51 protein-coding genes (1 of these 51 cut by a window edge) are annotated in these 57,671 nt (G+C 57.9%); 27 read left to right on the top strand and 24 right to left on the bottom strand.

Annotated elements, in window-relative coordinates; all coding sequences use genetic code 11:
- Positions 1-89 precede the first annotated feature (89 nt).
- The 4 genes from NL123_RS15895 to NL123_RS15880 form a co-directional block, all read right to left on the bottom strand.
- On the bottom strand, positions 90-464 hold the full coding sequence (locus NL123_RS15895) for a protease inhibitor Inh/omp19 family protein (protein ID WP_092243428.1): 375 nt from the start codon (positions 462-464) through the stop codon (positions 90-92).
- Between the two features lie 43 nt (positions 465-507).
- A complete protein-coding gene (locus tag NL123_RS15890; protein WP_071488361.1) occupies positions 508-1,941 on the bottom strand; it encodes a serralysin family metalloprotease in 1,434 nt (477 codons plus the stop codon).
- 363 nt (positions 1,942-2,304) lie between these two features.
- Entirely contained in the window at positions 2,305-3,411 is a 1,107-nt protein-coding gene (locus tag NL123_RS15885; protein ID WP_494355739.1) for a DmpA family aminopeptidase, read from the bottom strand.
- A 9-nt stretch (positions 3,412-3,420) separates the two neighbouring features.
- Complete coding sequence (locus NL123_RS15880; protein WP_494355738.1) at positions 3,421-4,785, bottom strand: APC family permease; 1,365 nt, start codon at positions 4,783-4,785, stop codon at positions 3,421-3,423.
- Between the two features lie 200 nt (positions 4,786-4,985).
- On the opposite strand from NL123_RS15880, the gene NL123_RS15875 reads away from it, so the two are divergent.
- A complete protein-coding gene (locus NL123_RS15875; RefSeq protein ID WP_494355737.1) occupies positions 4,986-5,771 on the top strand; it encodes a helix-turn-helix transcriptional regulator in 786 nt (261 codons plus the stop codon).
- Between the two features lie 31 nt (positions 5,772-5,802).
- On the opposite strand, the gene NL123_RS15870 is transcribed toward NL123_RS15875, so the two are convergent.
- Genes NL123_RS15870 through NL123_RS15855 form a run of 4 tightly spaced genes read right to left on the bottom strand, consistent with a single transcriptional unit; the run spans position 5,803 to position 9,576 of the window.
- Complete coding sequence (locus NL123_RS15870) at positions 5,803-6,882, bottom strand: polyamine ABC transporter substrate-binding protein (RefSeq protein ID WP_494355736.1); 1,080 nt, start codon at positions 6,880-6,882, stop codon at positions 5,803-5,805.
- Between the two features lie 60 nt (positions 6,883-6,942).
- Complete coding sequence (locus NL123_RS15865; RefSeq protein ID WP_494355735.1) at positions 6,943-7,284, bottom strand: cupin domain-containing protein; 342 nt, start codon at positions 7,282-7,284, stop codon at positions 6,943-6,945.
- A gap of 26 nt (positions 7,285-7,310) precedes the next feature.
- Complete coding sequence (locus tag NL123_RS15860; protein ID WP_494355734.1) at positions 7,311-8,717, bottom strand: NAD(P)/FAD-dependent oxidoreductase; 1,407 nt, start codon at positions 8,715-8,717, stop codon at positions 7,311-7,313.
- 49 nt (positions 8,718-8,766) lie between these two features.
- The gene (locus tag NL123_RS15855) at positions 8,767-9,576 is read right to left on the bottom strand and encodes a helix-turn-helix transcriptional regulator (protein WP_248481629.1); all 810 of its coding nucleotides are present in this window, start codon (positions 9,574-9,576) and stop codon (positions 8,767-8,769) included.
- A 256-nt stretch (positions 9,577-9,832) separates the two neighbouring features.
- On the opposite strand from NL123_RS15855, the gene NL123_RS15850 reads away from it, so the two are divergent.
- Positions 9,833-10,105: a DUF1652 domain-containing protein gene (locus NL123_RS15850; RefSeq protein WP_058425948.1), complete on the top strand. Its 273-nt coding sequence runs from the start codon at positions 9,833-9,835 to the stop codon at positions 10,103-10,105.
- A 12-nt stretch (positions 10,106-10,117) separates the two neighbouring features.
- On the opposite strand, the gene NL123_RS15845 is transcribed toward NL123_RS15850, so the two are convergent.
- A complete protein-coding gene (locus NL123_RS15845; protein ID WP_494355733.1) occupies positions 10,118-12,565 on the bottom strand; it encodes a UvrD-helicase domain-containing protein in 2,448 nt (815 codons plus the stop codon).
- Between the two features lie 218 nt (positions 12,566-12,783).
- Between NL123_RS15845 and NL123_RS15840 the strand changes: the two genes are divergently transcribed.
- Positions 12,784-13,479, top strand: a complete 696-nt coding sequence (locus NL123_RS15840) for a pirin family protein (RefSeq protein WP_071495688.1) — start codon at positions 12,784-12,786, stop codon at positions 13,477-13,479.
- Positions 13,480-13,593: 114 nt separating this feature from the next.
- Here the strand turns inward: NL123_RS15840 and pgm are convergent, their stop codons facing one another.
- The 4 genes from pgm to NL123_RS15820 all read right to left on the bottom strand — a co-directional run bounded on the left by pgm (position 13,594) and on the right by NL123_RS15820 (position 19,897).
- Positions 13,594-15,237 (bottom strand): phosphoglucomutase (alpha-D-glucose-1,6-bisphosphate-dependent), encoded by a 1,644-nt coding sequence (gene pgm, locus NL123_RS15835; protein ID WP_494355732.1) that lies wholly within the window; start codon positions 15,235-15,237, stop codon positions 13,594-13,596.
- 105 nt (positions 15,238-15,342) lie between these two features.
- A complete protein-coding gene (locus NL123_RS15830; protein WP_248481636.1) occupies positions 15,343-16,749 on the bottom strand; it encodes an aminotransferase-like domain-containing protein in 1,407 nt (468 codons plus the stop codon).
- A complete protein-coding gene (locus NL123_RS15825) occupies positions 16,746-18,170 on the bottom strand; it encodes a hypothetical protein (RefSeq protein ID WP_494355731.1) in 1,425 nt (474 codons plus the stop codon). Before NL123_RS15825 ends, NL123_RS15830 begins: the two co-directional genes overlap by 4 nt.
- Positions 18,171-18,874: 704 nt before the next feature.
- Entirely contained in the window at positions 18,875-19,897 is a 1,023-nt protein-coding gene (locus NL123_RS15820) for a zinc-dependent alcohol dehydrogenase family protein (protein ID WP_071495692.1), read from the bottom strand.
- Between the two features lie 247 nt (positions 19,898-20,144).
- Between NL123_RS15820 and NL123_RS15815 the strand changes: the two genes are divergently transcribed.
- The 6 genes from NL123_RS15815 to NL123_RS15790 all read left to right on the top strand — a co-directional run bounded on the left by NL123_RS15815 (position 20,145) and on the right by NL123_RS15790 (position 26,710).
- Positions 20,145-21,059 carry a LysR family transcriptional regulator gene (locus NL123_RS15815; RefSeq protein ID WP_015371980.1) on the top strand — a complete coding sequence of 305 codons (915 nt, stop codon included), beginning with the start codon at positions 20,145-20,147 and terminating at the stop codon, positions 21,057-21,059.
- A 153-nt stretch (positions 21,060-21,212) separates the two neighbouring features.
- On the top strand, positions 21,213-22,481 hold the full coding sequence (locus tag NL123_RS15810) for a tyrosine-type recombinase/integrase (RefSeq protein ID WP_494355730.1): 1,269 nt from the start codon (positions 21,213-21,215) through the stop codon (positions 22,479-22,481).
- Positions 22,482-23,171: 690 nt separating this feature from the next.
- Positions 23,172-23,948: an enoyl-CoA hydratase gene (locus NL123_RS15805; protein WP_494355729.1), complete on the top strand. Its 777-nt coding sequence runs from the start codon at positions 23,172-23,174 to the stop codon at positions 23,946-23,948.
- 90 nt (positions 23,949-24,038) lie between these two features.
- Positions 24,039-25,223, top strand: coding sequence for an acetyl-CoA C-acyltransferase family protein (locus NL123_RS15800; RefSeq protein WP_494355728.1), 1,185 nt, complete (start codon positions 24,039-24,041; stop codon positions 25,221-25,223).
- 22 nt (positions 25,224-25,245) lie between these two features.
- Positions 25,246-26,097, top strand: a complete 852-nt coding sequence (locus NL123_RS15795) for a 3-hydroxybutyryl-CoA dehydrogenase (protein ID WP_494358273.1) — start codon at positions 25,246-25,248, stop codon at positions 26,095-26,097.
- 10 nt (positions 26,098-26,107) lie between these two features.
- The gene (locus NL123_RS15790; protein ID WP_494358272.1) at positions 26,108-26,710 is read left to right on the top strand and encodes a TetR/AcrR family transcriptional regulator; all 603 of its coding nucleotides are present in this window, start codon (positions 26,108-26,110) and stop codon (positions 26,708-26,710) included.
- 75 nt (positions 26,711-26,785) lie between these two features.
- On the opposite strand, the gene NL123_RS15785 is transcribed toward NL123_RS15790, so the two are convergent.
- The 5 genes from NL123_RS15785 to NL123_RS15765 form a co-directional block, all read right to left on the bottom strand.
- A complete protein-coding gene (locus tag NL123_RS15785; RefSeq protein ID WP_494358271.1) occupies positions 26,786-28,276 on the bottom strand; it encodes an aldehyde dehydrogenase family protein in 1,491 nt (496 codons plus the stop codon).
- A 48-nt stretch (positions 28,277-28,324) separates the two neighbouring features.
- Complete coding sequence (locus NL123_RS15780) at positions 28,325-29,776, bottom strand: MFS transporter (RefSeq protein WP_494358270.1); 1,452 nt, start codon at positions 29,774-29,776, stop codon at positions 28,325-28,327.
- A 63-nt stretch (positions 29,777-29,839) separates the two neighbouring features.
- The gene (locus tag NL123_RS15775; RefSeq protein ID WP_494358269.1) at positions 29,840-31,588 is read right to left on the bottom strand and encodes a thiamine pyrophosphate-binding protein; all 1,749 of its coding nucleotides are present in this window, start codon (positions 31,586-31,588) and stop codon (positions 29,840-29,842) included.
- 53 nt (positions 31,589-31,641) lie between these two features.
- Positions 31,642-32,673: a zinc-dependent alcohol dehydrogenase gene (locus NL123_RS15770; protein WP_494358268.1), complete on the bottom strand. Its 1,032-nt coding sequence runs from the start codon at positions 32,671-32,673 to the stop codon at positions 31,642-31,644.
- A gap of 38 nt (positions 32,674-32,711) precedes the next feature.
- Positions 32,712-34,334, bottom strand: a complete 1,623-nt coding sequence (locus tag NL123_RS15765; RefSeq protein WP_494358267.1) for a class I adenylate-forming enzyme family protein — start codon at positions 34,332-34,334, stop codon at positions 32,712-32,714.
- Between the two features lie 360 nt (positions 34,335-34,694).
- Here NL123_RS15765 and NL123_RS15760 point away from each other — a divergent pair, with 360 nt between their 5' ends.
- Genes NL123_RS15760 through NL123_RS15745 form a run of 4 tightly spaced genes read left to right on the top strand, consistent with a single transcriptional unit; the run spans position 34,695 to position 38,490 of the window.
- Complete coding sequence (locus NL123_RS15760) at positions 34,695-35,348, top strand: TetR/AcrR family transcriptional regulator (RefSeq protein WP_092243357.1); 654 nt, start codon at positions 34,695-34,697, stop codon at positions 35,346-35,348.
- Positions 35,349-35,375: 27 nt separating this feature from the next.
- Positions 35,376-36,416 (top strand): phosphotransferase family protein, encoded by a 1,041-nt coding sequence (locus NL123_RS15755; RefSeq protein ID WP_494358266.1) that lies wholly within the window; start codon positions 35,376-35,378, stop codon positions 36,414-36,416.
- A gap of 17 nt (positions 36,417-36,433) precedes the next feature.
- Complete coding sequence (locus NL123_RS15750) at positions 36,434-37,708, top strand: acyl-CoA dehydrogenase family protein (protein ID WP_494358265.1); 1,275 nt, start codon at positions 36,434-36,436, stop codon at positions 37,706-37,708.
- Positions 37,705-38,490 (top strand): enoyl-CoA hydratase/isomerase family protein, encoded by a 786-nt coding sequence (locus tag NL123_RS15745; RefSeq protein WP_494358264.1) that lies wholly within the window; start codon positions 37,705-37,707, stop codon positions 38,488-38,490. Before NL123_RS15750 ends, NL123_RS15745 begins: the two co-directional genes overlap by 4 nt.
- 25 nt (positions 38,491-38,515) lie before the next feature.
- Here NL123_RS15745 and NL123_RS15740 read toward each other — a convergent pair whose 3' ends face one another.
- Genes NL123_RS15740 through NL123_RS15725 form a run of 4 tightly spaced genes read right to left on the bottom strand, consistent with a single transcriptional unit; the run spans position 38,516 to position 42,089 of the window.
- Positions 38,516-39,766, bottom strand: a complete 1,251-nt coding sequence (locus NL123_RS15740; protein WP_494358263.1) for an NAD(P)/FAD-dependent oxidoreductase — start codon at positions 39,764-39,766, stop codon at positions 38,516-38,518.
- Positions 39,763-40,092 (bottom strand): 2Fe-2S iron-sulfur cluster-binding protein, encoded by a 330-nt coding sequence (locus NL123_RS15735; RefSeq protein WP_494358262.1) that lies wholly within the window; start codon positions 40,090-40,092, stop codon positions 39,763-39,765. Before NL123_RS15735 ends, NL123_RS15740 begins: the two co-directional genes overlap by 4 nt.
- Before the next feature lie 20 nt (positions 40,093-40,112).
- A complete protein-coding gene (locus tag NL123_RS15730; RefSeq protein WP_494358261.1) occupies positions 40,113-41,081 on the bottom strand; it encodes a Rieske 2Fe-2S domain-containing protein in 969 nt (322 codons plus the stop codon).
- Positions 41,082-41,099: 18 nt separating this feature from the next.
- Positions 41,100-42,089, bottom strand: a complete 990-nt coding sequence (locus NL123_RS15725; protein WP_494358260.1) for an SDR family NAD(P)-dependent oxidoreductase — start codon at positions 42,087-42,089, stop codon at positions 41,100-41,102.
- 109 nt (positions 42,090-42,198) lie between these two features.
- Between NL123_RS15725 and NL123_RS15720 the strand changes: the two genes are divergently transcribed.
- The 10 genes from NL123_RS15720 to NL123_RS15675 all read left to right on the top strand — a co-directional run bounded on the left by NL123_RS15720 (position 42,199) and on the right by NL123_RS15675 (position 51,415).
- Positions 42,199-42,843, top strand: coding sequence for a TetR/AcrR family transcriptional regulator (locus NL123_RS15720; RefSeq protein ID WP_494358313.1), 645 nt, complete (start codon positions 42,199-42,201; stop codon positions 42,841-42,843).
- Positions 42,844-42,967: 124 nt separating this feature from the next.
- Positions 42,968-43,798: an alpha/beta fold hydrolase gene (locus tag NL123_RS15715; protein ID WP_494358259.1), complete on the top strand. Its 831-nt coding sequence runs from the start codon at positions 42,968-42,970 to the stop codon at positions 43,796-43,798.
- Between the two features lie 10 nt (positions 43,799-43,808).
- Entirely contained in the window at positions 43,809-44,597 is a 789-nt protein-coding gene (locus NL123_RS15710; RefSeq protein ID WP_494358258.1) for a fumarylacetoacetate hydrolase family protein, read from the top strand.
- 34 nt (positions 44,598-44,631) lie between these two features.
- Positions 44,632-45,552, top strand: coding sequence for an acetaldehyde dehydrogenase (acetylating) (locus NL123_RS15705; protein WP_494358257.1), 921 nt, complete (start codon positions 44,632-44,634; stop codon positions 45,550-45,552).
- A 1-nt stretch (position 45,553) separates the two neighbouring features.
- A complete protein-coding gene (gene dmpG / locus NL123_RS15700) occupies positions 45,554-46,603 on the top strand; it encodes a 4-hydroxy-2-oxovalerate aldolase (protein WP_494358256.1) in 1,050 nt (349 codons plus the stop codon).
- 222 nt (positions 46,604-46,825) lie between these two features.
- On the top strand, positions 46,826-47,932 hold the full coding sequence (locus NL123_RS15695; protein WP_494358255.1) for a DUF1214 domain-containing protein: 1,107 nt from the start codon (positions 46,826-46,828) through the stop codon (positions 47,930-47,932).
- Between the two features lie 3 nt (positions 47,933-47,935).
- Positions 47,936-49,123: a sulfotransferase family protein gene (locus NL123_RS15690; protein WP_494358254.1), complete on the top strand. Its 1,188-nt coding sequence runs from the start codon at positions 47,936-47,938 to the stop codon at positions 49,121-49,123.
- 21 nt (positions 49,124-49,144) lie between these two features.
- Positions 49,145-49,939 (top strand): SDR family oxidoreductase, encoded by a 795-nt coding sequence (locus NL123_RS15685; RefSeq protein ID WP_494358253.1) that lies wholly within the window; start codon positions 49,145-49,147, stop codon positions 49,937-49,939.
- A gap of 20 nt (positions 49,940-49,959) precedes the next feature.
- Positions 49,960-50,442: an SRPBCC domain-containing protein gene (locus NL123_RS15680; RefSeq protein WP_494358252.1), complete on the top strand. Its 483-nt coding sequence runs from the start codon at positions 49,960-49,962 to the stop codon at positions 50,440-50,442.
- A 10-nt stretch (positions 50,443-50,452) separates the two neighbouring features.
- On the top strand, positions 50,453-51,415 hold the full coding sequence (locus tag NL123_RS15675) for a hypothetical protein (RefSeq protein WP_494358251.1): 963 nt from the start codon (positions 50,453-50,455) through the stop codon (positions 51,413-51,415).
- A 26-nt stretch (positions 51,416-51,441) separates the two neighbouring features.
- On the opposite strand, the gene NL123_RS15670 is transcribed toward NL123_RS15675, so the two are convergent.
- Positions 51,442-52,611: a helix-turn-helix transcriptional regulator gene (locus NL123_RS15670; protein ID WP_494358250.1), complete on the bottom strand. Its 1,170-nt coding sequence runs from the start codon at positions 52,609-52,611 to the stop codon at positions 51,442-51,444.
- A 346-nt stretch (positions 52,612-52,957) separates the two neighbouring features.
- On the opposite strand from NL123_RS15670, the gene NL123_RS15665 reads away from it, so the two are divergent.
- From NL123_RS15665 to NL123_RS15650, 4 genes are all read left to right on the top strand, one after another.
- Entirely contained in the window at positions 52,958-53,305 is a 348-nt protein-coding gene (locus NL123_RS15665) for a VOC family protein (protein ID WP_494358249.1), read from the top strand.
- 55 nt (positions 53,306-53,360) lie between these two features.
- Entirely contained in the window at positions 53,361-54,332 is a 972-nt protein-coding gene (locus NL123_RS15660; RefSeq protein ID WP_494358248.1) for a flavin reductase, read from the top strand.
- Positions 54,333-54,355: 23 nt separating this feature from the next.
- Positions 54,356-56,302: a pyrroloquinoline quinone-dependent dehydrogenase gene (locus NL123_RS15655; RefSeq protein WP_494358247.1), complete on the top strand. Its 1,947-nt coding sequence runs from the start codon at positions 54,356-54,358 to the stop codon at positions 56,300-56,302.
- A gap of 125 nt (positions 56,303-56,427) precedes the next feature.
- Positions 56,428-56,628 carry a hypothetical protein gene (locus tag NL123_RS15650; RefSeq protein ID WP_494358246.1) on the top strand — a complete coding sequence of 67 codons (201 nt, stop codon included), beginning with the start codon at positions 56,428-56,430 and terminating at the stop codon, positions 56,626-56,628.
- 398 nt (positions 56,629-57,026) lie between these two features.
- On the opposite strand, the gene NL123_RS15645 is transcribed toward NL123_RS15650, so the two are convergent.
- Positions 57,027-57,671, bottom strand: the final stretch of a protein-coding gene (locus NL123_RS15645; RefSeq protein WP_494358245.1) for a DUF1329 domain-containing protein. The gene runs 732 nt beyond the window's last position; the window shows 645 of its 1,377 coding nt (coding positions 733-1,377); the start codon falls outside the window, past its right edge; the stop codon is at positions 57,027-57,029.

Raw genomic sequence — 57,671 nt, 5'->3', positions numbered from 1 at the left:
CTTGAACCAAATTACGCGCAATAGTTTCCCCAGCCCCGGCGAACGAAGCGGTCAACTAATGAAATCAAGTTATTTACTTATAACGGCAACTAAGGTGCGCGTTGCAGTACAACTTCAAGACCCGTCGGTGTGCGGCCTTTATATTCACCTTCTTTCTGTCGGTTGAGGTGAGTAATACCACTGCCTTCGGCGTTCATCAGCCATATACCGTCGGGTGTTGGCGTCCAGGTCAGGGGCTTGTCGCCCAACCAGTTTGCGACACACGCCACATCGCCGCCCAAGGCATTGGCCTGTTCCAGCAGGTCCAGCGCGCAGACCTGATCCTGCTGGTGCAACTGCCAATGCCCGGCCAACTGGGCGGAGGTAGGTAATACGAGACTGCTCGCCATTGCGTGGGCTCCTGCCGACACGAACATCACCTGCAACACGCAGGCGATCACATTAAACATACGCCGCATCTTCATGCTCCATCCGTAAGGCGCGGCGCCGAAGCGCCGCGCCCGTGCATCACGCTACGATGTCGCTGACCGCAGCCTGGCCGACGGTGGTGACGAGGAAGTCCGCCACGCCGTGCCCGGAGAAGTCCACAGCCAGGGTGCCCAGGTTGGTACCTGCGGCGTAGGTGAGGACTGCATCGCCGGCATGCCCGGTAAAGGCATTGACGAAGGTCAGGCCTGCGCCCTTGGTGATGCCGGACAGGTCGATCTTGTCGGAACCGGAGGTAAAGTCAAAGATCTTGTCCGCCGCGCCCGGCCTGGAATCGGAGCTGGCACCGAACACAAAGGTGTCGTTGCCCGCGCCGCCCCACAATTGGTCCGCCCCGCCGCCACCGTAGATGAGGTCGTTGCCGGCCCCGCCCTTGATCACATTGGCCGCGTTATTGCCGATGATCAAATCGTTGCCGGCACCGCCGAAAGCGTTCTCGACGGTCACGCCCTTGGCGATGGACACGTTGCCCACCAGGCCGCCCACGTCGGAGAACGACGCTTCATTGAGGTTGATCTTCTGGTTCTGGGTGAAACCGGAGAAGTCCAGGGTGTCGTTGCCACCGCCATCCCACACCGAGAACACCAGCTTGTCGGCATTGGAGGTGGCGCTGTAGAAGTCCCGCCCGGTGTTGGAGTTGAAGCCGTAGGTGGTGTCGCCGGCACGGGTGTTGTAGTTGGCGCCGTAGAGCTTCTGGATCGCCGCGATGTCGTCGATCAGCGGAGCGGACGCGTAAGCCTCGACCCCACCCTTGCTGAAGTTCTGGTTGGTGTTGCTCTCGCTCCAGTAGCTCATCAAGCTGTAGCCGCGCGTGTCCTGTCCATAGGTCGCGTCGTTGTAGGTCGGGTTGCCGTTCCCGGCGTTGTAGTCGCCAGGGTGGGCCAGACCCAGGGTATGGCCGATTTCGTGAGTGAGGGTCTGCCGGCCGTAGTTGTTCAGGTCCGGGGTCTTGTTCGGCGTGTAGCTGTTGTTGGTCAGGTACCACGAGGTGCCGTCGTAGCCTGCGCCGGTGCCGGGCAGGTAGGCGAAGGCGGCCGCGCCGTCCTGGCCGCTGCTGTAGTTGCCGAAGGTCATGTGGCCGTCACCGCCGGTGGCTTTCTCGGTGAAGGTGACGTTGGCCACGTCCGCCCAGGATTGCATGGCCAGTACGGCCTGTGCTTTCTGCTGGGCATTGAACTGGCTGAAGCCCGCGATGCCATGTTTGTTCATGGTGCTCGAGGAGGCCGAGGTCAGGAAGGTGTAGGTCAGGTCGATCTTGCCGTTGCCGTCAAAGTCCCGGTACGCGGCGCCGTCGCGCAGCAGCTGGGTGGCCGCCTGGTCAACGGAATAGGAGGGTTTGCCATTGATCGTGAGGTTGCCGCCACGGTCGTACAAATGGCTGAAGCTATCGATTTGCGAGTAAGCGGTGCTGGCTTGCGCCGCCGACACGATAGCCTTGTCTTTTACTTTTGACATAAACGTACTTCCTTGTTTGCAAGTGCATCAGTCTTTGATCGATAGGAACCCCGCGGGCGAGATCGTCCTATCACTCGCCTCTTTTGAAGGCGTAAGAAAACTGACACAACTTGAAATCTTTCGTCTACATCTTTTCCAGCACTAAAAATCGGCAGGCAAACACCCCAGGTAAGTTCCGCTCCATGTTTATTGGGCAGTACCGATGTTGTCCGACAAAAAACACCGCGCCGGTATTTAAATATTAAATAGCACTAATGCCGCTCAAGTTGAGTGGCATTCGCTATTAATGGATCCAATATATTGCCACGGTGCCATTGGCAACATTAAACAGCCACTACTTACAGTCATCAGTAAGTGTGCCCCCTATTTCCGGGACACACTCCAGCCGGTGTTGTGCAATGCCGCCAACAGCGTGTCGGCGTCCAGGCCCGGCACGCGCACGCCTTGATCGGTGAGCATGTCCTCCCCGGCCAGCATCGCATTGATGATTGCCTCCTCAACGGCCTCCGCCGCCGCGCTGAACAGCGGCGAAATATGGTCGTTGTTGACCATCTGCAATGCACTGCTGAACGGCAGGCCCTTGCGCCCGTAATCCGCCGGCGGCAAATCCTGGTTACCCGTGGCAAACGCCAGGAACAGATCGCCGCTGGAATCCTCGGTGCCGCCACCGGTACGGGCGATGCCGATGGATGCACGTTGTGCCAGGCGCTGGCACTGGTGCGGCAGCAACGGCGCGTCCGTGGCGATGATCACCACAATCGAACCCATGCCCGGCGTACCTTGCTCTGCGAACGGCGACGCAATGTCCATCAGGCGGCGCCCCACCGGGTAGCCGTCCACCCGCAGTTCCTGGCGCTTGCCGTGGTTGGCCTGCACCAGCACGCCAACGGTCCAGCCGCCCTGCTCCGCCGGCAGGCGCCGCGAGGATGTACCGATGCCGCCCTTGAACTCGTGGCAGATCATGCCGGTGCCTCCGCCGACCGCGCCCTCCTGCACCGGGCCGGTTTCGGCGTTGTCCACCGCTTCGCGCACATGCTCGGGCCCCACGTGCTGGCCCCAGATATCGTTGAGCAGGCCGTCATAGGTTTCCATCACCACCGGCATGCACCAATACACCGCCGGGTCCGCCAGGCGTTCGCGTTCCAGGGCGATCAGGCTGTCGCGCACGATGCCGATGCTGTGGGTGTTGGTGATGGCCAGCGGCGTGGTCAGCAGCCCCGCTTCGCTGACCCATTCCAGGCCGGTGGCGTCACCGTTGCCATTGAGCACGTGGTACCCGGCAAAGCACGGTTGCAGGCGAGCCTCCCCCGCGCGCGGCTGGATCACGCTGACGCCGGTGCGCACCTGCTTGCCATCGATACGGGTCTTGAGCGTGCTGTGCCCGACCCGTACCCCCGGCACATCAGTGATGGCGTTCCACTCACCGGGCGTGCCCAGCCCCAACGTGATGCCCAATTGACGTGCGCGCATAACTACTCCTTACAATTTCTGGAAGACCGGACTCAACCGGCCACTGATGCAATACAGGATCACCGACAGGGCCAGCAGGCCGAGGATGATCAGGATGTCGCGGACCGAGGCCGCCACGATCAAGGTCATTAACAAATAGCCCGCGCCCAGCACCGCCACCAACGCCGGCAACGGCCACAGCGGCATGCGATAGGGATGCTCGCGATCACGCAGCAGCACCCGGCTCATCAACGCGCTCAACGCCACCACCAGGTACACCAGCATGATCAGCAATACGCTGAACGAGGTCAGGTCGGCCAGGTTGGAGCTGAAACTCAGCAGCGCCGAAGGGATCGCCAGGAACAGCGTCGCCAACCACGGCGAATCCCAGCGCGGGTGAATGCGTGTGAACAGTTTGTTGATGCCCGGCGTCCACAGCGCATCGCGCCCGCTGCTGAACACCACGCGGCCGATCTGGATCACGATGGCGACGATCGCATTGAACACCGACAGGAAGATCCCGGCACTGACCAGGCGTGACAGGGTTTCATTGCCGTGGCTGGTCAACAGGTAGCCGATGGGGTCAGGGCTGCTGATCATCGCGCTGAGGGACGGCGCGCCGATCAATAGGGCGGTGATTGGCACCAATTCGATGACCACCACCAGGCCAAGGGACCACAGCACCGCCTTGTGCACGCCTTTGCCGCCGCATTTCATGTCTTCGGCGAGCAACACCGCCGGCCCGTAGCCATTGTAGGAAAACAGGCCGATGCCCACGGCACCGATCACCAGGGCCCAGGGCGCCAGGTGCAACACGCCGTTTTCGACGATCTGCGGCTGGAACAGCACGCTGGCCGGTTGTACTGGGTTGCCAAAGCCGATCACCACGATCACCAGCAGCGCTGCGACTTCCAGCAACAGGCAGGTGCCGGTGATCCAGGCGTTGAGCTTGATATTGAGGATGCCCAGGGCGTAGCTGCACACCACGATCACCAGGGCCACCGTCTGCGAATCAAACTTCGTGCCCAGGGCGTTATTCAGATACGTTGCCGCGCCCGTAGCCAGTACCGGCGGGATAAACAGCAACATCACCAGCACGGTCAGGAATGTCGCGTAGCCCGCCATGCCGCCGAACACGCGCTTGGCGTATACATATTCGCCACCGGCGCTGTTGTGAGCACGGCCCAGTTCGGCGTAGCAAAACGCAAACATCAGCGCGAGCAGACCGGCCATCACGAACGCCAGGAACACTCCGCTGCCGGCCTGCTGGATGGCAAACGGTGCGATCACAAACACGGAACTGGCCGGCGTCACCGCTGATACGGTGATGGCGACCACATCGAACACACTCAAGGTGGGTTTCAACACGCCGTCGGGCGTGGGGGAAATGCTCATATCGTTATCCTCTGTCGTTGTTCTTGGTGTGAGGCAGAAACGAAAAGTCTGGAAGTCACGGGATATGTTTCCCGTTGAATGATGCCGACGTTAATGGCCGAGGGCTTGTCAGCCAATTCCCCTATTGGCGTACTCCCCTTGACGCCATACGGTAAAAGCCGAACCCTTGGCCGATCTTTTTGCCGGCGGGAGCCTGTCACATGAGCCTGTTTCGCGAGGTTGGGATGCACGCCGGCCTGGGCCGCACCGTTGAGCACATCGGCACCGAGCGTTTCTGGAAGCAGTTGGTGCTGTTGCTGCACCAATGCCTGCCCTTCGATAACGCCCTGGCGATCTTCTACCCCTTGGAAGGGCCACCCCAGGCCCTGGAAGAATACGACGCCCAGCCCAGCAGCAAGCCGGCGTCGATGCTGGTGTACCTCAATGGCTTGTATTTGCTCGACCCGTTCTTCCAGGCCTGTCGCGAGGGGTATGCCAGCGGGGTGTACCGCCTGGAGGAAGTGGCGCCGGATCATTTTCGCCAGAGTGAGTACTTCCTCAACTACTTCCACGACAACGTGCTGGAAGACGAGGTGCAATTCATCCTGCAACTGCAGGGCGCCGGGACGTTATCGCTGTCGTTGGGCATGCAGCGGCGCTTCAGCTTTGAGGAAACCGGGTTGATGACCACCGTAGCGGCCTGGGTGTTGCCGCTGATGCAACAGCATTGGCAGCAAAGCACCCAGCGCGCCCCGGCGATGGACAGCCAGATCCGGGATGCGCTGAGTCAGTTCGGCTGCGGGGTGCTCTCGGACCGCGAACTGGAAATCGCCCGCCTGGTGCTGCGCGGGTTCTCGTCCAAGGCCATGGCCGAGCGCCTGAACATCTCGCCGGACACGGTGAAGGTGCACCGTCGGCATTTGTACGCCAAGCTGGATATCTCGTCACAGCCGGAGCTGTTTTCGTTGTTTATCCAGTCGTTGGGGCATGATCTGGAAAATCCCTGAGCTGTGCGTGGGCCGCTCACCGCCCCGCCCTTCAGCGACCCGTGCGAATGGTGTTCCACACCCGTGTACGCACCCGGTCGATATTCAGCGGCATCGCTTCCAACGCGAACAACTTGCCCATCATTACCGGGCTTGGATACACCTTGGTATCCGCCTTGATCGCCGGGTCCACCAGGCTGTCGGCGGCCTGGTTGCCATTGGCGTAATGCACGTAGTTGGTGATGCCGGCCATTACTTCCGGGCGTAGCAGGTAGTTCATGAACGCATAACCAGCTTTTTCATCCGGCGCGTCGGCGGGCATCGCGACCATGTCGAACCAGATGGCGGCGCCTTCCTTGGGGATGTTGTAGCCGATGTTCACGCCGTTCTTGGCTTCCTTGGCGCGGCTTTCGGCTTGCAGGATGTCGCCCGAGAAGCCGACGGCCACGCAGATATCGCCATTGGCCAGGTCGGCGGTGTATTTCGAGGAGTGGAAGTACGCCACGTAAGGTCGCACTTTCATCAGCAGGTCTTCCGCCTTCTTGTAGTCCTCGGGTTTCTTGCTGTGGTGCGGCAAGCCCAGGTAGTTGAGCGCGGCCGGCAGCAGTTCCGGGCCGTTGTCGAGGATCGCCACCCCGCATTTCTGCAGCTTGGCCATGTTTTCCGGCTTGAAGATCAGGTCCCAGGAGTCCACCGGCGCGTTATCGCCCAGCACGGCCTTGACCTTGTCGATGTTGTAGCCGATGCCGGTGCTGCCCCACAGGTACGGGAAACCATGGGCATTGCCCGGGTCGTTGTTTTCCAGGGCCTTGAGCAGTACCGGGTTGAGGTTCTTCCAATTGGGCAACTGGCTCTTGTCGAGCTTCTTCAATGCCCCGCCCTGGATCTGCCGGGCCATGAAATGGTTGGACGGGAACACCACGTCGTAGCCGGATTTACCGGTCATCAACTTGCCGTCGAGGGTTTCATTGCTGTCGTACACGTCGTAGGTGAAACCGATGCCGGTATCTTTCTGGAAGTTCTTGGTGGTATCCGGCGCGATGTAGTCCGACCAGTTGTAGATTTTTACCGTCTCGGTGGCCTGGCTGATAGAGGCCACCAACATCAAGGGCAACAGGGCAATGGCTTTCATGGTTCGATTTCCTGGCGGTTTTAGGGCTGTTTTTATGGCAGGCGATCAAGGATCAAAGCGTTACAGGATCAATACATAGGTCTTGCGCACGGTCTCCTGGATATCCCAGATGCCGGTGCTGTTGGCCGGCAACATCAGTGCATCACCGGCTTGTATGTGGACGACTTCACCGTTATCCGGGGTGAAGGTGCAGCGGCCCTGGATAAAGTGGCAGAACTCCTGGGAGTTGATCTGCCGACGCCAGCGGCCTGGGGTGCACTCCCAGATGCCGGTCTCGACGCCGTCGTTGCGCTCGACGCTCAGGGTCGACGCAATGGCAATGGGCTCACCCAAGGGCACGGCGACGGGCGACGAGTCCGGCAGGTGGGCGTTCAGCGTGTCTTTGAACTGAGTGATGCTCATGGATTTTCCCGTGTGAATGAAACGACTTAGTGCATGAAACCTTCCATGAACCCGGCCACACCGCTGGCCAGCTTGCGGCGCCAAGGGGCGGTAGTGGGGTTGGCCAGTACCTGGTCTTCATGGACAAAACTGCGAATGATCGCGTTGTAGCCCAGCCAGCGGCAGGGTTCGGGTTCCCAGGGTTTGAGCGCGTCCAGGCCGCGTTCGCGGATGACCCAGGGCTGATGGGTCAACAACGTGTCGCGGCCCAGGATCAGGTCGGCCAGGGTGCGGCCGCCCAGGTTGGTCGCGCCAACGCCCTCCCCGCCGTAACCGCCGGACAGCGCGATGCCGGTCTTGTGGTCGCAGAGCATGTGCGGACGGAAATTGCGCGACATGCCCAGGTTGCCGCCCCAGGAATGGGTAATCCTGACGTTCTTGAGCTGTGGGAACAGCTCGCCGAACAGGTAGCGACGCAGCTCCACTTCGCTGTCGGTCAAATCGAAGTCGTGGCGTAGCTTCCCGGCGAATTGGTAACCGCCGCGCGCGCCGAATACCAGGCGGTTATCCGCCGAACGCTGGCCGTAGGTGACCTGGCGACTGCTTTCACCAAAGGCCTGGCCATGGCTCAGGCCGATCTCATCCCAGGTGCTGGCGGGTAACGGCTCGGTGGCGACGATCAGGCTTTGCACCGGCAGTTGGTAGCGACCCAGCGGCGGCAAGGTGGTGGCATAGCCCTCCACCGCCGGCACCACCCAGGCCGCCCGCACACCGGCCTTTGCGGTACGCAGGCTGCCGGATTGCCAGTGGGTGACCGGGCTGTTTTCGTAGATCATCACGCCCATGCTCTCGACCACCCGCGCCAGGCCACGCACCAGCTTGGCCGGGTTGATGGTTGCGACATGGGGCGCGTAAATGCCGCCATAGGGCTTGGCGATGCGGATTTGCTCGGCCAACTGCTGCGGGGCGAGCCAGCGGTAGTCGTCTTCGGTCAGGCCTTGGGCGTAGAGTTTGTCCAAATAGCGGCGCAGGCTGCCTTCCTGCTCGGGGTAGCGCGCGGCACAGTACAAGGCGCCGCCCTTGCGGTAGTCGCAGTCGATGCCTTCACGTGCCAGCACCTGGGCCACTTCATCGGGGATGGCGTGCAGCAGGTCAAACGAAGCGCGACGTTGTTCGGGATTGAGGCTGGCGAGCAAGCGGTCTTCACCCAGCAAATTGCCCATCAGCCAGCCGCCATTGCGGCCGGAGGCGCCGAAACCGGCGGTTTGCGCCTCGACGATGGCGATTTTCAGCTCGGGAGCCTGGCGCTTCAGGTAATACGCGGTCCACAGCCCGGTGTAACCGGCGCCGATAATGGCCACGTTGACGTCCAGGTCATGCTCCAGCGTCGGCCGCGCCTGCAGCGGGTCGTCCAACTGGTCCATCCATAAACTGATGTTGCGCCATGCCGGCATGCCAGGTTCCCCTACCTCGTTTCGATAGGGTTGATCCTAGAGCGCCGTGTTATGGGCTGTCTTGCGCGCGTGCACGCAGAGAAATTTGTTTGACGTAGGCCTTGGGCGACTGGCCCGTATGCTGGCGGAACGCGCTGTAGAACGCCGACAGCGAATTGAAACCGGCGGCAAACGCCAGGTCATCGACCTTGATCGGCGGTACGGCCTGATCCAGCGCGGCCAGTAAATGCTGGAGCCTTGCCTGGTTGACGTAGCGGTAGAAGCTTTGCCCCAGCACCTGGTTCAGCAGGTAGGAAATTTGATTGCGGCTGTAGCCGCACTCCTTGGCCACCCGTTGCAGGTCCAGCTCCGGGTCCAGGTAAGGTTGCTTGCGTTCGAAATACTGTTGCAGGTCATTGGCCATATGCCCCAATTGCTGGGGCGACAGGCCCAGGCGGCTGACAGAGGGCCGTGCGGCCTGGGCCGGCTGCTCGTGCACCAGGGACGCGTATTCGTTGACCCGCCAGATCAACCCGTCGCGCACCGTAATGGCTTCGCTGGTGCGGAATGACACCAGGCCCTGGCTGCCCCGCAAGGTGATGCGGTACTGGATGAACGCGGTATCGCCGTCGGCACGGATACGGTCGCTGTGCTCGATTGCTTCGTCAGCCTCACGGGGCATGCTGGCTTGCAGGTAATCGCGCAAGTCGGCGAAACCGACGACTCGGTTCTGGAAAAAGTCGTGGTATTGGATGTCCGGGTGGTAGTAGGACATCACGCCTTCCAGGTCCCGGTGGCGCCAGCAGAGGTGATGGCGTAACACCAACTCTCGCGTGGCGTGGGATTGCTGGCAATCATCGTCTGCAGCGATGTCGGGCATGGACGGCTCTGCGGCGGGTAAACCCTGGAGATTGCCGAAATTTCCCGGGCGCTTCAATGGCCAATTGACGCTTCCGACTAATGGCCTTTTGCCCAATCCCAAGTAGGACATGACCCACATCAACCTTATGGAAAACAACCGCCGAACGGGGCCGAAAAAGTCACCTTGCGGTGACGAACGAATGCTATTTTTAAGCTCTACACCGCCACGACCAGTGAAGGTCTGGCCCCCTGCCGCGAGCTAAAGGAAGCGCTCAATGAACAAGGTGGGCAACATGAATAAAGTGACGTTCCCCAACGCCTGCCAGCTGATGCGTTGGCATTTTCATCCGATGGGCTTCGAGGGCAGCATGGACGCGCCCGGCAGTATGATCGCCCGCCTGTTCGACCGCGCCAGCGGCGAGACGTTGATTGCCATTGCCGGCATCCCCTGTGCCACGGTGATGAATGCCGCCGATGTGGAGCGGATCATCGAGGCGGTGGAGGACGAGTTGGAGTCGTTTGTGCCGCCGCAGTCCCTGCGGGCCTGAAGTGATCAGCGCCTAAAAGCGCTGATCATCAAAAAACGCTTTCCTGCCATCTACCCGCTCCGACGCCTTGGGCACATTGACTGCCTGGCCTTCGGGCTTTTCCACGTACCAGTAGCAATGACTCACCGCCCGGGTGATGCCCACATACGCCAGGCGCAAGATCTCGTCCTTCTGCGCGTTGTCGTACGGCTCGCTGTCCCCGTCCTTGCCCAGGCCCGCCATGCGGTACACCTGGTTTTTATACGGCGAACGGGTGACATGCTGGCAATCCCCAAGCAGGAATACCGCATCGGCCTGCAGCCCCTTGGCGCTGTGGTAGGTCAATTGTTTCAGCCTGCGCGCCGGAGGCGGCAAGCTAGAATCCACATTAACTATTGACCGAATATGCTCTTGAATCAGTAATTTATCGCTACTTTTTCGATAGAGCATTAGCACGGATTCGCCGCGCTGGTAATGCTCCAGCAATTGCCGTCCCAATGCCGCATCGTCCCGTTCCAGCACCATGACCGGCACCAAAGCCTTGGGCGCCCCGCTGGCCTTGGCCTTCTTGCCGGGGATGGCGGGTGCGGCGCGCACGATATGCTCGGCCGCGTCGATGATGTACTGGTGACTGCGATAGTTCTCGCCCAGCATCACTCGGGTGGTGGCAGGCGATGGGAACTCCGTGTTGAATTCCATGAAGTACTTGGGCGAACTCCCACGCCAGCCGTAGATCGACTGCCAGTCATCCCCCACACACAACAGTGATGAATGCTGGGCGCCGCGCCCGACGTGCATGGCCGGGCCACGGCTGCGGATCTCGCGCAGGCTGGCACGGATCCACGAGACGATCTGTGGCGAAACGTCCTGGAACTCGTCGATCATCAGGTGCGACAGCGGCCATAACAGCGGGTCGCTGAGCAGCTTGAGGTTTTCCGGGGTGTTCTCGCCGAACAGCGAGAACATGCGGTTGTAGGTCATGATCGGCGGCGACTGGTCCAGCAGGTGATCTTCCAGGGCCTTCCAGAAAATGCTCAGGGCTTCGAAGAAGAAGCGGTCCGGGTCATCCTTGGCAAAGCTCATCTGCCCAACCGCGGTGGGTACATCCAGCCCAAGGTTCTCGATAAACCCGGCCGCCATCACGAAACTGTCCAGCAACGGCGCCGAAGCCAGCTCGCCTTGGACCTTGTAATCGAAGCCTGGCCCTGCAGCGGCATCACCGGCCAAGCTACTCAACAGACGCCTTGAGGATTCATAACTGTCTATCCATATCAATGGCTTACGGCAGAAAGCTTGAAACAAGGTGCGCTTTACCGCCCATTCTGCGCGCACCGACAGTTTCGCGTTGGGCCGGCTGAGCTGGGCATTTTCCCGCGAGTCGAAGCCCAGTACGACCCAGGCGTCCAGTTCGGGGATATAGCCATGGCAATGAAATTGCGCGCCATTGATCTCCACGGTCTGGCGATTGGGCTCGATGCCCTTGATCGGCCAGGCACCGGCGCGAAACCACAGGTCCTCGATTACATCACACAGCTCTTCATCACGCTTGGCTGCCAGTTCGGTCACCGCTACGCGCTTTTGCACGTCAGGATGATCACGCTCCAGTTCCTTGAGCTGCAGGCCATGGCGTGCCAGCGGCGCAATCAACTCGCGAAAGCGTGGGTGCCGCCCATGCAGGTGGTGATAACAGGCATTCATTTGCTGGCGCTGGGCATCGTTGATGCGCAGGTCAAAGGGGTTGCTGTCGGCGTCTTCGAAGCCCGAGTTGAGGTTTTCGAACGCTTGCAGGCGTTCAAAGCCCGGCAGGCTGCGCACCATCGGCAGAATGCGCGAATGAAAGGTACGCACCACGGCCTGCGCTTCTTTCATACCAAGGGGTTGGCCCCACAGGTTGAGAATTTCCATGAGCTTGTTGATGAAGTCTTTGCGCGACTCTCGGGTAAAGGTCACCACGGTCATGGAGCTCAGCTCAAAGCCCAGGTAATGGGTCAGCAACAGGATACGCAGCACCAGCGAGGTGGATTTACCCGCGCCAGCCCCGGCAATCACCGAGGTTGAAGGCGTGTCGCTGAAAATCATCTTCCACTGTGCCGCGCTGGGCTGGGCATGGGCCGGTAGCAATCGCGCGACATCCGCCTTGATGCGCTTCTTCAACTCGGCAGTGAGCGGCAGGCGCCAATCATCGAACAGGCTGTCGTCCACACCCGGCGCTCGGTGCTCATCGGGGCGGAAGTCACGAATCAGCAGGACCTGCCGGCCTTCCTCGATGCCATCGGCCTTGCCTTCGCGATAACCGTATTCCACGCCGGCCTCGTGCCCACTGCGAAAACCGTCGGCCTGCCCGTGCAACCAGGAAAACCGATGCTGGGCGCGCAAGCGGGTCAGGCCATGGCCAAACAGGCGCGCGGCCAAGCGTTTCAATAGCGGCATTTCAGCCAAGGGGCGCAGTTCGGGAGGAAGATCAGGCTTTTGTTGCGACACGCGGACTCCTGCGTTGAGCTGGGTTGTGACAAGTGCGCCATGGTCGCCGGAATCGACGTTCAGTTCCAGCCAATTGCTTTGCAGTCATGCAGTTAGGCGATGAACTGAAAGTCAAAACGCCACTAACCAATCCATTAAATCGATAGGAATCAGGCATTTTTTACGCTTTTTATCGATCATGGGCTGCAGGATCATAGGCCCATCCACAGGAGACGATCATGCTTGAACTTCGACCATTCAATTCCCTGGGCGGCGCCCACCATGGCTGGCTTGACGCCCATCACCACTTTTCATTTGCCGAGTACCACGACCCCAAGCGTATGCACTGGGGCAACCTGCGGGTGTGGAACGACGACATCATCGCACCCGGCACTGGCTTCCCGCAGCACCCACACCGCGACATGGAGATCATCACTTATGTGCGTGAAGGTGCGATCAGCCATGCCGACAACCTTGGCAACAAGGGCCGCACCGAGGCCGGTGATGTGCAGGTGATGAGCGCGGGCACCGGGATCGCTCACAGCGAGTACAACCTGGAAGATGCGCCGACGAAGATTTTCCAGATCTGGATTATCCCGAACGAAGCCGGTTTGCCGCCTTCGTGGGGCGCCAAGCCGTTTCCGAAAGGCGACCGCGAGGGGTTTGTGACACTGGCCAGTGGCAAGGCCGGGGACAATGAAAGCCTGCGTATTCGTGCGGATGCGCGACTGGTGGCAGCGAACCTGAAAGCCGGGGAAACTGTCGAGTACCGGCTGGACGGTGGGCGTCGTGCGTATCTAGTGCCGGCGACGGGCGTGATTGAAGTCAATGGCTTGCGTGCACAAGCGCGAGACGGTGTTGCGGTAGAGAATGAACAGGTTTTGCGGGTAACCGCGATCGAGGACAGCGAAATCGTCCTGGTAGACCTGGCCTGACCTCAATCAACTGTGGGAGGGGGCTTGCCCCCGATGGCTGTGTTTCAGAAAAAGAGATGCAAACTGACACACCGCTATCGGGGGCAAGCCCCCTCCCACATTGATATTGCAGCGTTAGTCGGAGATGGCGCCGTCCACCAACACCTGCGCCTCTTCCACCAACTGCTTGAGGTGATCGTCACCGATAAAGCTCTCGGCGTAGATCTTGTAGATATCCTCGGTGCCCGATGGCCGCGCGGCAAACCAGCCGTTTTCGGTCATCACTTTCAAGCCGCCGATCGCCTGGTTATTGCCCGGCGCGTGGCTGAGGATCTGCTGGATGCGTTCGCCGGCCAGCTCGGTCGAGGTCACCTGATCGGGCGACAGCTTGCCCAGCAAGGCTTTCTGCGCCGGCGTGGCCTTGGCGTCCACGCGAATCGCAAACGGCTCACCCAGGGCGTCGGTCAGGCCACGGTAGATCTGGCTTGGGTCCTGGCCTTTGCGCGAGGTCATTTCCGCTGCCAGCAACGCCGGGATCAGGCCGTCCTTGTCAGTGCTCCAGACCGTGCCGTCCTTGCGCAGGAACGAGGCACCGGCGCTTTCTTCGCCGCCAAAACCCAGCGAGCCTTCGAACAGGCCATCGGCAAACCACTTGAAGCCGACCGGCACTTCGTACAGGCGACGGCCGATGCGGGCCGCCACGCGGTCGATCAAGCCGCTGCTGACCACGGTCTTGCCCACCGCCGCGTCTGCGCGCCAGTCCGGACGGTTCTGGAACAGGTAGTCGATGGACACGGCCAGGTAGTTGTTCGGCGCCAGCAGACCGGCGGACGGCGTCACGATACCGTGACGGTCATGGTCCGGGTCGCAGGCGAAGGCCACGTCGAACCTTTCCTTGAGGCCGATCAGGCCTTGCATGGCGTAGCTGGAGGACGGGTCCATGCGGATCTGGCCATCCCAGTCGACGCTCATGAAGCGGAAAGTCGCGTCGACTTCGGTGTTCACTACGTCCAGGTTCAAGCGGTAGTGCTCGGCAATCGCCGACCAGTAGCGCACCCCTGCTCCGCCCAGCGGGTCTACGCCCAGGCGCAGGTCGGCGCTGCGGATAGCGTCCATGTCGATCACGTTGACCAGGTCGGCCACATAGCTGTTGAGGTAATCGTGGCGATGGGTAGTGTCGGCCTTGAGCGCCTGCGCGTGAGTGATGCGCTTGACCCCGGCCAGTTTGTTGGCGAGCAGCTCGTTGGCCTTGGCTTCGATCCACTTGGTCACGTGGGTGTCGGCCGGGCCGCCATTGGGCGGGTTGTACTTGTAGCCGCCACTCTGTGGCGGGTTGTGCGATGGCGTGATGACGATACCGTCAGCCAGCCCGCTGGTGCGACCACGGTTGTAGCAGATGATGGCGTGGGAAATGGCCGGGGTCGGTGTGTACTCATCACCTTCGGCCAACATCACGTGCACGCCGTTGGCAGCCAGCACTTCCAGGGCACTGGCACCGGCAGGCGTCGACAATGCATGGGTGTCCAGGCCGACAAACAGCGGGCCGTTGATGCCCTGGGCTTCGCGATACAGGCAGATCGCCTGGCTAATGGCGAGCACATGCCACTCGTTGAAGCTCAGTTCGAACGAGCTGCCACGGTGCCCGGACGTACCGAATGCCACGCGCTGAGTGGAGATTGCTGCATCAGGCTGGCCAGTGTAATAGGCCGTAACCAGTCGCGGGATATCCACCAGCAACTGGGCTGGCGCCGGCTTGCCCGCAAAAGGACTGATTGTCATGCATAAACCTCGGAAAGAAGGATTCGGAAAAAATGGCAGTTTACTGAGAGTTGGACTGCTGCGCGACGGTATCGATCCTACAACAGTAAGAGAAACTTCACGCGGTCATCCCGTTTGAGCCTGACGCAAGGCCTCGCTTATGGCCGCCAAGGCGATCTCCAGGTTGGGCTGCCCATGAAAGGTATGGCTCACGCGCAAGTGCTGATGATGCAGGCCGCTGACACTGAACAGCTCGCCCGGTGCAATCACGACCTGCTGGGCAAGCAGGCGCTTGAAGACCTGGCGCATGTCGACGGCCTGGGTGGAGCCCAGCCAGAACGCCGCCCCGGCAGCCGGCATCCGATAACTCACCTGCTGCCCCAGATGCTGCTCGAGGCGCCCGCTCATTTCAGCCGCTTGCGCCTGCAGTAGTTGGCGTAACGCCCGCAAGTGCGGGTCTATTCGCCCGCTCTGATAAAGGCGGGCGATGGCGCGCTGGCGGATCGATGATAAGCGGAACGAGCGCAGCAAAAACTGGCGCTGCAGTTCACTGCTCATGCGCCGTGACAACAGATAGCCGTAGGGCGCTTCCGCCCCCAGTATTTTCTCGAACGAGGAAAACACCATCAGGCGCTCCGGGTTCACCCATTCACGCAGCGCCGCCTGGGGCTCCTTGAAACCCAGCTCGCCAAAAGTGTCGTTTTCCAGCAGCCAGCAACCGTACCGGTCCAGCATCTGTGCCAGGCTGAGGCGGTCGTGGGCAGGCAGGGCATTGCCTGATGGCAGGCTGACCTTCGACGACAGCAATACCAGGTGCACCGGCTCATCGCGCAACAGTTGGTCAAGAGTCGTCAGGTCCAGGCGCCCTTCCGGGGTCCAGGGCAACTCGATGATGCGCACCGCGCAATCCTGGAACAGGCGCAAAATCAGCCAGTCGCAGGGGGATTCAACGATCACCGTGGTCCCCCGCAGGCCCAGCACCTCAATCAGGATATCCAGCACCCCGCGCAGGTCGGCCCCGATGTAGATGTCGTCGGCGTGCCAGCAACGCGTGGGCGACGAGGTGTACCGCGCGGCCAGTGCCGCACGCAGCTCCCATACGCCACACGGCTGTGACCAGGGTTGCAGATGACGCGGGTACTGGCGCACCAGCTCCCGTTCGAGGCGCAACAGCGCCCCATCCAGCGACGCCAGCAGCGCCGGCTCATCGCCGCTGAACACCGCCATGCACGGGCTGCGTGCCGCCGCGTAAAGACGGTCAAGCAAATCGCCGCTACCGCCTGCCACCGTACTTGCTGAAAGCGGCCAGGCGTAATAACCCGACTTGGCCACCGAGTAGACCCTGCCCTCCTTCTCCAGCAGCGAGTAGGCGTATTGAATCGTCGAGATCGATACGTTCAGGCGCCTCGCCAATTGCCGCAGCGATGGCAGCTTTACACGGGTATCGGTGCTGACTTCGTTGATCAGGTTGATCATGTAGCGGTAGACCGCCTGATACGCGAAGTCGGCTTGTCGCTCGCCGCGCAGTGTCATCGCCCGGACAATTGGCAAGCGGGTGCGTTGCCGTGGGCCATGGCGCCTGCACTGCGCGATTTACCAACCGCGCTGGGCACCGGACGCTTGCGATAGAGGTGCTGCAACAAGGGCATCGGCAGGCCACTGGTGTCGCTGACCCACTGCTGCAACATATCGGCCGATTGCTTGCCCTGCAGGACCTTATGCAACTCAGGCAAGGCCACCAGCATGCCAGGGTGGCATTGACGTAAATAGCCTTCCAGCCGCTCCCCATGGTGGATAAACGGCGAGAACAGCAGGCACACCAACTGTGTTTCATCCAGCCCAAAGAACTGCTGCGCGGCGGTACTCGTTAGCGCACCGTGCTCACCGATGCCAATCTGCGCCAGCCACTCCTCGGGCAGGTGCTGGCGCCGCAGGAACTGCGAGGCCTGGCGGATAAAGCCTTGAACCCCCTCTTCGTAGTCAAGGTCCCGCAGGCAGCGGGCCTGCAAGCCACGCAGATGAGCCATCATCAGAGGATTGGAGTAGCCAGGATGGCTGAAATGAAATCCAAGCGGGTCGGGAGCAAACGCCATGAATTCAGTCAATATCGGCGACATTTGCGTATCCACATCCTCCAGCAGGTCGGCGATGCTGATGTAAGCCAGGTGACGGTGACCCGCCTTGCTCGGGTTGGCACTGGCGACATAATGTTCACCGTACACCTCGCGGTAGTAGCTGGTGCTCCACTCGTCCATGCGCGCAAACAACCCGGTGAGCGACAACGGCCAGGTGCTGGGAATCGGAACGCCGGCGCTCTGGGCGGTTTTCTTCAGCCAGGCCAGAAACTGCCCTTGCTTGCGCGGGGAATCACCACTGACCAGGGCATGTACCCCGCCATTCCAGGTGGTCACGCGCTGGTAGAAATCCCCGAGTGCCAGATACGTGTCGCTGCACAAAGTGGCACGGCAATCACCTGAGCTCAGGTGGCCGATCATCAGCATGTTGCGCTGGCTGATTTCTCGCCCCATGGCAGAGGCCGGGCGTTGATGGTTGAAGGGCAATACTTCCTGGTTCTCCACCATCAGTAGTTCAACCCTCGGGTCATCGTGAAGGAACAAGCGCCCGTAACCCTGATTGAGGCTGTCGAGCCTGCTGTCGGTCATGCCCGAATGGCGCAATGTTGCCACCCGCAACTTGAAGGTTCGTGGCGCTCGCCCGGCGATGGTCAGCTGTGCAGCCCGCAGCAATGCCAAGGTACAGCTGCTGACTTCGCCTCCACCATGGGCCATCAACACCTTGTAGTCTCCCACCTGCTCCATACCACCCGCGGCCACGACAATCCGCTGGACCAACAACTGAAGCGCTGTTCGCTCCGCACGATTAAAGTGCCCGATCAAACGCTGCAAAACTTGCTGGTAAACATAATTCATAGCCTGTTCGTGAATAGTGCTCATCGTTCTACTACCTGAGTTGAAATGTCAGTTTCGAGCAACTACTGAGCGTGTTTGCTCGATCTATTACACGCATAGAAAGTTCCGTATCACTTTGTGAAGCGCTAAATAAACAGTAGCAGCGCGCAACAAAACGACACGGACATCCCCGGGTATCAGCCCAGCCTTGAAACCCTTCACACCTCGATTTATCTAGGCCAAAGCGCGGCCGAGCTGAAAACCTAGGAATGTTCCGACAACTTCCTACACGCCTTTAACCAGTCAATCAAAGACGTGCCTGACAAGTAAAACAACAAACTTTCCAACTTATTGGATTGAGGATTGTCCTGGATATATCTACTTCCCTGATTCCGCACAAGCGCAGCAGTCTCTGCTTCGAGCACTCGCGATTGCAGTGTCGGATATTCAATCATTGCTCAGTCCTTGAGATGAAAGTGAAGGCGTAATTATCAGTGCTGGAATAATGATTAATAGATACAGAACCTGACCGAAAACCAGTGCAGATAAACCACCGTCGCCTGCATTAATCACGCGCACACAAAGACGCCGCGCTGGATTCCAGGGCGGCGTCGGAGAGAAAGGCCGGATTCATGGGCTAAAGCGCCAGCTGGGTACCTGGCGGGCTGTGCAGGTTCAGCCTTGTCAAATGGCGCATTTGCCTCATGCGGCGGGTGGTAGGAAGGCTGGTTTAAGAATCTTCCTACGCCCTAAACAGCTTCAACCTGCAACGCAACGCGTTCGCGGCACGGGCATTCGTCCATGTAGCGGTGCGCTTCCACGAACTGGCTGAAGGGAAACACCGTGGTTTTCAGCGGCACCAACACGCGATCGGCGGTCAATTGGTTGATATCCCGCAAGGCGCGCTGCAGGGCCACCTGGTCCTGGATGATGCCCAGTTCGGGTTTGCCGGTGAAGTTACCAATGCAGTGCACAAAGAACTGAATGTTCTTCTGGAACGCCGCACACGCCGGGAATGGCGTCTGGTTACCGCCTTGCAAGCCATACAGCACCAGGCTGCCACGCGGTGCCAGCACATCGCCGAGCAACGACATCTGCGGGCCACCCAAGCCATCGAACACCACGTCGACACCACGGTTGTCGGTGAATTTGTTGATTTGCATGAGCAGGTCCTGCTCTTCGGTGACGATGACCTTTTCCGCACCGAGGGACAGCAGGTACTCGCGCTCCGCGCTGTCTTTGGTTGCGGCAATCACCCGAACACCCAGGGCCTTGCCCAGTTGCACAAAGGACGGGCCGGCACAGTGACTGGCATCTGTCACCAGGGCAAACTGCCCAGGCTTGACCCGGGCCAGATCCACATAAGCAAAATACGCAATCAACAGCGGCGTGTAGTGAACGCTGGCTTCGATCGGGCTCAAGACATCCGGGTAGCGGGTCAAGGCCGAACGGGGCAGGACGATCTGCTCGCCATACACCGGGTAATCATTGGGGCTTTCCGCCGGAAAACTCGCGACTTTGTCACCCACGGCCAAATCGTCCACGCCATCGCCGACGGCGACCACCACCCCGGCCATCTCATGGCCAAGGCCGGACGGCAAGCGTGCGTGGGAAGACGCCAGGTTCTGGCGCCACAGAATGTCATACCAGCTGATGCCAATCGCTTCGACACGCACCTGCACTTCGCCCGGTGCGGGCTGCGCGGCTGCATGCTCTTCGCATTTGAGCACCTCGGCCGGACCAAACTTGTGAAAACGGATCGTGCGGGACATCGCAAACCTCGTCAAAGTAACCTCTAATGCCATGAACTCTATCTGGGCTTTCCGGGTAAGACCACCGGTCGCCATTAATAGTCGACATGCCTGTCATTGATTCCGCAACTGAGGAATAGACCTCAGAGCTTGTAAGAAAACTCAATTTTCCTGTGCAGAGTAACAGCCTTTACCCGTAAGATTCATGCCGGTCATTCTTCTTATATGGCTGCTCTCGTCAAGTTTGCTGACTCTTCCAGGACACAAGATGAACCGTAACGACCTGCGTCGTGTCGACCTTAACCTCTTGATCGTATTCGAAACCTTGATGCATGAGCGCAGCGTGACCCGCGCCGCCGAGAAACTGTTCCTCGGCCAGCCGGCCATCAGCGCGGCGTTGTCGCGCTTGCGCGGGCTGTTTGATGACCCGCTGTTCGTGCGCACCGGTCGCAGCATGGAGCCGTCGGCCCGGGCGGTGGAAATCTTCGCCCTGCTCTCCCCGGCCCTGGACTCGATCTCCACCGCCGTCAGCCGCGCCGCCGAGTTCGACCCGGCCACCAGCACAGCGGTGTTCCGCATCGGCCTGTCCGACGACGTCGAATTCGCCCTGCTGCCCCAACTGCTCAAACGCCTGCGCGCCGAAGCCCCCGGCATCGTGCTGGTGGTGCGTCGCGTCAATTACATCCTGATGCCCGGCTTGCTGGCCTCCGGCGAAATCTCCATCGGCGTCAGCTACACCGCCGACCTCCCGGCCAACGCCAAACGCAAAGTACTGCGCCGCAGCCTGCCCAAACTGCTGCGCGCTGACAGCGTGCCAGGCTCCCTGAGCCTCGACGACTTCTGTTCGCGGCCACACGCACTGGTGTCGTTTGCCGGCGACCTGAGTGGGTTTATTGACGAAGAACTGGAGAAGCTCGACCGCAAACGTCACGTGGTGTTGGCGGTGCCGCAGTTCAACGGGCTGGGGACGTTGTTGGCGGGTACTGACATCCTGGCGACCGTGCCGGATTATGCGGCAGAGGCATTGACATCTGCGGGTGGGCTGCGGGCGGAGGATCCGCCCTTGCCGGTGCGCTCGTTTGAACTGCACATGGCGTGGCGTGGGTCGCAGGATAATGATCCGGGGGAGCGGTGGTTGCGGTCGCGGATTCAGATGTTTTTTGGGGACCCCGATAGCCTATAATGGAGTTCCATTAAATTCCATAAAATCGTTTTATGACAACAACTTATTGGTTATTCCAGTCCGCTGCCGTCTGTCTAAATCCAATGGATTCCACGACTCATGGGGGCATAATTGGGGGCAAATTTCGGTTCCTTAAAAAGGATGCCCCCACCGATGCCCCCAAATAATGCAGTCGTTTTCAGACGAAAACTGAGCGATGCCTTCATCCGCTCGCTGACCGAATGTGGCAAGCATGCCGACGGCGAAGTTCCTGGTCTCTACTTGGAGGTAAGGGCGTCGAGCAAGGTCGGCAAATCCCCTTCCAAGGTTTGGCGATTGAAGTACCGGCTGTATGGTAAGGAAAACCGCTTCTCCATCGGCGCTTACCCCGACATTGGTCTCAAGGAGGCGCGCGACATTGCCCGCGGCGCGCGCCGCGACGTGGCTAACCACACCGCACCGCTCAAGGCCAAGACCGCCAAGATCGAAGCACACCTACTCAACGAGGTGCGCACCTTCGAATACGTAGCCAAGCAATGGTTGACGTTCAAGTCTGCCGAGCTAGTAACCAAATCCATCGCGGGGTTTAACGGAGCGCTGAACAACCACATCTTGCCCGCGATCGGTAAAAAGCCGGTCAGCGAGATCAAGCTGGAGCACATCACCACAATCATTACGGAGTTGCGCCGCCAGCGCACCATGGCCATGGCCCGGCGCGTACGTACCATAATCCGTGCCGTCCTGGGCTTTGCCGAGGGGCGCGGATGGGTGGAACGCAATGTGGCGCTCAGCAACATTGAGGAGTTGAAGATCCGCCATGTCGTGACCAGCAACCCAGCGATCGAAAGGCCAGCCGACCTAGGCCGGTTTCTTCTACGCCTTGATGACTGCAACAATGGCAGCGTTGCCACCGCCATGCGCCTGCTGGTCATGTTGCCCGTCCGCCCAGGCGAACTGGTGCAGATGCGCTGGGAAGATGTCGACTTGGTGGGCGCAGATTGGCGTTATGTGGTAAGCAAAACCAAACATCTGGACAAGAGCAAACATATCGTGCCGTTGCCTGAACAAGCCTTGGTTCTGTTACGCGAGCTACATAAAACCCGCGTGGTGGATGAAGAAGGCAAAGGCTGGGTGTTCGTCTCGCCGGTCTATCCGGGACGCCCCATAAACCCGACCTCCATGCTCAAGTCCTTTCAGCGTATTTGGCCAGAGTACGACATCACGGCCCATGGCTTTCGTGCGACCTACAGGACCATTGCCCACGAGCACTTGGGCATCGATCCAATTGTGCTCGAACTGTCGTTATCCCACCGGATGCCAGGGGCGCTAGGGGCTGTCTACGCGCGCGCCCAACTGCTGGTAAAACGCAGGGAGGCGGCTCAACAATGGGCTGACTATTTGGATCAGTTGCGGCAAAACGCTGCGCGAATAACCACAGATTGACCATACAGAGAATACAAATTAGGAGATTGGAGCGGGAAACGAGACTCGTATCTGGTGTCCGACTCATTGAAATTTAAGGGGTTTTCTTTATTTCCTGCGCAGAAAAAGGCTTAATTATAGACTCGTTTTTAGGGAGCATCAAGGGCCCATTACGCGCCGAATCCAGCCAATTTACCTAACGTTTTGACCGAGGCATCCAACTGTCGAGCCACTTCGCCTCGGCCTTCGGCTTTCGCGAGGCTCACTTCCTGAGTTTTGAAATCCTCGGTGTAACTGCGATGAGTATGCCGTGACATTGGTACCTCCAAGATTGCGATTCAAATATCGCTTCCTGGCGTCCGCTGCGAGGGGACGTTTCGACCTCAACGTCTTGCACGTCTAACATCATGCCAAACCCTCTCTCATTTAATTCATCCTTCAAATGCGCCGCGGTGAGCATTTTCCAGCGGGTGTTGACGCAGGCAACCCCAATTTAGTCCGTTCAGACGATCACACAGAAATTCACAAACATTACATTGATAGTCGCTACAGGACCCATGCGGATCACGCCGTCGTTGTCCCGTAGCGATCGATTATGGGGATGGATGTTGCCGAAGAGTTTAGCTCAAAGGTTTTCGAACCGGACGGGATCCCTTTCACCTCAGTTCAATTTGCCAGCGCAGCCTCAACTCCATTAGAAGGGACTACCCAATGACTTACACCAATCTCCTGCTGGAAATGCACGGAAAAGTCGCACTCATCACGCTCAACCGTCCGCAAGCACTCAACGCATTGTCTCCAGAGTTAACCAAGGAACTCTGCCACCTTCTTGATTTATTGGAGGTCGATGACAACGTGGGCTCCGTTGTCTTGACTGGCAACGCGAAAGCCTTTGCTGCCGGCGCCGATATCAAGTCAATGCAAAACTTTTCTTACATGGAGGTCTACAAAACTGACTTCATCACCGCAACCTGGGACCGCTTGGCGGCGTTTCGAAAACCCACTATCGCTGCAGTCGCTGGCTACGCTTTAGGCGGCGGCTGTGAGTTCGCAATGATGTGCGACTTCATCATTGCCGCTGACACCGCGAAATTCGGGCAGCCGGAAATAACCATCGGCACCATTCCCGGGTGCGGCGGCACCCAACGATTAGCTCGTTTTGTCGGTAAATCCAAGGCCATGGACATGATTCTGACCGGGCGCATGATGGATGCCGACGAGGCGGAACGTTGTGGTCTGGTGAGCCGACTGGTGCCCGCAGCCCGACTGCTGGAAGAAGCGCTCAGCATAGCCGCGGGTATATGTCAGCAGTCGGCGCCCATCAACATGATGGCTAAAGAAGCGGTCAATCGCGCATTCGAGACCAGTCTTGCCGAAGGTGTGCGCTTCGAGCGGCGCCTGTTTCATTCCACCTTCGCAACTGAAGACCAGAAGGAAGGCATGCAAGCATTTATCGAAAAGAGAAAGCCAGTTTTTTTGGATCGTTGATCCTAGGATTCTCTATCCCCTTGTTTGTGTTACTTCCAATACCGGCATGCGCATACTTGGTAAGCCCCATAAGTTCTATCGGAGATCCCCATGTCCTCGCCTGATGTTTATGTTCTCAGCGCAGTCAGAACACCCATTGGCACCTTCGGCGGTTCACTCAAGGATGTGCCACTCACGCAGTTGGCAACCACGGTGGTTAAGGAGGCATTAACGCGCAGTGGGTGCGACGCACAACAGGTAGGTCATGTGGTGATGGGAAACGTCATACCAACCGACCCCAAAGACGCATACGTGTCGCGCGTCGCTGCCTTGAATGCAGGCATTCCACAGGAAACTCCAGCGTTTAATGTCAATCGTCTCTGCGGCTCTGGCTTGCAGGCAATCATTAGTGCCGCCCAGTCCCTGATATTGGGCGACGCCGAAATCGCCGTTGCCGGTGGCGTCGAATCCATGAGTCGAGGCCCTTACATGCTGCCCGGCGCACGCTGGGGCGGACGACTGGGCAATCTTGAAGCCATTGACTACATGCTCGGCATTTTGCACGACCCTCTCTACGGCATTCATATGGGTATTACGGCTGAAAATATTGCACAGCGATACGGCATAACCCGGGAAATGCAAGACGCTCTGGCACTACAAAGCCAGCAACGCGCAGGTGCAGCGATTGCCAACGGGCACTTCCTGAGCCAAATCGTGCCCGTAGAGGTGACCAGCCGTAAAGGCATCGAGCGCTTTGAGGTGGATGAACATGTCCGCAGCAATACCTCTGCGGAACAGCTGGCAAAAATGAATCCTGCTTTCAGCAAAGACGGAAGCGTTACGGCGGGCAACGCGTCAGGCTTGAATGACGGTGCCTCTGCGTTGGTACTAGCTACCGGTGCGGCGATCCAGAACAGCAACCTGCGTCCCCTCGCCCGCCTTGTGGCGTATGCCCATGCGGGTGTCGACCCGCAACTGATGGGGCTCGGACCGATCCCCGCCACACGCCAGGCACTGGCTCGCGCCGGTTTGACCGTGGCCGACCTGGATGTCATCGAATCAAATGAAGCGTTTGCGGCCCAGGCCTGCGCTGTAGCGCGCGAGCTCGATCTGGATCCGGCAAAGGTCAACCCGAATGGTTCCGGCATCTCGCTTGGCCATCCAGTGGGCGCGACCGGCGCCATCATCACGACCAAGGCCATCTTTGAACTGCACCGAATCCAGGGGCGCTATGCCCTGGTAACGATGTGTATCGGCGGCGGCCAGGGGATCGCTGCGATTTTCGAGCGCGTTTGACACTGACACCATGGAAAATCCTATGAATATGCAACGAATAGCTGTGATTGGTGCCGGCACCATGGGTAATGGTATCGCGCAGGTATGCGCCATCGCAGGCCTGCAGGTGACGTTGGTGGATGTCAGCGACGAGGCTTTGGCACGGGGCCTTGAAACCGTTGCGACTAACCTGGCACGCCAGGTTCGTAAAGGTACCTTGACGCAAGAATCGAAGAACCAGGCTTTAACCCGGATTCATGCCACGACGGACTATGCCGCATTGTCCGACGCAAGCCTGATTATCGAAGCCGCCACAGAAAACCTTGACCTGAAGTTGCGTATCCTTGAGCAAATTGACCGACAGGTCGATGCCGCAAGCATCATTGCCAGTAACACCTCATCGCTGTCCATTACTCAACTGGCGGCAGCGATCAGCCATCCTGAGCGTTTTATTGGCCTGCACTTTTTCAACCCGGTGCCGATGATGAAATTGGTGGAGTTGATTCGCGGTCTGCAAACTTCCGACGCGACGCATGCCCGAACGTTGGCCTTCGCCGAACAAATTGGCAAAACGCCGATCACGGCAAAAAACAGCCCTGGCTTTGCAGTCAATCGGATTCTGGTGCCTATGATCAATGAAGCCATTTTCGCCCTGCAGGAAGGCTTGGCCAGTGCGGAAGACATCGACACAGGCATGAAACTGGGCTGCAACCAACCGATCGGCCCGCTGGCACTGGCTGACTTGATCGGTCTCGATACTTTGCTGGCGGTACTGGAATCGTTCCATGACGGCTTTGGTGACCCCAAATACCGCCCTGCGCCATTGCTCAAGGAAATGGTTGCTGCGCGATATCTGGGTCGCAAAGTCGGCCAAGGGTTTTACCGTTATGACTGAGCGGCGGTCCATGGCAAGCGTCGAAAGCTTGCCTTCTGCCCTGACACGTCAACTTCAGGCACGTCAAAAAGCGGTAGAGCTGTTCGCCATCAGGGGTTTCGGTCAGGTGAGCATGCGCGACTTGGCCGCTCATCTCGGCATCCATGCTGGATCGCTGTATCACCACTTCGAAAGCAAGGAAGCCCTTCTATTCGAAGTGATCGAAGAGCTTTACGAGACACTGCTGGTTAATGCCCAGAACCAATTACGCAAGAACAGAAGCACCACAGCAAAATTGAATGCGTTACTACAGGCACACATCGCCCTGCATGAGCAAAGAGCGGCATATTTCCAGGTAGCCGAACATGAATCGCGCAATCTATGCGCTCAACACCAGGAACGGATCCAGCAGCTGCGCCAACGTTATGAGGAGTACTTTCTGGCGTTGCTTTCAGATAGCGGATCGTACTCGCCAAACCTGAAGGCCGCGGTTCAAAGCATGGTGTCGATTCTAAACAATATCCCGGAGTGGCTTGAGCGCACCCCGCTGACTAAAGCCGAACGCGTGAAACTGATGCTTGAGACTGCTCGAGGATCAATTGCCTGGGCGCTTGGGATACAAAAGACTGCCTGAGTTCTGTTTCATAACTGAGAAAACTATTGAGGGCGTACAGGCAGTCGCTGTACACCCTCAGGGACACACATAGCCTCAATAGGCGATGACGATCGACTTGGTTTCGGTATAAGCCTCAATGGCTGCGCGACCGTTTTCACGCCCTATCCCTGACTGTTTGAAACCGCCAAACGGGATGTTCGGGTCCGAAGGCAGATGGGTGTTGATCCAAACCGTACCGGCCTCGATGCGCTCGGCAACCCGTAACGCATGACTGATATTGCGCGTCCAGACACTGGCCGCCAGGCCGTAGGGAGTATCGTTGGCCTGACGAATCACTTCCTCGATGTCGTCGAAAGGCTGGGCCACAAGCACTGGACCAAACACTTCTTCCCTAACCAACGTCAGTGGCTTACCCGAGGTATGAGCAAACACAGTGGGCTGGACGAAGTATCCAGCCCCGTCCGGCGCCACACCTCCCGCCAGCAACTCAGCGCCCTCGCGCGCGCCAGTCTCGATCAGCCCCAACACTCGCTGACGTTGCTTGGCTGAAATCAAAGGGCCTATTTGGCTCTGCGGATCGAAGCCTGATCCCAGGCGCAAGCTCTTCGCCGCCTGGGCAACCCCATCGACCACTTCATCGAAGTGTTTCTTGTGCACGTACAATCGTGAGCCCGCGGTGCAGACCTGCCCTTGATCATAAAAAATCGCGCTACTGGCACCGGCAATCACGGCCTGCACATCAACATCATCCAGAACAATGACCGGGCTTTTACCGCCCAATTCCAGCGACACCCGTTTGATGTCCTGTCCGCATTGCTGACCAATTATCCGACCGACTTCGGTGGATCCGGTAAACGCGACTTTATGCACACCTGGATGGCGGACCAGCGCCGCGCCCGTTGCACCGTCACCGGTAATAACGTTGAAAACACCTGGGGGGATGCCTGCCTGCAACGCCAATTCAGCTAATTTCAACGCGGTCAAAGGCGTCTCTTCAGACGGCTTGAGCACCAAGGTACAGCCGGTGGCCAACGCCGGTGCGATCTTCCAGATGGCCATCAACAATGGATAGTTCCAAGGCACAATGGCCGCCACTACGCCCGCCGGATGGCGCTTGACGATAGCCTGGAAACGGGTGCCCGGAGCAGACGCCGAGACGTCCAGCGCCAAACCTTCGATCTTGGTCGCCCAGCCGGCCATGTAACGCACCCACTGTGCGCCGGCGAGTACGTCGAAGCCTCGAGAGTTAGCCAATAGCTTGCCGTTATTGAGTGTCTCCAGACCGGCCAACAGATCGGCGTTTTCCTCGATCAAGTCAGCAAAACGCAAGATCATTCGCTCTCGGACGGCCGGCGTGATATCGCGCCAGTGCGTGCTGCTCAGGGCGGCCTGCGCTGCGCGGACCGCTGCGTCCACGTCCTTTTCGCCGGCGTGAGAAATCTGTGCGATCTCCTGGCCGGTTGCAGGGTCATGAATCGCAGCCGTCCGACCATCGTCTGCTGTCCGCCATTGCCCATTGATCAGTAACTCACGGGGCATCGCCATGGCCGCCTTGAGAGCGGTTTCATTCGTATGTGCGTTCATCGTCAAACTCCCATTTCATTTTCGGGGTGTGTTTCCCCAATTTGTTGTTCAGGGACAAGAGGGAATCTTGCTTGCATCAGAACCAGGTGCCGACTCGACTTGGGGGGACTTGCGAATGAATACCGCTGGCAACAGCGCGCACAGCATCAACAGTGCCGCCAACCAGAAGCACTCATGAAAGGCTTCAAACGCTGCCGTCGAAGCATTGGTTATGGCATGCCCTTCCAGCCGCCATTGGTAAAGGATCGCCAACACATTGATGCCGATTGCCCCGCCCAACTGCATGAAAAAGTTCATGGTGGTAGAGGCGTAAGGCAGCAACGCAGGCGGAACCGATTGGATGGCGGCAACACTGGTAGAGGGAATCAGCATTCCCATCGCCACACGGCTAAGCGTGAACCACGCGGCAACCACCCAGAAGCCGGTCACGGCGGTTGCAAAGGTGAAACCGATGCTCGCTAGCGCAAACAAAAACAAACCACCGATGGTCACCGTTCGAGCGCTGAGCTTGTCGCATAAGGCGCCCGCGCTGAAAATGACCAGCACGAGAATGATCCCCCCCGGAACCTGCATGGCACCGGAATCCGCCGGCGAGTAACCCGCGGCGCTTTGAAGGAAATACGGGATTAGATAGCTAGTGCCGTAGAGACAGAACCCATAAGGTACCGCCACCAGAAACACGGCCCAGAATCGTGGGTTACGAAACAGACTGAGTTCGACCAGCGGAGCCTTGCAACGCAGTTGCCAGAACACCAGCCAGACCAGACTGACCAATGTCAGCGCCAAGCACCCTAACGTCTGCCAGGTCGTCCATCCTGTGCTCAGGCCCAGCCCGGTAATGTTCAGCAGAGCGAAAATGAAGACGGTCAGCAGCAGCATGCCCAACCAATCAAATCGACCGTGAACGATGGTGGGGTCCGCCTCGGGTACGTACTTGAACACCAGTAACAGCGCAGGTAAGCAGAACAGCAGCGGAAACAGGAAGATCACTGGCCAGCCAAACGGCCCCAGCAATACCCCGCCAACTGCAGGGCCAATGGCAGGTGCCAGCACCGCGCCGACACCAAAAACGCCCATGGCCATACCCACGGCTTGTGGCGGGAACACACGAGCAATCGTGATCAGTGCCACGGCCGGAACCAGCCCCATGGCGATGCCTTGCATGACGCGAGCGAAAATGGCCACCTGCGCATTCCAGCTCATAGCGCCCAAGAGCGAAACCCCAACAAACAGCAACAGCGTAAATACGTAAACACGCCGCAGGCCAAATCGTCCCGTCAGCCATCCGGTGGCCAGAATTGAGGTCGTCGCAGTGACCTGAAAACCGGTCGCAAGCCACTGAATGACCTCTTGACCCACATTGAACGCGGCCATCATCTCCGGTAAAGCCACCATCACCATGGTTGCGGAAAAACCCAAGGCAATAGTGCCCAGCAACACAGTGATGCTGGACATCCAGCGATAGTTTCGAGTGAGTTGTTGCGTAGCCTGAGTGCTCATGGAATGCCCTGCTCATAGGGTTGGACGCAGCACCGCATCGAGCGGCGCTACGGGTGCTTTCAATCACTCGTCGCTGTAGACCGCTTTGTCAGCGTGCCAGCGTGTCCAGAGATGGGTATTGGGCATTTGGTAGGCATTCACCTCACGGTCGATCACCACCTGGACGATGGCCGGTTTTCCGCTGGCAAATGCCCGCTCCATGGCCGGAGCGATTTGTTCACTGGTTTCACAGAATTCACCATGTCCGCCCATGGCTCGAGCCATGTCATCCAGACGCACAAAAGCGTGATCGACTTCGAAGGTGCGGCCGCAGACGTGCATGTAGTAAGGCACCTCCAGAGACCAGCCTTGGTCGTAACCCACCACGATCACGATCGGCAATTGATAACGAACTGCTGTTTCAAACTCCATCGGGTAGAAGCCGAACGCGCCATCGCCAGTGATCAGGCAAACACGCTTATCCGCATTCGCCTCGGCCAACGACGCACCCAGTGCGTAAGGCAGACCTGTCCCGAGATTGCCCAGCTTGCCGGCAAACATGAACCCACCCAGCGAATGCTGGATATAGTTGTGCATCCAGATACTGAAAGCGCCACCGTCCCTGATCAGGACAACGTCTTCGGGCAGCGTCTTTTGGACTTCGAGGACAGCGCGCCCCGGGTGAATCGGCGTGCTCGAGATCGTCGCGACCTGAGCACAGAAATCGGCATAACGGCTTTGTCGATCGGCTTGCCAGCGCTCCACCTGGACGTTGTGCTGAAGTGGCTGATGGCGGCGCAACGCAGCGATCAATCGCGGCAAAATCTGCCGCATGTCCCCCGCCAGGCCTACCTCCACCGGGCGATTGCGACCAATGTTCTGTGGGTCCAGATCAAGCTGAATCCAGCGTTGCGCCCCTTGTTTACCGAAATAATTCGGAAAGCCCTTCTGCTCGTTCGAGTAGGCGTAACCACCGAAACCGAGTTTTTCGCCGATGGGGGTTCCGATCGCGAAAATCACGTCCGCATCGCGGCTGATGCTTGCCCCTGGTTCAAGGCCCAGATCAAAAACATAAGGATGGGTATCGGCCAGAACGCCACGACCGGATGTGGTGAGAATGACGGGGGCTTGCAGTACTTGCACCAACTCATCGAACAGCGCCTGGGAACCCGAGTTGCGAATCCCCGCACCGCCCACCAGCAAAGGCGATTTGGCCTGAAGCAACATGGATGCGACTCTTTCGATCTGCGCGTCGCTGAAAGCTTCCTCGAATGTCGCCGGTCGATAATGCTGCGGCGCCACCAGCTCACCGAAATCGCGATTTTCCAACAACATATCAAAGGGCAGGCCAATGTAGACCGGCCCCGGCGTACCGGATCGCAGTTGCCGGAAAGCCTCATGGAAGAGCTCATCGGCCTCCATCGGATTCTCCAGCACGGCGGCGAACTTGGTCATCGGCCTGACCACTTCAATGCTCGGCGGGCACTGGAACTTCGAGCGGCGGGGAGAATTACGCGCCAACGACGTGCGTTCGGAACCGATATACAACACAGGAAGGTGCTCCTCCCATGAGTTGGCAATGGCCGAATAAAGATTGATCACGCCGGGGCCACAGTTGGCGCCCACTACTGAAATATTGCCTGTGAATGCGGCATAGGCCTCGGCCATGAAGCCGCTGGCAGTTTCATGGTGGGGAGCGATCAATGGGACACCACGATCATGCAGGGCATGATGCAACTTGCCGAAAGTGACTTCTGGCAGTGAAAAAAACTTGTCTATGCCTTCGGCAACTAACAGGTCAGCGATACGTTCACCTAGCGATTGCAGGGCCATCGTCTCTCTCCATTTATTGTTATGGGTGCTTTGAAACGTCAATGAGTCAAGGCTCAAAGCGCCTCTCGGTTGGGCAGCAGAATGACCTTGATCGCTTGCCCACCGCCCTGGACCTCAAAGGCCTGGCTAATGTCGGCAAGGGTAAACTGATGGGATATCAAACGTTCACGGTCGAGCTTGCCTTCCGACATTAATCGCAAGGCCAACTCCAACTCTTCGGCGGCGTAGCCGTTGGAGCCGAACAGGCTGATTTGCTTGGTAAGCATCGGCATCATGTCGATGTTCAAGCGGTCCTCGTAGGCGCCAAAACAGATGACCCTGCCGTCGCCCGGGCGGGCCATGCGCAGGGCCGACTCCAGAGGTGCGGGCCCGGTCATGTGTTTCAGGTACCCGGCACACTCGAAGACGACGCTGATATCTGTCGGCTCGATCTCGGGATAAGTAATTGGCAGAAAGCCACAGATGGCTTTGGCGGTGCTGAGCAGGTCCTGGTGCCGAGGATTGATCGTATCGGTCGCCCCGATCTCCATCGCCATGGCCAGACGCTCGTCGGACACGTCGATGGCGACAATTTTACCGACGTCGACTTCCAGCGCTTTGAGCGCCTGAATCACACCAAGACCGATAATGCCCACCCCGAAAACTGCAACGTTGTCGCCCGATTTCAGGTTGGCCTTGCGGATCATTTGCAGGCCATCGGCCAGGGGTTCAGTGGTCGCCGCTGCGGCGAAAGAAACATTTTCGGGAATGCGCACCAGTTGAAACGGATTGACGGGCACAGGCACTAGGTCAGCCATTCCGCCCATGCCCACACCTACGACACGCTCACCGATGCTGTAACCGAGCACACCCTCTCCAACCGCTTCAATCACTCCGCTGAATTCATGCCCCGGGATCTCCAGTCCTTTAGAGTCGACACGCACCAACTCCTTGCGATGGGCATTGGTGCGGTACATATGCATGTCACTCCCGCAAATGCCGCAAGCCTCCACGCGTATCAATACTTCACCTGGCATCACACTTGGCACCGTCGCCTGCGCATTCATTTCAATATGCCCAGGGTCATGAAAAACGGCTGCTTGCATGGACTCATTCCTTCTAGTTGGCGAACATGGCGTGCCCATCAACGCAATGCCTTGCGCATGATTTTTCCAGTGGTGGTTTTAGGCAGATCGTCGCGAAACTCGATTTGCCTTGGATATTTGTAGGCAGCCATGCGTGATTTACAGAACGCTATCAGTTGCTCAGGTGTTACCTGGGCGTCCGTCTTCAGGCTGACGAAGGCTTTTACGCTTTCCCCGCGATAGTCATCTTTAACGCCTACCACAGCGACTTCACGCACATCCGGATGACCGTATAGAACGTCCTCAACTTCACGTGGCCAGACCTTGAATCCGGAGGCGATGATCACATCCTTCATCCGATCAACGAGAAACAGCCAGCCCTCAGCGTCGACATACCCGACGTCACCGCTACGCAAAAAACCATCGCTCATAGCCTCCTGAGTCGCGTCGGGGCGTTGCCAGTAGCCCCGCATCACTTGCGGGCCACGAATCAAGATTTCCCCAATGCTGCCCGTCGGTAGCGACCGTCCCTGCTCGTCGGTAATACGCAAGCACGTCGAGTGAATGGGTAATCCAACCGACAACACCCCCTCTTCGTTACACACAGCCAAGCGATCGTGAGGCACGGCCGTTGCCACCGAAGTGGTTTCTGTCAGCCCATAGACCCCACGTATGTCATGCGCGAATTTTCGCTGGAAGGCACTGACCACAGCCTCTGGTATCGGTGCCCCTCCGGAGTAGATTTTGGACAGAGAAACAAGCTGTTCTGAACCGACCTTGTCTGCATTGAGCAGTGCGATAAACGCGGTGATGGCGCCGATCGTGAAGGTAGCCCGGTAAGTCTGAACAGCTTCGGCAAAAACCTCGGGATGAAAGCGTCCAGTCAGCACCAGAGGAGCGGAGCAAGCAAAGGCGACACCGATATGCAGAATCAGACCGGTAACGTGAAAGAGGGGTGCCAACGCCACAATCGGCACACCATCATCCAGCGTAGCCCAATCGCGAAAAGCCTCGCTGTTAAAGACGTACCCCACATGACTGTGTTCCACCCCCTTTGGGAGCCCCGTAGTACCTGAGGTGTACACAATAGTGGCAATGTCACTGCCCTTGATCCGTGGACAAACAGGCTTGGAGTCGGCCCATGACGTTGTCAGGTCATGCAGAAAAAATCCCTCTCCCGCAGGCACCGGGGGCACGCCAAAAATACGTGGATCATTACGACTCTGAAGCTCATGGTCTCCCACAACAATTAACAGCAAGTTGTCGGGTCGATGCTCAAGCTCAGCGACGACTTCATGATAGAGAGAATCATGAAGCATCAGGACTCTGGCCTGGCTATCCTCCAGCAGCAACGATAACTCCCGAGCCCGGTTCATCGGGTTGATGCTCACCGCAATGGCCCCCAGCTTCCAACTGGCAATCAGACCAATCACAAACTGCGGAACATTTTGCAGAAACAACCCAATGCGATCTCCGGCCACCACACCTTGTGACTGCCAGAATGCGGCCAACGCGTTGGCATCCCGGTTCAGTTGCGCGTAGCTGAGCGTGGTATCGAAATAGTGCAAGGCAGCGGCTTGCGGCGCCTTGTCGTGTGCGGCTTCAAACATCTGCAAGGCATCGGTGAAACGTGCCTCGAATGCACATTGAGACAAAGGCTCAATGCATGGTTCAACACTCATATCGATGCGGCTCCCATTGCTCGAGAGTGGGCAATGCAGCCAGTCAAGCTGGCTGATCCATGTCCGAGCATTCCAAGGCATACATTGGTCTTCATCGCAGACCTCGCATTTTCTTGTTTTTCTGGATTGTCGCGGCGGATGAATCGAGCAACAGCCTTGGTAAACCCGATCCTCAGCACCGCAGTTGTTATAAGTGTTCGCCCCTGCCTCCTCTGACCGCATCGTCTGTTTAGACTATTTTTCAGACCCCTACCCGCGAGTAAGCTATTTCCTGGAAAGCACGAACAGCGTCTTTTGGGGCGAGTAGTTTTCGGAACAAATGGTGCCTTTCAGCCGCCACGTGTTTGAGCAGGGACTTCCATGACGGACACCATCGACAAGCGCTCACCATGGGCCAATAAGCAGGACCGCCTGGCCGAACGGGAAAACAAACGCGACGCCGTGTTACGTACGGCTGCCGAGCTGTTCAATGAGAAAGGCTTTCATGCCACCTCCCTGGACGAAGTGGCTGAGCGGCTCAACGTGAGCAAGCCGACGGTTTATTACTACGTGAAGAACAAGGACGAAATCCTTTTCGAATGCGTACGCATCGGCTTGGAGATGTTGGAAAGCGCCTCGGACGAAGCGATTCAGGGCGGTAGCGACTCAAAAGAGAACCTGATCGCCGTGATGCGCAAATACGCCGAAATCGTAACGATGGATTTCGGTATGTGCCTGATACGTGTAGGCGAAGATCCGTTGCCTTTGGACAGTCGTCGCAAGCTGCGACGACTGAAAAGCCGCATCGATCTCAAGTTCCGCAGCCTGATTCAGCAAGGTATCGCCGACGGGGTCTTGAGGCCCTGCGACCCCAAAATAGCGGCGTTCACCATCGCCGGTGCGCTGAGTTGGATTGCCCGTTGGTATGACCCGAAGGGCCCGCTCAAGGTCGAAGAAATCGGCAACCAATGCATCGACTTACTGATGAACGGCCTCAATTGCAGATCAACCACCACCCGCAGCAGTGCCGACTGATCCAGTCCTGCCCGAGAGTTGCTCACAATGACAAAAAAAGAGTCCTCAATCATTACTGAATTCCATCCCGTACAACTTGAGACCTTTCTCAAGGACAACATCAGCGGGCTGCAAGGAGAGATGCGCCTTGAGCGTATTGGCGGTGGTCAATCCAACCCGACGTTTTTCGTCTCCTTTGACAATCGCGAACTGGTGCTGCGTAAAAAACCGAGTGGCGAGATCCTGCCCTCCGCCCACGCGGTAGATCGTGAATACAGGGTCATGACGGCGCTGGCACAGTCCCGGGTGCCAGTCCCCAAAACAGTTTTGTATCACGCAGAACCCGACATCGTCGGAACGCCCTTCTATTTAATGGAAAGACTCCAAGGGCGCGTTTTTCCTGAATACAGCCTGCCCGGGGTCTCACCCGACGACCGTAGAGCGATGTATGAATCGATGGCCCTGACCCTGGCAGACCTGCACCAAGTGGACTGGCGGGCAATCGGTCTTTCTGACTACGGCCGGGAAGGCCATTACTTTTCCAGGCAGCTGGCGCGCTGGGGTACGCAATGGGAAACGGCCGAGCAACACGATAATCCCGAGCTCGACCGCCTGCTGGCCTGGCTTCGCGTCAATTTGCCCCAAGACGATGAAACCACGGTGTGCCACGGCGATTTCCGACTGGGCAATCTGATGTTTCACCCCACGGAACCGCGCGTCATCGGCGTGCTCGACTGGGAGCTCTCAACCCTGGGTCACCCATTGGCCGATCTGGCTTACAACTGCATTGCCTGGCACACCCTACCGTCTGAGTACGGCGGCATCCGCGACCTGGACCTCCGGGCACTGGGCATACCCTCGCAAGCAGAGTATTTGCAGCAGTACTACCACGCCACCCAACGCAATCGAGGGGCCGAAACCTTTCACTTCGCTTTCGCGCTGTTTCGCCTGGCGGTGATTTTCGAAGGCATAGCCGCTCGGGCACGGTCCGGCAGCGCAGCGTCGGAGAACGCTGCAAGCGTCGGCCCCTTGGGAAAAGCGTTCGCCCGACGCGGCCTTGAGCTGCTCGATCACGCCATTGTCATCTGACCCGTCGAGACCCGCCCATGAACTTTGAATACCCGCCCCACGTCGTTCAGCTGCAACAACGCCTGCAAGCGTTCTACGATAATTACTTGCTGCCGGCCAACGTCCAATGGCATCACCAGGCTGAGCAAGGTATTTATCCACTCGAGCTGATCAATGATCTTAAAGCGCTCGCCAAGGACGAAGGACTGTGGAACCTGTTTCTGCCAGCCCTGCGATCGGACGAGCCTGGCACTCGGTTAAGCAATCTCGAATACGCGCCACTGTCGGAGATCATGGGCAGACTGCCCTGGGCTGCCGAAGTGTTCAACTGCAACGCGCCAGACTCCGGCAACATGGAACTGTTGCACCTCGCGGCCAGCCCCGCGCAGTACCAGCGTTGGCTCAAACCCCTGCTGGACGGTGACATTCGCTCCTGTTTCGCCATGACCGAGCCGGATGTCGCCTCCTCTGATGCCACCAACATCGCAACGCGCATTGAGCGCGTCGGTGAGCAGTATGTGATCAACGGGCGCAAGTGGTTCACCACCGGTGCTCTGCACCCAAACTGCAAACTGATGATCGTTTTGGGCCGCAATGCCGAGGAAAGCAGCAGCCATCAAAACCACTCGATGATCCTTGTGCCGATGGACACTCCCGGCGTGCAGATCGTGCGCAATGTGCCGCTCATGCATCATTATGCCGTCGAGGGGCATTGCGAAGTATTGCTCAGCAATGTGCGTGTTCCCCTTGATCACCTGCTGGGCAAGGAAGGCGGCGGTTTCTCCCTCGCCCAGGCACGTCTTGGGCCGGGCCGTATTCATCATTGCATGCGCACCATCGGTCAATGCGAACTGGCGCTCGAATTGATGTGCACCCGCGCCCTGGAGCGCAAGGCTTTCGGTCGTCACCTCGCCGACTTCTCCAATGTGCGTGACTGGATTGCCGAATCGCGAGTAGAGATCGATCAGGCACGCCTCCTGGTGCTGCGCGCCGCAGACACAATCGATCGTTTGGGCAATAACAGTGCCCGTGTCGATGTCTCGGCCATCAAACTGGTCGCCGCACGCCTGCAAACCCGCGTGCTGGATCGGGCCATTCAAGTATTTGGTGCAATGGGCATGACCGCCGATACCCCGCTCGCATTCCTCTGGACCTGGGGACGCGCACTGCACTTCATTGACGGCCCGGACGAGGTGCATCTGCGCACCGTCGCCAAGGAGGAACTCGCCAAGGCCAAAACCCGAGGTGCGGCCTGCGCAGCCTACTTCACCCCAAATTTGCCGTCCCACTCCCTCCCAGGAGATCAGCAATGAACAGTGAAGCGGCACCACTGACCTTGACCCTGGACGGCCCGGTTGCTCACCTTCTTTTCAATCGCCCTGCAGCGCTAAATGCAATTAATGTCCCGATGGCTTTGGCGTTTCGCGACGCCATACGGACCATCGCTGCCTCCAGCGATACCCGTGTCGTTATCCTCAAGGGCGCCGGCCGTGCGTTCATCGCAGGGGGAGATCTTGCCAGCCTGCGAGAAAACCCGCTGGAAAATGCCCAAGCATTGATTGAACCGTTACATGAGGCGCTGAGCATCATGACCGGGCTGTCACAACCGGTGATTGCCAGCGTACACGGCGCGGTCGCAGGCGCGGGTGTCAGCATCGCGCTGGCCTGTGATTTCGTTCTGGCCGCCCATGGCACGCGCTTCAACTTGGCTTATGCCTCGATTGGCACCAGCCCTGATGCGTCGGCCTCATGGCATCTGCCAAGGCTGGTCGGTCTGCACAAGGCGATGGAACTACTTCTGCTTAGCGAGCCGTTCGATGCCGACGAAGCGTTGCGCCTGGGTTTGATCGGCAAGAAGGTGGCGGCGGATGATCTCCAGGCTGAAACCGAACACCTGGCCAATCGTTTGGCCGAGGGGCCGACATTCGCCTTGGGGCAAACCAAAAGGCTGCTGCGAAACGCCTTGCAACGTAGCCTTGAGGAGCAACTGGACGCCGAACGCGAAGCGTTTTGCGCGTGTACTCAAACCCAAGACTTCGGTCGTGGAATCGAAGCCTTCTTCACGAAGCGAAAAGCACTGTACCTCGGCTGTTGATGTTCACAAAAATCGCACCGTTGAGTCACTGGAAAGCGCGGCAAATTTCCGCGCTTTTCAGGCTGCACGCGAGGTCCGCCAAACGTACGGTATCGAGTTCAGCGCCGCGATCTATCAACGCTTTGCCCTGCAAAAAATCGGCGGGGCTATTGACTGACTCGACCGCGACCAACCGCTCATCAGCCAAGTGGAACAACGCGAACTTTCCACTCTGCGGGTTACCGCGCAAGATGCATTGGTTAGCTCCGAATGGAATGCCGGCGATCTGTAACTTGTATTGATATTGATCAGACCAGAACCATGGCACCTCAGCCGATGGGGGCACACCACCACAAATCTGAACCGCCGCTTGCCGGGCTTGCTCGAGGGCATTGGCTACGCTTTCCAGCCGCATAAGGCGGTGCTCATAATGGGGCAGCGGACGACGGGTCACATCACCGACGGCATAAACCCCAGCCAGCGAAGTGCGGGCGAACTCATCCACCAGAATACCGTTGTCGCAGGCCATACCTGCCGCCAGCGCCAACTCGTCGTTGGCCTGAGCACCGATACCAACCAGTACCTGATCGCACTCGATAATTTGGCCGTCTCGCAACATGAGCGCTCCTACCTGCCCCTCAGCACCTTCCGACAGACTCACTAGCTCGCTATTCATGACGAACTCGACACCATGGCCTTCGTGGACTTCTTGGAAGAAGGTCGATAACAGCGGATGGGCTACCCTGGCGAGCAGACGCGACTCGCGTTCGATGACGATAACCTCCGCCCCGCGGGCCCGAGCTGATGCCGCAGTCTCCAAACCGATGTAACCACCACCAATGATTGCCAAGCGCTTTCCTGGGCTTAAAACATGACGCAGACGCTCTGCATCGTCCAGTGTGCGCAGGGTCGATACTTCCCCCAGTTCCGTTCCGGGAATGCTCAACTGCCGGGGTCGAGTACCTGTGGCAATGATCAGGTAGTCATATTTCAAGGTCGAACCATCAGCCAGAACCACACGCCTCCTCTCAGGTTCGATGCCCAGAACCCGAGTGTCCAGGCGCAGCTCAATCAGTTGCTCCAGGTAAAACGCTTCGGGCCTCAGCATCACGCTGGACAATTCAACGCTGCCCATCAACCAGGCCTTTGACAGTGGAGGTCGTTGATACGGTAGATGAGTCTCTTCCCCCAACAACGTAATCGATCCAGTCCAGCCAAACTGACGTAATGCGGCTGCTACGGAGCCGCCGGCATGACCAGCACCGATAATAAGAACCTGTGATGGCCTTACCGTCATATCTCAGGCCCTACAATCAGCATCAACCCCGACAAAGACGCTTCAGATTGGATCTGACACGCCAGTCGTGAGAACTCTGTCACCTCAACGATACCCGAGAGCGCATCGAGCATCGCTGCTTCATCTTCGCTCGCCGGCGGTAAGTGCCCGGCCCAGGCGTTATCAATGTAAACATGGCAAGAGCCACACGAGCACATGCCACCGCATGTACCATCAATCCCGCATCCTGCGTCACGCAGCCCAACCATCAGCGATTGCCGGACAGGTACCGCCAACCGTCGCACGATACCTTCGCGATCCTGCACCTGGATCTCAATAGCGTTCATGAATTCCGTCCGTATAAAAGTCAGCGATAAAATTCGTTGGCGTATTCGCGGAAGCGCAAAATCGGTCCATCGCCATCACACAACCTTGGCTGCGGTAGGTGCTTCTTGTAGTTCAGAATCGCCATATCCTGATCCACTTCATAGACAAAACGCGCCACGAAAGGCTTGCCAATCGAATCCAGAAGCTCGGGATTTCCGTTGTCGAGTAGATACAAGCGGGTCTTCTGGACAAAACGTTCGTCATCAATGGGGGTAAAGGAAAAGACGAACAACGCTTCGGCCCCTTGGAACTCATAGTGCTGCACCATGAGTGAAATACCTGAAAACTGACACTCCAACCGCTTCAAGGGTTGATCAGATTTGTCTGGATCAATGACATAATCAACTTTCAGACCATGTACAGTTCGCTCGATACTGCCCAAGGCCGGCATCTCGGTGGCGTTATGCAGCTGAACGATGTGCGCGGTGTCGAAAAGGTTTTCCAAAACATCCCGGAAGGGACAGGTCGTTATCCAATCGCGACTGTCGTACAGCACCCACTTGCCTTGATCCAGCACGGCGCTGTTGAACGGCTCGTGGTCGGGTGTTTCACCGGCGGGGTGATACCAGACCACGACCATGCCGTTGATTTCCCGTGTGGGGTAGAGTTTGAGCTTAACGGGCGGGACCATCTTCGCGTAGGGGATATTGACGCATCGACCTGTCTGCGCGTCGTATCGCCACTTGTGGAACGGGCAAACGATCTTCCCACCCTCTATGCCCCCTTCATGGGAGGCCAGATGTGCACCCAGATGCGGGCAGTAAGCATCAGCTGCTTGAGCCGCCCCACTGGCGGTTCGATAAACAATAAACTCTTGATTGAGCCAGCTCACTGGCAACAAGGTATCGGCGAATATCTGATCCGACTCGGCCAGGCAATACCACCCCTTGGGGAATCCTTCCACTGGTGCGCGGTGCTTCATGGATATGGGGGGCAGGAGGGTCGTCATGGTGAGATGTCCTCAGGTTCAAGCATTGTTATTGTTGGAATCGGCACGCTCGAGCTGCAAAGCCGCATGCGCCTCAACAGCTCCTGGCCCCAAATGTCGAGCTTGAAGGCGCAGTTCATCCATCATCGAAACAGGCGCCTGTAGATCGACTTGTTTCAACAATTCATCCTCACTCCCGAGCCAGGCTTCCGGCTCATCGTCCAGCACCTTATGACCCTGGTTTTCCACTAGCATCACCCGGGTCGCCTGACCTCCTCCAACGGAGAACGTTTCACCGGTAAGTCGAGTGCTGTCATGCAGCAGCCAAACCACAAATGCGGCTACCGATTCAGGGCGATAGTGATTGATCAGGTATTGGCGAAAACGATCGTCCGGGACCAGCGCCGTCATGCGCGTATAAGCAGAGGGCATGATGGTATTGACGTGGATACCGGCTTCGCGCCCTTCTGCCGCCAGGGTCCGGCACAGGCCAAAAATCGTGGATTTCGCCGCGACATAGGAGCTGGCTCCCGGGGCGCCGAAAACAGCCTGTGATGCGGTATTGAGCACACGCCCGGCCCCACTGGCGACCAGATGTGGCCAAGCTGCGCGCAAAATGCCCAGCGTGCCCTGAACATGCACGTCGAGAATCCGATCGAAATCTTCTTTAAGTATCTGCGCAAAAGCCCCACCACCGGTGATGCCTGCGTTATTGATGACGATATCCAGCCGGCCGAACGCGTCTATTACCCGGTTGATGATTTGCTCGGGGGCCTCTGAGACGCTCTGACAGTCGGCGACAGCGATCCCTCCGGCGGCACTAATCGTTTGAACGACTTCATGAGCCGGCGACTCCTGACAGGCGTCACCGAAGTATCCGACGCCGGGGTCATTGACAACCACCTTAGCCCCTCGCGCCGCCAGAAGCAGAGCGTAAGCACGACCCAAGCCACGTCCGGCTCCAGTTATCAGCACCACTTTCCCATCAAAACGCAAAGTCGGTCCCACACTTGAATAGCTATCAGCCATGAGCCGGTTCCTTTTTGTTATTATTTTCAATAGACACGAGTCTACCCAGATTTTTTCTCGTACGCCAAGACCCTCTCGACAAATAAAATGGGCGTACTCCTTGCTCGCGATGGTTGTGCCAAAATCGCCGTACCAAACATCGGCCATACGCTTCGAGGCTTTTTTGAATAAACGCGAACAACAAAAACAGGCAACTCGCCAAAGGCTAATCGCTACCGCACGCGAGCTGTTCAGTGAACAGGGCTTGCAAGTTAACGCCGCCGATATCGCGTGTGCCGCACAGGTGAGTCGGGCGACGTTTTACCTGCACTTCACAAGCATCAATGAGCTCCTGCAAGAGTTGACACAGGAGATCTGGATCAGCGCCAGTGAGCTGTATACGCGCTTTAGTCTATTGCCTGACTGGAGTCGCGAAAGCTTGTACGATTGGTTACTTGAGGTCAGCCAGGCCTGGAAGCGGGATGCGAAACTGATGGGGGTACTGGTCGACAACCGCCAGAATGAATTGCGTAGTGAATATCATCGTCACCTGCACGAATACACTGAAATCTTGACCACTGCACCTGATGAGCGCTGGGCGCATATGAGCCCGGAAGAAGCTAAACAAAGGGCCTTTCTGCTGATCGTACAGCTGGAAACCTGCATGCTCGAATGGGTAGTCCGCGGCTGGCCTGCGGCGACCGATATGATGCTCCAGGCCCTGGCCGATATCTGGCACTGCACCCTCCTCCCCAGCCCCCGCGAAACCCGCTGACATCGCACTGCCACGGGCTAGTCTGAACAGACGATGCCTCGAGCCGGGCGCACATTGATGATGTCGTTGAAGGTGAAATGACCACTCGATCAAGAGTTGTCACACGCTACCAACGGACTAACCTATGGCGCCCCAGATGCCCCCTATTCCATCGGCCAAACAAATACGCATACCCAGCGGTCTGGATATCAATTATCAGGACGATGGTCAGGGTGACACGTTGGTGTTCATTCATGGCAGCGGTCCGGGCGCCAGCGGCTACAGCAATTTCCAGGGTAACTACCCATGGTTCAATGAACAGGGTTATCGAACGTTGGTTCCCGACCTTCCTGGATATGGCCTATCGTCCAAACCCGAAGACGAGAACTATGTTCTGGACTTCTTTGTCAGCGCCCTGCATCAGTTCATGCAGGCATTGGACGTACAGTGCTGCGTTCTGGTTGGCAATTCCCTGGGTGGAGCGATTGCACTCAAATATGCACTCGATTTTCCCGAGGCAGTCAGCAAACTGATCCTGATGGGGCCTGGCGGGCTGGAGGAGCGCGAGGTGTACTTCCAGATGGAAGGCATCCAGAAAATGATGCGCGACTTCGCTGATGGGGTACTGGACCGCGAGGGTATGCGCCGCCTGCTCTCCATTCTGGTCTATGACCCCTCGTTGATCACTGAAGAGTTGCTTGATCAGCGCGTCCCGATTTGTGCCCTGCAACCCAAAAGCGTGCTCTCGACCATGCGCGTGCCGAACTTGAGTGAGCGCCTTGCTGAAATCACCTGTCCGGTGCTTGGCTTCTGGGGGAGCAACGACAAATTCTGCCCCGCCGAAGGAGCGCTCAAAGTCCTGACGCATTGCCAAAACGCACGTTTTGTCCTCGTCAACCGCTGCGGGCATTGGGTCATGGTCGAGCACCGCGACCTGTTCAATCGGACCTGTCTCGACTTCTTACAAAACGGCTAAGGGATTCTCCATGGACCAGCACCTCATCAGTGAGTTGGGTGACGCGTTGTATACCGCGCTGCGCACGCGCCAGACACTTTCGCCACTGACCACGCATCATCCCGAAATCAGCATCGACGATGCCTATTACATCTCCTTACACATCCTGCAACGACGGCTCGCCGCCGGCGAACAACTGGTCGGCAAAAAAATCGGCGTCACCAGCAAAGCCGTCCAGGACATGCTCAACGTACACCAACCAGACTTCGGGTTTCTGACTGATGCGATGCATTACGTCAACGGCGCCAGCATCAGCCTCAGTCAGTCCGGCCTGATCCAGCCGCGGGCGGAGGGTGAGATTGCCTTCATCCTCAAAGAGGACCTCCACGGCAACGTTACGCGTGAAGACGTACTGGATGCCACTGAATGGGTGTTGCCGTGCTTCGAAATCGTCGACTCGCGGATCACTGATTGGAAAATCCGCATCCAGGACACCGTGGCGGATAACGCTTCATGCGGTGTGTTCGTACTCGGCGATCAGCGCACCGCACCTCGCGAACTGGACCTGGCCAGCGTCCGTCTCGATCTGTTGCGCAATGGCATCGCCGCGGGTTCTGGGCTAGGTAGCGCCGTCCAGGGCCATCCCGCCGAAGCAGTGGCCTGGCTGGCCAATACCCTGGGACGCTTCGGCATTCCATTTCGAGCCGGGGAAATCATCTTGTCCGGGTCTCTCGCACCGTTGGTGCCGGCCTGCGCCGGTGACAGCTTCGAGCTCACCATTGAAGGACTAGGCGCAGCTTCGGTCAGCTTCATCGACTGATGACCGTCCCCCATCACGTTTCTGGAGGTGCAACATGAAAAAAATCAGATGTGCAGTGATCGGCCCAGGCAACATCGGCACCGATCTGCTCTACAAACTGAGCCGCAGCCCTGTGCTCGAACCGGTCTGGATGGTGGGTATCGATCCCACATCCGAAGGTCTGGTGCGTGCTCGCGAGATGGGCATGAAGGTCACGGACCGTGGCGTAGACGGTCTATTGCCTCATGTGCTCGAGGACGGTATTCAAATCGCCTTCGACGCCACGTCAGCCTACGTGCACGCCGAGAACTCGCGAAAGCTCAATGCGCTGGGCGTATTAATGATCGACCTCACCCCGGCCGCGATCGGACCGTATTGCGTGCCACCGGTCAACCTGCGCGAACAGGTCGGACAGCGGCAAATGAACGTGAACATGGTGACGTGTGGCGGCCAGGCGACGATCCCGATGGTCGCCGCAGTCTCACGGGTGCAACCGGTCGCCTATGGTGAAATCGTCGCGACCGTGTCCTCTCGTTCAGTCGGCCCGGGCACCCGCAAGAATATCGATGAGTTCACCCGCACCACTGCGGGCGCCATCGAACGTGTCGGCGGCGCAAAGCAAGGTAAGGCAATCATCGTCATCAACCCGGCAGAACCGCCGATGATGATGCGCGACACCATCCACTGTTTGACTGAATCCGAACCCGATCAAGCGGCAATTATCGCTTCGGTAAACGCCATGATCGCCGACGTGCAGAAGTACGTGCCCGGTTACCGCCTCAAGAACGGTCCGGTATTCGATGGCAATCGCGTGTCGATTTTCATGGAGGTCGAGGGACTGGGGGACTACCTGCCCAAGTACGCCGGAAACCTGGACATCATGACGGCCGCCGCAGCCCGGACTGCTGAGATGTTCGCAGAGGAAATCCTCAACGGTAACTTGAACCTCGAACCCCAGACCGCGCTGGAGGCCTGACATGAACCTGCAAGGCAAGAAAATCATTCTGCACGACAACACGCTGCGCGACGGCATGCATCCCAAACGTCACCAGATCAGCCTTGAGCAAATGCGTGCGGTCGCCCGCGGCCTGGACGATGCCGGCATGCCGCTGCTGGAAGTCACCCACGGTGACGGCCTGGGCGGTGCGTCGGTGAACTACGGTTTCCCGGCCCATACAGACGAGCAGTACCTGAGCGCGGTGATTGGCGAGCTTAAGCACTCCAAGGCGTCAGCCCTGCTGCTGCCGGGCATTGGTACGGTCGATCACCTGCGCATGGCCAAAGATCTGGGCGTACATACCATCCGCATTGCCACCCATTGCACCGAGGCCGATGTCTCGGAACAACACATCGCCTTGGCTCGCAAACTGGAAATGGACACCGTGGGCTTTCTCATGATGGCGCACATGGTCAGCGGTGAGCAGTTGGTTACCCAGGCCAAACTGATGGAATCCTATGGCGCAAACTGCATCTATACCACTGACTCCGCAGGCTACATGCTTCCCGGGGACGTGACCGAACGTATTGGCGCACTGCGTGCCGCGCTCAAACCGGAAACCGAAATCGGTTTCCACGGCCACCACAACATGGCCATGGGGATTGCCAACTCGCTGGCCGCCATCGAAGCCGGCGCAGTACGTATAGACGGTTCGACCAATGGCCTGGGAGCTGGAGCGGGCAATACGCCGCTGGAAGTGTTCGTTGCCGTGTGCAATCGGATGGGCATCGAAACCGGCGTCGATCTTTACAAAATCATGGACGTTGCTGAAGACATCGTACTGCCGATGATGGACCACATGGTACGCATCGATCGCGACTCGCTGACGTTGGGCTATGCCGGGGTTTACTCGTCTTTCCTGTTGTTCGCCAAGCGTGCCGAAGCCAAGTACGGTGTCAGTGCTCGGGATATTCTGGTCGAGTTGGGCGCTCGCGGCATGGTGGGCGGTCAGGAAGACATGATCGAGGACACCGCCATGGACATGGCCCGTGCCCGCAACAAAGCACCAGCCAACGCCAAAAGCGCCTGACCTCCCCCGGACTCAGCGCCCCCACGCAGGCACTGAGTCCTCCCCGTTTTCTCCCTAATTGCCCTCTCCCCTTCGCCGCATTCCCGGGCAAGCGCGTCGAATGACGCATGAACCTGAAAACAATCCACTCCACCGCACAGATAGTTAGTCCGAAAGGACGATGAGCATACTTGACAGGTTTTCTACTCTGCGGACATACCAACCAGATTAGAGGAAGCCCGCGTGGTAGACCTGACAGAGGCAATGGGTGAACACGCCCAAACCTGGGCGTTGTACTGCGACACTCTCAAGCGCGCAGGTCTGCAACTTCAACGCAGGGAGGCGCCTCAAGACGACTTCAACCAGGCCGAAGGCATGCGTTATCTGAGTCGCTTGGCGCGCATCGGTCTGGAGATGTTTGTCGAGGCCGGTGACGAGCTATTCCCGACGTTTATGGTGCCGTCCCACGAGACCGCGAAGATCGGCGCCGATAACCCGGACATGGGGTACCTGGCCGCCCGTATCAACGGTCAATATACCTACAGGGTCAGTGGAACACGGGGAACAGCCACATCGATCAACTTCAGCACCAAGCGCGGAGGCTACGACAAGTCCGGCAAGCTGGAGCCCGGTGGTTTCATCGACAGCAACAGCCTGACGTTCGCAGAGGATGGCAGTTTCGAACTCCTCGTTAGTCAGCACCCGCAACCGGGCAACTGGCTAAAAATGGCTCCCGACAGCATCCAGTTATTGATACGACAAGTATTTCTTGATCGAGCCAACGAGAAGCCGGCCCAGCTGAAGATCGAACGCGTTGACGTCGATGGTAAACCGTTGCCGATCAGCCCCGAGAAGCTGAGTAATAACCTTGTTCAAGCAGCCCGTTTTGTCGAAAACACCGCAACCACCTTTGCCAATTGGGCGCAAAGCTACGAAAGGCACATTAACCAGCTGCCCCCCGCAGACCAGGCGCTCTGCCAATCCGTCGGTGGTGACCCTAATATTTTTTATTACCACTCGCGCTGGAAATTGACTGAAGACGAAGCCCTGGTCATTCATCTGGACCGTATTCCGGACTGTGAGTACTGGAACATCCAGGTCAATAACTACTGGATGGAATCGCTGGACTACCGCTACTTCCGAATCTCACTAAATCAGCACTCCGCCAGGCCAAACCCAGACGGTAGCGTAACGCTGGTGATCGCTCATCGTGATCCAGGCACCCCAAATTGGCTGGAAACCGCAGGCCATCACGACGGCACGCTGTGTTTCCGCTGGATTGGCGCAAAAGAACAGGTTCATCCCCGTACTCGCGTGATGCAACTCAACGAATGGCTACAAGGACTCTAAGACATGACGACCACCCTACCGCTGGATACCGACGCCCTGCTCGCTGAGGCGATTGCTCGCAATAACGGCCTAAACGATTTCGGCGACCCGAGCTTTCGTGAAGGTCTTGAGGTGCTGCTGGCCTCTATAAAAAAAGATGGCCAACTGAGCACTGTGGGCAGGCAAATGTTCGCTGAGCGCCTCGTCGAAAGCCTGGGCTCGCGCCTGGTGCTGGAAAGCTACGTGCGGCAATACCCTGAGATTCTCAACGAGGACATCGCAGATCCGGTGGTCATCGTTGGTCTGCCGCGCACTGGCACCACCATGCTGCACCGTGTTCTGGCGCGAGATCCCCGTTTTTACACACCTGCTTGGTGGGAAGTGCGTTACCCAGCCCCACTGGCTACTGCCGAGGCCGGAAAATCGGACCCTCGGATTGCCTTGGGCAAAGCGGAAGTCAAGATGATGATCGAGGCGATGCCGGAGTTGCTGACCATGCACCCTCTGGACGCCGAGTTATGTGATGAAGAAGTGGTGCTGATGGAGCACTCGTTTCTGAGTGCCATGTACGCCTATGCCAACGTCCCTGATTACACCGAATGGCTCGGCCGCCAGGATCAGACGCCTGCGTATGTGTACCTGAAGAAACAGTTGCAGTTCCTGCAATGGCAGAAGCGTCAACGCGGGGAAGTCGCGCAACGCTGGGTCCTGAAAGCACCGCACCATACCCATGCCATGGACACACTGTTCAAGGTATTCCCCGGCGTCAAAGTCATTCAGACCCATCGCGACCCGCTGGAAACCATTCCATCGATGAGCAGCTTTGCCTACACCATCTGGGGCGTCTACAGCGACAAGGCCGATCCTAAAAAAGCGGCCAGCATCTGGTCGGCGAAATTCGCCAAAGGTTTGCGCGATGCGCTGGCCGTGCGAGACAGCCAACCCCAGGATCGCTTTCTCGATGTCTGGTATCTGGACGCCGTCGCTCGTCCTCTCGAAGTCATCAAGCTCATCTATCCCTTCATCGGCGTCGAGTTGACACCGGAAGTCGAGCAACTGATGCAGCAATGGCTGTCGTCCAGCAGCCGGGATAAACGCGCACCACATGAATACTCCCTGGTGAAGATGGGATTGACCAAGGAACAGCTTGAACTCGATTTCGCCGCCTACCGTGAGCGTTACATCCTCCCGCGCCTGGAGAAGAGTGCGTAAACCTCGTCAAGGACTGCCAGCATGATTTTACAAAACAAAGTTGTAGTGATTTCGGGGATAGGTCCAGGTCTCGGCGTAAAACTGGCCATTGAGGCCGCCCGTGCCGGCGCGCGTGGCGTGGTATTGGCGGCGCGGAGCATGGCCAAGCTTGATGACGCGCAGTTGCGCATCAACGCTTTGCAACTGCCTTGTGAAGTGCTCAAAGTGCCGACCGATATTCTCGATCCCGGCCAATGTCGCAACTTGGTAGAGCAGACGGTCGCGCATTTCGGTCGTTTGGACTGCCTGGTCAATAGCGCCTACAACCCCGGCAACGTCATGGACAATTTGCAAAACGCCGGCACCCAGGGCTGGCAAGAAATTTTCCAGACCAACGTATTCGGCACCATGAATCTGGCGCTTGAGGCGGCCAAGCAGATGAAGCTCCAAGGCGGCGGCGCCATGGTAATGATCAACTCCCTGGTGACCCGCAAACCACTGGTCGGCCAGGGGGGGTACGCCGCGTCGAAAGGTGCCTTGGCCACCGCTGTGAAGTACCTGGCGCAGGAGTACGCACCGTTCGGCGTGCGGGTCAATACGGCAGCGATGGGTTGGATGTGGGGCACACCCGTTGAGCAATACATGCAACACCTCGAGCGAGAACAGGGCGTCAGCGTGCAAGAGCAGGTTTCGGCGGTGTCGGTCAATATCCCCATGGGGCATATCCCGACTGACGACGACTGCGCCAAGGGTGCGCTGTTCCTGGTATCCGACTATGCCAAGGCCATCACTGGCGCCTGGCTCGACATCAACGGCGGCGAGTTCATGGCGCCCTGAATCACTGTGGAGATGAACATATGAGCAAGGCTGAAAATATTGTCACATCCGTGGTGGTCGAGATTGAGGCGCCCGCTGAGTTGGTCTGGCAGATCCTGGTGGACCTCCCACAATACGATCGATGGAATTCGTTCACGGTAGCCGTTGAATCAAGCTTGGAAATAGGCGCCCCGGTCCATCTCTACATTCCGGACCCTGCCAAACCGGATAAGCGTTTTTGCGTCGTAGAGTATCTGGTTGCGTACGAACCAAACCTACTGCTGTCCTGGGAGCAACGACCGACCGCTGACTCCAAGGACGCTGCTCGCCGCGACCAGTACATTGAGAGCTTGGGCCCCGAACGCTGCCGGTACTTCACCACGGATATTTTTCTGGGCCTCAATGCTGACTCCATCATGCGAACCTTCGGGCCTTGGGTGAAACAAAACTTCGATGCCGTCGCCAACGGTCTGAAACAGCACGCTGAAGCGCTGCATTCCGCAAACAAAGCGGCAAACCGCTGAGGATTTCAGGATGAGTCTGATTTATGCTTTCAATGGCGACGCGGACGGGCTATGCGCGCTTCAGCAGTTACGCCTTGCCGATCCGAGGCAAGCGCAACTGGTCACCGGGGTCAAACGCGACATCAAGCTGCTCGATCGAGTCATTGCCGACGAAGGTGATGAAGTCATTGCCCTGGATATTTCCCTGGATACCAATCGTGCTGGCCTGACCAGGCTGCTCGACAGCGGAGCCTGCATTCGGTATTTCGACCATCACTTTGCGGGTGAACAACCCGATCATGAACGCTTCACATCGCATATCGATACGGCGGTCGACGTATGCACCAGCATTTTGGTCGATCGTTATCTGGGCGGTGCTTATCATGCCTGGGCCATTGCGGCAGCCTTTGGCGACAACCTGCCCAAAGTAGCCAACGCAATGGCGGCCGCGGCCGGCATCGACGCGAGCGCTCGAGCAATCCTGGAAAAGCTCGGCATCTACCTGAACTACAACGCCTATGGTGAGAGCGTCGAAGACTTGCACTTCGACCCGGCACTGCTGGCCGAGGAGATGCTTCCCTACAACGATCCACTTGATTTCGTCTGTAGTTCAAAAGCATTCGCCGCGCTCAGCACCGGTTACGAGGCCGATATGGAACAAGCTCGCCAGCTACAGCCCGTACGCCAGGGATCGGCCTCGTCAATTGTCGTGCTGCCGGACAAAGCCTGGGCTCGCCGGGCTATTGGGGTATTGGCCAACGAGCTGATGCAGGCTCAACCCGGCCACGCCATCGCCATTTTGTCGCCAAAATCCAGAGGCGGTTTCACCGTAAGCATCCGGGTACCTGCCAATAGCAGTTTGGGCGCCGATGAGTTCTGCAGAGCGTTCCCCACGGGTGGAGGCCGACGCGGGGCCGCCGGCATAAACGATTTACCCCATGCCGAATTCGATCGTTTTGCCGACCTTTTCGAAACACGGTTCACGGCCTCATAAGAGGCCGATATCTAGGACTGATCCAACTAATCGTTGTTGGGTGTAATGCTGCCCAACAGCAAACGTACGAGCGCTGTCTGACGCGTCACCCCTGTTTTGGAAAAGATCGAACGCAGATGCGCCCGCGCCGTATTCTTACGAATATTGAGGTCATCCGCCGCTTCTTCCAAGGTCATCCCGTCAGCCAGCAACAGGGCCAGCGCCGCTTCGGCGGGAGTCAGTTCGAACAGCGATTGAATCACATCGGGGGAAGCCTGGGATTTGTGCTCAGGATCGCGCAGGAACACCATCACCGCAGGCCGATGCCGCCCCTCCGACCATTCGCTCAAGGGTACCGAGCGTATTGCCACACCATATTTGGCTAATCCGGAGGGTCGGGTAATCGACATCGCCTGGGGGAGATTGGTCGCATTTTCCAGCGCTGTGCGAATGAACTGCTGAAGTGAACGATTTTCCGCCGAGTACTTGGCTTCCAATGTCCCGTTTGAAAGGTGAATACCGTCATGGGCACGAAGAATTTCATCGGCCACCTTGTTGGTTTTCATGATGGTTCCCGTCTCATCGAACACCACGGTACCCAACATCATGCGATCCACCGCACCGGCGTACAGGCGTCGTTCGGACTCGATGTGATCAAGTCGGGAATGGAGTTCGATAGAGCGCTTCAGATGTGGCAGCAACGCCTCACACACCGCACGATCCCTATCTGAAAACGGTTGCGATGCATGACTGCGACAGACGCGGAACCGGCACTCGGAACCATCTTTGGTATAGATATCGAACCCCAGCAGATAACGTATATCGTACGGTTCGACAAACTGTTTATAGAAGTCACTCGTATGCCAATCGCCGGCACCGATCATCTCTTCCACCGTTAGCACCTTGTCTGCCGGCAAGCCTACGAAGGGATCAAGGGTGAAAGCGGTGCGACTGGAGAATTTTCCTTGCTCCATGAAGGGCCCTTTGGGGCCGGCGTTGATAATCAGCGCATCATTTCGTTCCGAAGCAGGACGCAAGATCAACGTGACCCAATTTGCATCAAGCAGGTCGCGCAAAAAATTCAGTGAGCTTGCCCAGGGCAGCGTCTCCAGGGGGCCTTCGTAAATAAGTGAAATCAGCTCATTAAACTTAGCTGGAGCCATACGGCTACGTGAAAAAACGTCAGAGTTGGCCCCTCCATCAGGTAGTTCGCTCATGTCGGCAGATTCACAGGTGGGGGGGCAAACGTCACTGTGCAATACAGGTTCAGGCCAAACGAGTCTCATGCTTCTCTCCCCGCTTATTTTTATTGTGGAGTTCAACACATCGGTTGAAGAGGTACCGCCAAGATGTTTGGGATCCTACCTCTCAAATCCTATGAAAGGGAATGCTAGCCAAAATGTAGACGCCCTGCGCCCAGCGGCAATCGTTCATTTGGACGATGTGGTGCCAGGCGGTCAGAAAGGTGAAAAAGCGACAGTTACCTTGCAGGCTAGTCCCATCGGACGATGAATTCCAGCGAAGACCCCTTAGGCTAAGGTCATCGCCGCTGGAGTGAGTCCTATGAAGCTCAAAGCCCTGTTGTTACCCGTTGCAAACCTTGAATCAACCTTGGACCTGCTTCAGGACACACTTGGCCTGGCCCTTAAATTTCGTGACACCGATCGATATGCCGCCTTCCAGCCTGCGCCGCTGAGCCTCACGTTGGCCAGCAAAGCAGAGCGCATTATTGATAAACCTGCTTTGGTCATCGAGGTTGAGCACGATATTGAACTTGTCATCGAGCGTCTGGCCGCCACCGATGTCCTCGTTGTGCAACCGATCGAGAAAGGTCCCCATGAATGGCGCGCCGTTCTCGAACCGATCAATAGCGCATTCCAACTCGTCGTCACGCAAAAGCTGGCCAGTTGAAGCCCTTCCTTCGCACTCATCACTTTTGAAAAAAACAAGATCCGTGAGGCCTATCATGAACGCTAAAACCCAGTTCGATCCCCGCGAATTCCGCAGTGCGCTAGGTACATTCACCACGGGTGTCACCATCATTACTGCCAGTGCACCGGACGGCACACCTGTCGGCATCACCGCCAACAGCTTCAACTCGGTTTCACTCGATCCCCCTATGGTCTTGTGGAGCCTGGCCAAGTCTTCTCGCAACCTGCAGGCGTTCGAAACCAGCGAATACTGGGCCGTGCACATCCTCTCCGCTGAGCAGGAGGCCCTGTCGAACCGCTTCGCGAAAAGTGGCGAAGACAAGTTCAGCGGCGTCGACATCGTCCGCGGCCTGGGCGACGTGCCGTTACTTAATGGCTGCTGCACCCGCATGCAATGCAAGACGTCTTTTATGTATGAAGGCGGCGATCACATCATTTTCGTCGGAGAGGTCATCGAATTCGACCACCAGCCTGTTGCGCCACTGGTGTTTCAAGCGGGGAAATACGCTGTCGCAACGCGCAAAAGCGCTGCCTTGTCCATGGCGCAGGGTGCTGATGTGGACTCAAGCTTCAGCGAAGACTTCATTGGTTATCTCCTCGCACGCGCCCACTTCCAGTTCTACAGCCAGATCCGTCAACACGCGCTGGGTTATGGCCTGAACGATACTGAGTATTTTTTCTTGAGCGTGCTCAGCGTCAAGGATGGACGCAGCCTCGAAAAGCTCAACAGTCTGTTCTCCTACACGGGTTTCGAGGCCACCGAGCAAGTCCTTGAAGGGTTACGCGACAAGGGCTTCGTGCGGATCGAGGGCACCACCTGCTACCTCACGGACGTCGGCCGTGACTCGACCTTGCGTATCATCGCCGCAGCCAAAGCGCTGGAGGCAGACGTGCTCGACCGTTTCGGCTATTGGGAATCCGTCTCCCTGAAAAACCTGCTCAAGCAATTCATCATTCAAACCGACCCGGGCCTTGCACACCCTTGGGATGACAACAACGGCGCCTGAACACTTAAAACGAGATGCCGCGCATGGACCTTATTTTCGACCTGAGCGCCCGGCAGCGTCTGGCTATCGCGGGCCTGATGTTGCCGTTCGCGAGCATGACGCTTGCAGACGTTCCCGCGAACGACCAGTGGCCGCATTACGGACGCAGCCAATCGGGCACGCGCTTCGTGCCCGCCACCCAAATCGGTCCGGAAAACGTACAGAACCTTCAAGTGGCGTGGACGTACCAAACCGGTGACCTGGCAACGCAAGACCCAAAGAACCTGCCAGCGTTTGAAGCCACGCCGCTGAAAGTCGATGACAGCCTTTATTTCTGCACGCCACACAACATCATCATCGCCCTGGATGCTGACAGCGGCAAAGAGCGTTGGCGGTTCGACCCAAAAACTTATACCGCAGGACACTATCTTGTGACCTGCCGAGGCGTGGCTTATCACGCCGAGAACCCAGAAAACCAGACACCTTCAGCGTGCCCGACGCGAATTCTCGCGGCCACGCTGGATGGACGGTTGCTGGCGCTCAATGCCAAGACTGGCAAACCGTGTACCGACTTCGGTGTCAACGGCACCGTATCGCTGCTTGAGCGCCTGGGCAGCGTTACCCCTGGCTTCTATAGCGTTACCTCCCCGCCCACCGTTGTAGGTGACAGGGTGATCATTGGTGGCCTGGTGCTTGATAACCAATCTACAGATGTTCCGAGTGGGGTCGTCCGGGCTTTTGATGTCCACACAGGCAAGGAGATATGGGCTTGGGACTCCGGTGCCATCGAGGCCGATCAGCCTGACAAACCCTACACCCGAGGTTCAGCCAACGCCTGGTCAGTGTTCAGCGCAGACCCACAGCTAGGTTTGGTCTACATCCCAACCGGCAACCGCTCGCCAGATTACTTTGGTGCAGGACGCAGTCCAATAGAGGAGCGCTACACCAGCTCGGTTGTCGCACTGGAAGTGAATACTGGCAAAGTCCGCTGGGCTTTTCAGACCGTTCATCATGACCTCTGGGATTATGACGTCGCCTCTCAGCCAGTGTTGACAGAATTCAATGGGCTGCCCGCGCTGATCCAAGCCACCAAAACCGGCCAGTTGTTCGTTCTCGATCGCCGTACAGGCACGCCTCTGAGCAACGTGAGTGAACGCCCAGTACCTGGTGGGGCGGCCCTCGGAGACCATACTTCGCCCACGCAGCCGTTCTCGAGCGACATGCCGTCTCTGCACCCCACATCGTTAACGGAAGAGGATATTTGGGGATTAACGCCACTGGACCGCTTTTTTTGCCTTCGCGAGTTCCGACGTTACCGCCACGAAGGCATCTTCACGCCCCCTTCTCTGCAAGGCACAGTGAACTACCCTAGCAATCTTGGCGCCAGCAGCTGGGGCAGTGTCGCGGTGGACGAGCAGCGTCAGATCCTTATCGCCAACACCAACCGCATCGCCTCCATCGTCAAACTCATCCCCCGTGAAGAGTCCGATCAACAGCTAAAGGCAGGGATAGTCCAGTACAACCCCTCATTTGGCACCCCGTATGCGGTGCAGAATACGCCATTTCTTTCCGAGCTAGGCATACCTTGCACAGCACCTCCATGGGGCGTGTTGAGCGCCATCGACTTGAAGACCAAACAGCGCCTATGGGAGGTCCCCCTGGGCACAACCCAAGACAATGCCCCACTCGGAATTGCCCTGGAACTAGGGATGCCGAATCAAGGCGGGTCTATCGTCACGGCCAGTGGCCTGGTTTTCATTGCCGCGGCCACCGATAACTTTTTACGCGCTTTTGAGACTAAAACGGGCAAGGAACTTTGGAAGGCCCGACTTCCCGCAGGTGGTCAAGCCACGCCTATGAGCTACATCTCATCAAATGACGGACGCCAGTACCTGATCATCGCCGCTGGCGGGCACGCCCATATGGGCACCGCTTTGGGCGACTACGTCATCGCCTACGCATTGCCAAAATCCGGCTCTTCAAATGAATAGTCCATTTGGACGATTCAGGAAGAAACGGGCCGACGTAGCCTGTAGAAGAGGAAATTTGTAACAGATACGGCTAGACAAGAACCCTCAAAGAACCTTCACGATTGCTTTTGCAGACTGGAGTCAGCATGAAAACAAAAATAAGAACTGAGAACATGTTTGTCGTTTTGCTATCGATCACCGCGCTGGCGATGACCTTGACGCTCATCGAATCGCGTATCAACCGTCACCCCGGCAATAACTATGCGATCTGCAATTACGCAACCCCAGGCCCTGGTCAGCTGTGTATTATGCCTTCGCAAATAAATTTGACAGGTCTGTTCCAGTAAACCTGGCTGTTGCACCTTCCCTACTTGCTCGAATCAATCTTGTCTCTAAAAGGCCCTTTCACCTGTGAGAGGGTCTTGCCAATCTCCGCCTGTCCTCCCCCCAGCGCCGTTCTGTTGCTGCCTTGTATCAACACGTGATCCCAGCTGCCTTTTGAGCTTAGGTATTCTGGTGCAGCAGCCACACGAGACGGTTAGCTCGCTGATGACTCACGCGGGTCAACCCCCACACCCGACATTGCTCCCCAGCCCAACCAGGATAGTTTGAGCTATTCACCAGCGCCTGGAGCTAACCCTTTGGCCAAGCTTGCGGCGCCCTCATCCACCTCAGATACCCGCGCACAAAAAAGGCCCTCCACTATCGGAGAGCCTTCAGTTGTACCAGGGATGATCTCCAGAGTTTAGCGCCCTGCCCCACGCAACATGTCGGGAGAGAATTGCGACTCGTTGAGGCTACCGTCATCCACCAGCGTGACGGGTTTCTGTTCGGTCGTCAGGCGATCAGCAATATAAGATCCCGATACCAGGTCATGGTACACAGCCAGATGCGGCCAAGTAGTTTGAGCATCAAACGCATACACCGTGTGATTCATGACGGTGCGCCAGAACTGCCCACGGGCATCGTAGTTGTCCCCCATCAGCGGCACCCAAGTGTCCTCGTCGATGTACATGACGCGTTTGGGGTATAGATGCCGGAAACCCGGTTTCAGCTCAGCCTCGACAACCCATACCCGATGCAGTTCGAACCGCGTGTACGTTGGATTGATATGTCCTTTGTCCTTCAGCAAATCAGCGTATTTGAGTTTCGGATCGAGCAATTTGTACGTATTGTAAGGGACGTAAATTTCCCGCTTGCCAAGCATCTTCCAGTTGTAACGCTCGGGAGAGCCGTTGAAGACCTGCCCCTCGTCCAGCGTGATGTAGCCTCCGGGGCCAGGCTGGTCGAATCCGTAGTTTGGCAGTTGCCGGACACGACGAGTACCTGGGCTGTATTGCCAGACATCAAGAAAATCCGACTTATAGTTATAGGGCACCCGAGCATACGT

The organism is Pseudomonas sp. FBCC-B1565 (genome assembly GCF_059133265.1).
Note: the sequence above shows the minus strand (reverse complement) of the source record. Positions and strands in the feature narration are given on the sequence as shown.

Bases quoted from the DNA above. Each gene is read 5' to 3' on its own strand.
- NL123_RS15895 (WP_092243428.1), bottom strand. From the start codon at position 464: ATGAAGATGCGGCGTATGTTTAATGTGATCGCCTGCGTGTTGCAGGTG.
- NL123_RS15890 (WP_071488361.1), bottom strand. From the start codon at position 1,941: ATGTCAAAAGTAAAAGACAAGGCTATCGTGTCGGCGGCGCAAGCCAGC.
- NL123_RS15885 (WP_494355739.1), bottom strand. From the start codon at position 3,411: ATGCGCGCACGTCAATTGGGCATCACGTTGGGGCTGGGCACGCCCGGT.
- NL123_RS15880 (WP_494355738.1), bottom strand. From the start codon at position 4,785: ATGAGCATTTCCCCCACGCCCGACGGCGTGTTGAAACCCACCTTGAGT.
- NL123_RS15875 (WP_494355737.1), top strand. From the start codon at position 4,986: ATGAGCCTGTTTCGCGAGGTTGGGATGCACGCCGGCCTGGGCCGCACC.
- NL123_RS15870 (WP_494355736.1), bottom strand. From the start codon at position 6,882: ATGAAAGCCATTGCCCTGTTGCCCTTGATGTTGGTGGCCTCTATCAGC.
- NL123_RS15865 (WP_494355735.1), bottom strand. From the start codon at position 7,284: ATGAGCATCACTCAGTTCAAAGACACGCTGAACGCCCACCTGCCGGAC.
- NL123_RS15860 (WP_494355734.1), bottom strand. From the start codon at position 8,717: ATGCCGGCATGGCGCAACATCAGTTTATGGATGGACCAGTTGGACGAC.
- NL123_RS15855 (WP_248481629.1), bottom strand. From the start codon at position 9,576: ATGCCCGACATCGCTGCAGACGATGATTGCCAGCAATCCCACGCCACG.
- NL123_RS15850 (WP_058425948.1), top strand. From the start codon at position 9,833: ATGAACAAGGTGGGCAACATGAATAAAGTGACGTTCCCCAACGCCTGC.
- NL123_RS15840 (WP_071495688.1), top strand. From the start codon at position 12,784: ATGCTTGAACTTCGACCATTCAATTCCCTGGGCGGCGCCCACCATGGC.
- pgm (WP_494355732.1), bottom strand. From the start codon at position 15,237: ATGACAATCAGTCCTTTTGCGGGCAAGCCGGCGCCAGCCCAGTTGCTG.
- NL123_RS15830 (WP_248481636.1), bottom strand. From the start codon at position 16,749: ATGACACTGCGCGGCGAGCGACAAGCCGACTTCGCGTATCAGGCGGTC.
- NL123_RS15825 (WP_494355731.1), bottom strand. From the start codon at position 18,170: ATGAGCACTATTCACGAACAGGCTATGAATTATGTTTACCAGCAAGTT.
- NL123_RS15820 (WP_071495692.1), bottom strand. From the start codon at position 19,897: ATGTCCCGCACGATCCGTTTTCACAAGTTTGGTCCGGCCGAGGTGCTC.
- NL123_RS15815 (WP_015371980.1), top strand. From the start codon at position 20,145: ATGAACCGTAACGACCTGCGTCGTGTCGACCTTAACCTCTTGATCGTA.
- NL123_RS15810 (WP_494355730.1), top strand. From the start codon at position 21,213: ATGCCCCCAAATAATGCAGTCGTTTTCAGACGAAAACTGAGCGATGCC.
- NL123_RS15805 (WP_494355729.1), top strand. From the start codon at position 23,172: ATGACTTACACCAATCTCCTGCTGGAAATGCACGGAAAAGTCGCACTC.
- NL123_RS15800 (WP_494355728.1), top strand. From the start codon at position 24,039: ATGTCCTCGCCTGATGTTTATGTTCTCAGCGCAGTCAGAACACCCATT.
- NL123_RS15795 (WP_494358273.1), top strand. From the start codon at position 25,246: ATGAATATGCAACGAATAGCTGTGATTGGTGCCGGCACCATGGGTAAT.
- NL123_RS15790 (WP_494358272.1), top strand. From the start codon at position 26,108: ATGGCAAGCGTCGAAAGCTTGCCTTCTGCCCTGACACGTCAACTTCAG.
- NL123_RS15785 (WP_494358271.1), bottom strand. From the start codon at position 28,276: ATGAACGCACATACGAATGAAACCGCTCTCAAGGCGGCCATGGCGATG.
- NL123_RS15780 (WP_494358270.1), bottom strand. From the start codon at position 29,776: ATGAGCACTCAGGCTACGCAACAACTCACTCGAAACTATCGCTGGATG.
- NL123_RS15775 (WP_494358269.1), bottom strand. From the start codon at position 31,588: ATGGCCCTGCAATCGCTAGGTGAACGTATCGCTGACCTGTTAGTTGCC.
- NL123_RS15770 (WP_494358268.1), bottom strand. From the start codon at position 32,673: ATGCAAGCAGCCGTTTTTCATGACCCTGGGCATATTGAAATGAATGCG.
- NL123_RS15765 (WP_494358267.1), bottom strand. From the start codon at position 34,334: ATGAGTGTTGAACCATGCATTGAGCCTTTGTCTCAATGTGCATTCGAG.
- NL123_RS15760 (WP_092243357.1), top strand. From the start codon at position 34,695: ATGACGGACACCATCGACAAGCGCTCACCATGGGCCAATAAGCAGGAC.
- NL123_RS15755 (WP_494358266.1), top strand. From the start codon at position 35,376: ATGACAAAAAAAGAGTCCTCAATCATTACTGAATTCCATCCCGTACAA.
- NL123_RS15750 (WP_494358265.1), top strand. From the start codon at position 36,434: ATGAACTTTGAATACCCGCCCCACGTCGTTCAGCTGCAACAACGCCTG.
- NL123_RS15745 (WP_494358264.1), top strand. From the start codon at position 37,705: ATGAACAGTGAAGCGGCACCACTGACCTTGACCCTGGACGGCCCGGTT.
- NL123_RS15740 (WP_494358263.1), bottom strand. From the start codon at position 39,766: ATGACGGTAAGGCCATCACAGGTTCTTATTATCGGTGCTGGTCATGCC.
- NL123_RS15735 (WP_494358262.1), bottom strand. From the start codon at position 40,092: ATGAACGCTATTGAGATCCAGGTGCAGGATCGCGAAGGTATCGTGCGA.
- NL123_RS15730 (WP_494358261.1), bottom strand. From the start codon at position 41,081: ATGACGACCCTCCTGCCCCCCATATCCATGAAGCACCGCGCACCAGTG.
- NL123_RS15725 (WP_494358260.1), bottom strand. From the start codon at position 42,089: ATGGCTGATAGCTATTCAAGTGTGGGACCGACTTTGCGTTTTGATGGG.
- NL123_RS15720 (WP_494358313.1), top strand. From the start codon at position 42,199: ATGGTTGTGCCAAAATCGCCGTACCAAACATCGGCCATACGCTTCGAG.
- NL123_RS15715 (WP_494358259.1), top strand. From the start codon at position 42,968: ATGGCGCCCCAGATGCCCCCTATTCCATCGGCCAAACAAATACGCATA.
- NL123_RS15710 (WP_494358258.1), top strand. From the start codon at position 43,809: ATGGACCAGCACCTCATCAGTGAGTTGGGTGACGCGTTGTATACCGCG.
- NL123_RS15705 (WP_494358257.1), top strand. From the start codon at position 44,632: ATGAAAAAAATCAGATGTGCAGTGATCGGCCCAGGCAACATCGGCACC.
- dmpG (WP_494358256.1), top strand. From the start codon at position 45,554: ATGAACCTGCAAGGCAAGAAAATCATTCTGCACGACAACACGCTGCGC.
- NL123_RS15690 (WP_494358254.1), top strand. From the start codon at position 47,936: ATGACGACCACCCTACCGCTGGATACCGACGCCCTGCTCGCTGAGGCG.
- NL123_RS15685 (WP_494358253.1), top strand. From the start codon at position 49,145: ATGATTTTACAAAACAAAGTTGTAGTGATTTCGGGGATAGGTCCAGGT.
- NL123_RS15680 (WP_494358252.1), top strand. From the start codon at position 49,960: ATGAGCAAGGCTGAAAATATTGTCACATCCGTGGTGGTCGAGATTGAG.
- NL123_RS15675 (WP_494358251.1), top strand. From the start codon at position 50,453: ATGAGTCTGATTTATGCTTTCAATGGCGACGCGGACGGGCTATGCGCG.
- NL123_RS15670 (WP_494358250.1), bottom strand. From the start codon at position 52,611: ATGAGCGAACTACCTGATGGAGGGGCCAACTCTGACGTTTTTTCACGT.
- NL123_RS15665 (WP_494358249.1), top strand. From the start codon at position 52,958: ATGAAGCTCAAAGCCCTGTTGTTACCCGTTGCAAACCTTGAATCAACC.
- NL123_RS15660 (WP_494358248.1), top strand. From the start codon at position 53,361: ATGAACGCTAAAACCCAGTTCGATCCCCGCGAATTCCGCAGTGCGCTA.
- NL123_RS15655 (WP_494358247.1), top strand. From the start codon at position 54,356: ATGGACCTTATTTTCGACCTGAGCGCCCGGCAGCGTCTGGCTATCGCG.
- NL123_RS15650 (WP_494358246.1), top strand. From the start codon at position 56,428: ATGAAAACAAAAATAAGAACTGAGAACATGTTTGTCGTTTTGCTATCG.